At 36.8% G+C, this 57,671-nt stretch carries 51 protein-coding genes, 1 pseudogene and 1 riboswitch (1 of these 53 running past the window's edge); of the genes and pseudogenes, 36 read left to right on the plus strand and 16 right to left on the minus strand.

Annotation, left to right across the window (positions count from 1 at the left end; genetic code table 11):
- Positions 1 to 947 precede the first annotated feature (947 nt).
- The gene (locus tag HX129_RS11795) at positions 948 to 2,576 is read right to left on the minus strand and encodes a TROVE domain-containing protein (RefSeq protein ID WP_286433252.1); all 1,629 of its coding nucleotides are present in this window, start codon (positions 2,574 to 2,576) and stop codon (positions 948 to 950) included.
- Between the two features lie 461 nt (positions 2,577 to 3,037).
- On the opposite strand from HX129_RS11795, the gene HX129_RS11800 reads away from it, so the two are divergent.
- Together HX129_RS11800 and rtcR are read left to right on the plus strand one after the other, a co-directional pair.
- Entirely contained in the window at positions 3,038 to 4,309 is a 1,272-nt protein-coding gene (locus tag HX129_RS11800) for a tetratricopeptide repeat protein (RefSeq protein ID WP_286436200.1), read from the plus strand.
- Between the two features lie 64 nt (positions 4,310 to 4,373).
- Positions 4,374 to 5,966 carry an RNA repair transcriptional activator RtcR gene (gene rtcR / locus HX129_RS11805; protein ID WP_130073811.1) on the plus strand — a complete coding sequence of 531 codons (1,593 nt, stop codon included), beginning with the start codon at positions 4,374 to 4,376 and terminating at the stop codon, positions 5,964 to 5,966.
- Positions 5,967 to 6,116: 150 nt separating this feature from the next.
- Here rtcR and HX129_RS11810 read toward each other — a convergent pair whose 3' ends face one another.
- Together HX129_RS11810 and HX129_RS11815 are read right to left on the minus strand one after the other, a co-directional pair.
- Positions 6,117 to 7,367, minus strand: a complete 1,251-nt coding sequence (locus HX129_RS11810) for a TerD family protein (RefSeq protein ID WP_180046660.1) — start codon at positions 7,365 to 7,367, stop codon at positions 6,117 to 6,119.
- 213 nt (positions 7,368 to 7,580) lie between these two features.
- Positions 7,581 to 8,213, minus strand: coding sequence for an alpha/beta hydrolase (locus HX129_RS11815; RefSeq protein ID WP_286433250.1), 633 nt, complete (start codon positions 8,211 to 8,213; stop codon positions 7,581 to 7,583).
- 120 nt (positions 8,214 to 8,333) lie between these two features.
- On the opposite strand from HX129_RS11815, the gene yaaA reads away from it, so the two are divergent.
- Positions 8,334 to 9,116, plus strand: a complete 783-nt coding sequence (gene yaaA / locus HX129_RS11820) for a peroxide stress protein YaaA (protein ID WP_286433249.1) — start codon at positions 8,334 to 8,336, stop codon at positions 9,114 to 9,116.
- Between the two features lie 25 nt (positions 9,117 to 9,141).
- Positions 9,142 to 9,762, plus strand: coding sequence for an HD domain-containing protein (locus tag HX129_RS11825; protein WP_286433248.1), 621 nt, complete (start codon positions 9,142 to 9,144; stop codon positions 9,760 to 9,762).
- Between the two features lie 30 nt (positions 9,763 to 9,792).
- On the opposite strand, the gene HX129_RS11830 is transcribed toward HX129_RS11825, so the two are convergent.
- On the minus strand, positions 9,793 to 10,041 hold the full coding sequence (locus HX129_RS11830; RefSeq protein WP_130073806.1) for a hypothetical protein: 249 nt from the start codon (positions 10,039 to 10,041) through the stop codon (positions 9,793 to 9,795).
- A 414-nt stretch (positions 10,042 to 10,455) separates the two neighbouring features.
- Between HX129_RS11830 and HX129_RS11835 the strand changes: the two genes are divergently transcribed.
- Complete coding sequence (locus HX129_RS11835) at positions 10,456 to 10,911, plus strand: hypothetical protein (protein ID WP_286433247.1); 456 nt, start codon at positions 10,456 to 10,458, stop codon at positions 10,909 to 10,911.
- A gap of 14 nt (positions 10,912 to 10,925) precedes the next feature.
- Here HX129_RS11835 and rlmKL read toward each other — a convergent pair whose 3' ends face one another.
- Positions 10,926 to 13,130, minus strand: a complete 2,205-nt coding sequence (rlmKL, locus tag HX129_RS11840) for a bifunctional 23S rRNA (guanine(2069)-N(7))-methyltransferase RlmK/23S rRNA (guanine(2445)-N(2))-methyltransferase RlmL (protein ID WP_286433246.1) — start codon at positions 13,128 to 13,130, stop codon at positions 10,926 to 10,928.
- A gap of 326 nt (positions 13,131 to 13,456) precedes the next feature.
- Between rlmKL and HX129_RS11845 the strand changes: the two genes are divergently transcribed.
- From HX129_RS11845 to HX129_RS11890, 10 genes and pseudogenes are all read left to right on the plus strand, one after another.
- On the plus strand, positions 13,457 to 13,942 hold the full coding sequence (locus HX129_RS11845) for a LysE family translocator (protein ID WP_286433448.1): 486 nt from the start codon (positions 13,457 to 13,459) through the stop codon (positions 13,940 to 13,942).
- A 101-nt stretch (positions 13,943 to 14,043) separates the two neighbouring features.
- Positions 14,044 to 14,385, plus strand: coding sequence for a hypothetical protein (locus tag HX129_RS11850; protein WP_286433245.1), 342 nt, complete (start codon positions 14,044 to 14,046; stop codon positions 14,383 to 14,385).
- Positions 14,386 to 14,524: 139 nt separating this feature from the next.
- Entirely contained in the window at positions 14,525 to 14,998 is a 474-nt protein-coding gene (locus HX129_RS11855) for a hypothetical protein (RefSeq protein ID WP_286433244.1), read from the plus strand.
- Positions 14,999 to 15,253: 255 nt separating this feature from the next.
- Positions 15,254 to 16,270 carry an aspartate carbamoyltransferase catalytic subunit gene (locus HX129_RS11860; RefSeq protein ID WP_130073800.1) on the plus strand — a complete coding sequence of 339 codons (1,017 nt, stop codon included), beginning with the start codon at positions 15,254 to 15,256 and terminating at the stop codon, positions 16,268 to 16,270.
- A 10-nt stretch (positions 16,271 to 16,280) separates the two neighbouring features.
- Complete coding sequence (locus HX129_RS11865; RefSeq protein WP_286433243.1) at positions 16,281 to 17,525, plus strand: dihydroorotase; 1,245 nt, start codon at positions 16,281 to 16,283, stop codon at positions 17,523 to 17,525.
- Between the two features lie 162 nt (positions 17,526 to 17,687).
- Positions 17,688 to 18,407, plus strand: coding sequence for a hypothetical protein (locus tag HX129_RS11870; RefSeq protein ID WP_286436201.1), 720 nt, complete (start codon positions 17,688 to 17,690; stop codon positions 18,405 to 18,407).
- A 36-nt stretch (positions 18,408 to 18,443) separates the two neighbouring features.
- Complete coding sequence (locus tag HX129_RS11875) at positions 18,444 to 19,346, plus strand: lysozyme inhibitor LprI family protein (protein ID WP_228257074.1); 903 nt, start codon at positions 18,444 to 18,446, stop codon at positions 19,344 to 19,346.
- A gap of 578 nt (positions 19,347 to 19,924) precedes the next feature.
- Positions 19,925 to 21,430 (plus strand): annotated as a pseudogene (locus tag HX129_RS11880) (flavin-containing monooxygenase).
- Positions 21,431 to 21,701: 271 nt separating this feature from the next.
- Positions 21,702 to 22,529: an SDR family oxidoreductase gene (locus HX129_RS11885; protein WP_286433242.1), complete on the plus strand. Its 828-nt coding sequence runs from the start codon at positions 21,702 to 21,704 to the stop codon at positions 22,527 to 22,529.
- A 307-nt stretch (positions 22,530 to 22,836) separates the two neighbouring features.
- A complete protein-coding gene (locus tag HX129_RS11890; protein ID WP_130073796.1) occupies positions 22,837 to 23,778 on the plus strand; it encodes a LysR family transcriptional regulator in 942 nt (313 codons plus the stop codon).
- A 54-nt stretch (positions 23,779 to 23,832) separates the two neighbouring features.
- Here the strand turns inward: HX129_RS11890 and HX129_RS11895 are convergent, their stop codons facing one another.
- On the minus strand, positions 23,833 to 24,453 hold the full coding sequence (locus HX129_RS11895) for a TetR/AcrR family transcriptional regulator (RefSeq protein ID WP_174492843.1): 621 nt from the start codon (positions 24,451 to 24,453) through the stop codon (positions 23,833 to 23,835).
- A 468-nt stretch (positions 24,454 to 24,921) separates the two neighbouring features.
- Here HX129_RS11895 and HX129_RS11900 point away from each other — a divergent pair, with 468 nt between their 5' ends.
- The 4 genes from HX129_RS11900 (at position 24,922) to HX129_RS11915 (ending at position 30,053) form a co-directional block, all read left to right on the plus strand.
- Positions 24,922 to 26,703 carry an acyl-CoA dehydrogenase C-terminal domain-containing protein gene (locus HX129_RS11900; RefSeq protein ID WP_286433240.1) on the plus strand — a complete coding sequence of 594 codons (1,782 nt, stop codon included), beginning with the start codon at positions 24,922 to 24,924 and terminating at the stop codon, positions 26,701 to 26,703.
- Between the two features lie 291 nt (positions 26,704 to 26,994).
- The gene (locus HX129_RS11905; RefSeq protein WP_165353061.1) at positions 26,995 to 28,170 is read left to right on the plus strand and encodes a thiolase family protein; all 1,176 of its coding nucleotides are present in this window, start codon (positions 26,995 to 26,997) and stop codon (positions 28,168 to 28,170) included.
- A 113-nt stretch (positions 28,171 to 28,283) separates the two neighbouring features.
- Positions 28,284 to 29,783: a succinyl-CoA:acetate CoA-transferase ScpC gene (gene scpC / locus HX129_RS11910; RefSeq protein WP_130073792.1), complete on the plus strand. Its 1,500-nt coding sequence runs from the start codon at positions 28,284 to 28,286 to the stop codon at positions 29,781 to 29,783.
- Positions 29,784 to 29,945: 162 nt separating this feature from the next.
- Complete coding sequence (locus HX129_RS11915) at positions 29,946 to 30,053, plus strand: YHYH domain-containing protein (protein WP_228257078.1); 108 nt, start codon at positions 29,946 to 29,948, stop codon at positions 30,051 to 30,053.
- 62 nt (positions 30,054 to 30,115) lie between these two features.
- On the opposite strand, the gene cysS is transcribed toward HX129_RS11915, so the two are convergent.
- Entirely contained in the window at positions 30,116 to 31,537 is a 1,422-nt protein-coding gene (cysS, locus tag HX129_RS11920) for a cysteine--tRNA ligase (RefSeq protein WP_286433239.1), read from the minus strand.
- A gap of 410 nt (positions 31,538 to 31,947) precedes the next feature.
- Complete coding sequence (locus tag HX129_RS11925; protein WP_180047037.1) at positions 31,948 to 32,439, minus strand: hypothetical protein; 492 nt, start codon at positions 32,437 to 32,439, stop codon at positions 31,948 to 31,950.
- A gap of 360 nt (positions 32,440 to 32,799) precedes the next feature.
- Between HX129_RS11925 and HX129_RS11930 the strand changes: the two genes are divergently transcribed.
- The 8 genes from HX129_RS11930 (at position 32,800) to HX129_RS11965 (ending at position 38,533) form a co-directional block, all read left to right on the plus strand.
- Positions 32,800 to 33,777, plus strand: coding sequence for a KpsF/GutQ family sugar-phosphate isomerase (locus tag HX129_RS11930; RefSeq protein ID WP_130073788.1), 978 nt, complete (start codon positions 32,800 to 32,802; stop codon positions 33,775 to 33,777).
- Positions 33,778 to 33,780: 3 nt separating this feature from the next.
- Complete coding sequence (locus HX129_RS11935) at positions 33,781 to 34,320, plus strand: KdsC family phosphatase (protein ID WP_130073787.1); 540 nt, start codon at positions 33,781 to 33,783, stop codon at positions 34,318 to 34,320.
- A gap of 45 nt (positions 34,321 to 34,365) precedes the next feature.
- Positions 34,366 to 34,911 carry an LPS export ABC transporter periplasmic protein LptC gene (gene lptC / locus HX129_RS11940; RefSeq protein WP_130073786.1) on the plus strand — a complete coding sequence of 182 codons (546 nt, stop codon included), beginning with the start codon at positions 34,366 to 34,368 and terminating at the stop codon, positions 34,909 to 34,911.
- Positions 34,898 to 35,461: a lipopolysaccharide transport periplasmic protein LptA gene (gene lptA, locus HX129_RS11945; RefSeq protein ID WP_130073785.1), complete on the plus strand. Its 564-nt coding sequence runs from the start codon at positions 34,898 to 34,900 to the stop codon at positions 35,459 to 35,461. The genes lptC and lptA overlap by 14 nt, the downstream gene beginning before the upstream one ends.
- The gene (gene lptB, locus HX129_RS11950) at positions 35,461 to 36,207 is read left to right on the plus strand and encodes an LPS export ABC transporter ATP-binding protein (protein WP_130073784.1); all 747 of its coding nucleotides are present in this window, start codon (positions 35,461 to 35,463) and stop codon (positions 36,205 to 36,207) included. Before lptA ends, lptB begins: the two co-directional genes overlap by 1 nt.
- A gap of 147 nt (positions 36,208 to 36,354) precedes the next feature.
- The gene (locus HX129_RS11955; RefSeq protein WP_286433238.1) at positions 36,355 to 36,951 is read left to right on the plus strand and encodes an IMPACT family protein; all 597 of its coding nucleotides are present in this window, start codon (positions 36,355 to 36,357) and stop codon (positions 36,949 to 36,951) included.
- Positions 36,944 to 37,558, plus strand: coding sequence for an acyltransferase (locus HX129_RS11960; protein WP_130073782.1), 615 nt, complete (start codon positions 36,944 to 36,946; stop codon positions 37,556 to 37,558). Before HX129_RS11955 ends, HX129_RS11960 begins: the two co-directional genes overlap by 8 nt.
- A gap of 132 nt (positions 37,559 to 37,690) precedes the next feature.
- Positions 37,691 to 38,533, plus strand: coding sequence for a universal stress protein (locus HX129_RS11965; RefSeq protein ID WP_130073781.1), 843 nt, complete (start codon positions 37,691 to 37,693; stop codon positions 38,531 to 38,533).
- Between the two features lie 333 nt (positions 38,534 to 38,866).
- Here HX129_RS11965 and HX129_RS11970 read toward each other — a convergent pair whose 3' ends face one another.
- The 3 genes from HX129_RS11970 to fdxA form a co-directional block, all read right to left on the minus strand.
- Positions 38,867 to 39,532: an O-methyltransferase gene (locus HX129_RS11970; RefSeq protein WP_174492837.1), complete on the minus strand. Its 666-nt coding sequence runs from the start codon at positions 39,530 to 39,532 to the stop codon at positions 38,867 to 38,869.
- Between the two features lie 161 nt (positions 39,533 to 39,693).
- Positions 39,694 to 40,416, minus strand: a complete 723-nt coding sequence (locus HX129_RS11975) for a D-Ala-D-Ala carboxypeptidase family metallohydrolase (RefSeq protein ID WP_286433237.1) — start codon at positions 40,414 to 40,416, stop codon at positions 39,694 to 39,696.
- A gap of 134 nt (positions 40,417 to 40,550) precedes the next feature.
- The gene (gene fdxA / locus HX129_RS11980; protein WP_130073778.1) at positions 40,551 to 40,874 is read right to left on the minus strand and encodes a ferredoxin FdxA; all 324 of its coding nucleotides are present in this window, start codon (positions 40,872 to 40,874) and stop codon (positions 40,551 to 40,553) included.
- A 406-nt stretch (positions 40,875 to 41,280) separates the two neighbouring features.
- Between fdxA and HX129_RS11985 the strand changes: the two genes are divergently transcribed.
- Positions 41,281 to 41,838: a hypothetical protein gene (locus HX129_RS11985; RefSeq protein WP_286433236.1), complete on the plus strand. Its 558-nt coding sequence runs from the start codon at positions 41,281 to 41,283 to the stop codon at positions 41,836 to 41,838.
- A 285-nt stretch (positions 41,839 to 42,123) separates the two neighbouring features.
- A complete protein-coding gene (locus HX129_RS11990) occupies positions 42,124 to 43,707 on the plus strand; it encodes a fatty acyl-CoA synthetase (RefSeq protein ID WP_130073776.1) in 1,584 nt (527 codons plus the stop codon).
- 51 nt (positions 43,708 to 43,758) lie between these two features.
- Here the strand turns inward: HX129_RS11990 and mutS are convergent, their stop codons facing one another.
- Positions 43,759 to 46,398 (minus strand): DNA mismatch repair protein MutS, encoded by a 2,640-nt coding sequence (gene mutS / locus HX129_RS11995; protein WP_286433235.1) that lies wholly within the window; start codon positions 46,396 to 46,398, stop codon positions 43,759 to 43,761.
- Positions 46,399 to 46,784: 386 nt separating this feature from the next.
- Between mutS and HX129_RS12000 the strand changes: the two genes are divergently transcribed.
- Positions 46,785 to 48,173, plus strand: coding sequence for a methylenetetrahydrofolate reductase C-terminal domain-containing protein (locus HX129_RS12000; RefSeq protein ID WP_286433234.1), 1,389 nt, complete (start codon positions 46,785 to 46,787; stop codon positions 48,171 to 48,173).
- A gap of 283 nt (positions 48,174 to 48,456) precedes the next feature.
- Positions 48,457 to 48,545: riboswitch (glycine riboswitch) on the plus strand.
- A gap of 140 nt (positions 48,546 to 48,685) precedes the next feature.
- Positions 48,686 to 49,930, plus strand: a complete 1,245-nt coding sequence (locus HX129_RS12005; protein WP_286433233.1) for a D-amino acid dehydrogenase — start codon at positions 48,686 to 48,688, stop codon at positions 49,928 to 49,930.
- Between the two features lie 60 nt (positions 49,931 to 49,990).
- Here HX129_RS12005 and nfsB read toward each other — a convergent pair whose 3' ends face one another.
- Positions 49,991 to 50,644, minus strand: coding sequence for an oxygen-insensitive NAD(P)H nitroreductase (gene nfsB / locus HX129_RS12010; protein ID WP_130073772.1), 654 nt, complete (start codon positions 50,642 to 50,644; stop codon positions 49,991 to 49,993).
- A gap of 230 nt (positions 50,645 to 50,874) precedes the next feature.
- Here nfsB and hpaI point away from each other — a divergent pair, with 230 nt between their 5' ends.
- Together hpaI and HX129_RS12020 are read left to right on the plus strand one after the other, a co-directional pair.
- The gene (gene hpaI, locus HX129_RS12015) at positions 50,875 to 51,672 is read left to right on the plus strand and encodes a 4-hydroxy-2-oxoheptanedioate aldolase (protein WP_286433232.1); all 798 of its coding nucleotides are present in this window, start codon (positions 50,875 to 50,877) and stop codon (positions 51,670 to 51,672) included.
- Between the two features lie 431 nt (positions 51,673 to 52,103).
- Positions 52,104 to 52,634: an invasion associated locus B family protein gene (locus HX129_RS12020; RefSeq protein ID WP_130073770.1), complete on the plus strand. Its 531-nt coding sequence runs from the start codon at positions 52,104 to 52,106 to the stop codon at positions 52,632 to 52,634.
- A gap of 65 nt (positions 52,635 to 52,699) precedes the next feature.
- Here HX129_RS12020 and HX129_RS12025 read toward each other — a convergent pair whose 3' ends face one another.
- The gene (locus HX129_RS12025; RefSeq protein WP_130073769.1) at positions 52,700 to 53,119 is read right to left on the minus strand and encodes a hypothetical protein; all 420 of its coding nucleotides are present in this window, start codon (positions 53,117 to 53,119) and stop codon (positions 52,700 to 52,702) included.
- Between the two features lie 248 nt (positions 53,120 to 53,367).
- On the opposite strand from HX129_RS12025, the gene HX129_RS12030 reads away from it, so the two are divergent.
- Positions 53,368 to 53,721 (plus strand): hypothetical protein, encoded by a 354-nt coding sequence (locus tag HX129_RS12030; protein WP_286433231.1) that lies wholly within the window; start codon positions 53,368 to 53,370, stop codon positions 53,719 to 53,721.
- A 41-nt stretch (positions 53,722 to 53,762) separates the two neighbouring features.
- Here the strand turns inward: HX129_RS12030 and HX129_RS12035 are convergent, their stop codons facing one another.
- Together HX129_RS12035 and HX129_RS12040 are read right to left on the minus strand one after the other, a co-directional pair.
- The gene (locus HX129_RS12035; protein WP_286433230.1) at positions 53,763 to 54,485 is read right to left on the minus strand and encodes a UDP-2,3-diacylglucosamine diphosphatase; all 723 of its coding nucleotides are present in this window, start codon (positions 54,483 to 54,485) and stop codon (positions 53,763 to 53,765) included.
- 137 nt (positions 54,486 to 54,622) lie between these two features.
- Positions 54,623 to 55,132: a peptidylprolyl isomerase gene (locus HX129_RS12040; RefSeq protein WP_130073766.1), complete on the minus strand. Its 510-nt coding sequence runs from the start codon at positions 55,130 to 55,132 to the stop codon at positions 54,623 to 54,625.
- 166 nt (positions 55,133 to 55,298) lie between these two features.
- Here HX129_RS12040 and HX129_RS12045 point away from each other — a divergent pair, with 166 nt between their 5' ends.
- Positions 55,299 to 57,023 (plus strand): glutamine--tRNA ligase/YqeY domain fusion protein, encoded by a 1,725-nt coding sequence (locus tag HX129_RS12045; protein ID WP_286436203.1) that lies wholly within the window; start codon positions 55,299 to 55,301, stop codon positions 57,021 to 57,023.
- A 387-nt stretch (positions 57,024 to 57,410) separates the two neighbouring features.
- Positions 57,411 to 57,671, plus strand: partial view of a tetratricopeptide repeat protein gene (locus HX129_RS12050; RefSeq protein WP_286433228.1) — the 5' portion only. It continues 879 nt past the right edge of the window; the window shows 261 of its 1,140 coding nt (coding positions 1-261); the start codon lies at positions 57,411 to 57,413; the stop codon falls past the right edge of the window.

Below are 57,671 nucleotides of genomic sequence, written 5' to 3' on the forward strand. Positions count from 1 at the left end.
CCCACTTACCCAAGTTACGCCTTAAATTTGGATCAATTAGGGGCGCTTTGCATTTCAAATCTTTGTGCAACAAAGCCATTTAAAAGTAAAACAGGGTGGAATTGAACCACCGACAAACGGATAATGTAGTCCTCAAGGCATTTTATATCCTGTTATTTTTACAACAAGATCAGCAAATTCTAGGATTAAATACGAGCCTTAATTCAGCATGATCACCGTCAAAAGGGTTAATGTAATTCAATCCGAATTTGATCTTTTACCGCATAGATCAATCACCCATCAACAAGTTGAATGATAAGACATTTATCTTAGCGCTTTTGCTTTAAGCGACAGTATGTACATACCGCAGCGGAGTCTAACCGCTGATCTCTTAGTCCCTATGTAGTCCTATCGGCATTTGATGGATCAATGATCTCAGTATATTTTCATACACTGTCTTACACATAAATCAACAAAATATCAAAGACGTTCGCGCCTTACCACTTGGCTACCATTACCGAAATAATGGGATGGATTCGAACCACCGATTACGTCAATTGAAGATGTAGTCCTTGAAGCATTTGATTTACTTTTACCACATTTACATAAACAAAATATTGAAGACGTTTCGTTGCTCTATCCAACTGAGCTACCGTATGTCTGCCATACAGGATGGACTCGAACCACCGACCTACGCATTAAAGATGTAGTCCTCAACGCATTTTATGCATTTTTTCACTTTCTGATCGCCAACAAGGTATTGATAAAACATGTCATTTGGAAAGAATGTAGTTCTATCTGCATTTGGCAATCTGTTACAACGCGCACAACAAATTATTTTAGAAACGTTTCATTGGAAAAATGTAGTTCCTAGCGCATTTGTGCGTTTATCTAACATGGTCAATATGGATATCACATTTTTTAGATGAAATATCTCACAATGATGATGTCAAATTTGCTTCGCAGAATCAGCTTGCGTGAAGCTGAGACTGTGGAATTTCTATTTTTTCAATTTCGCCAACCCAATGATCTGCATGCATTTCATTGTTGGCAAAACTTTCAATCAGTTTAAACACGGTATCGGAAAATCCACCGATATTCATTACATCTTTCTGCTCAGGCATTTGCGCAGTCGCATAAGGTTGTAAATCGACACAGACAAGTTTTGCATTTGGATTTTGCTGTTTTAACTTGTTCCAATAATGCATCATCCCTGTTTGATGTTGAGATCGACGGATTTGATCTGCCCATGACTCATTATCCGAAAAATAAATCACCAAATCGACCTCGGCATTTTCTTTCACTAACTGTTCCAATGGTTTAGAACAATCTGTTCCACCACCACACATATTGGCAAATTTTTTGGCTAAGGCGAAAATATCAATTTCTTCCTGTCGATCTCCTAATGTCTTTTTATGCAAATATTGCTGTACTTTAGTCAGATTAGACAATGCACGCACTTGAGTATCAAAGGGCATTAAACGTATGCTTGGATTCACATATTTAAATGCACTTGCAAATAAAGCCGCCGCATCGACACAACGTAACTGTGAAGTTGCCCCTTTACGATAACCCGTTACAGGGCTTCCCATTGAACCTGAAACATCAATCGCAATCACCACATTTCCTGATAACTTTGGTACATGGGCAATCGCACGTTGCATGGCAAATTTTAGTGCATTGGCAATTTCATGCGGTATTCCTTCTGCAAGGGCAGACCATGCCATCATGAGCTGATAAGGCAAAACCCGACTTTTGGCAATCGCCGTTTCATCCATCAATTTATCCGCAATAATTTTGGCCATGCCTTTAATTTCAAATACACCATGACGCAAAAAAGTATTCAGATTCATTCTAAGCATTTGCCAAGAACCATTTTTAGCAATTTCCGCCCATTGTGTTGCTGTTAAATTCAGATTGGTCAACAACTGCATCGGTACTTTTGGTACTTCAGTCGTCTGACCTAAGCGAAATTGTTCCAATGCCTGAATCTGAGGTGGCAATTGTTCAATGGCATAATCTTTTCCTAACACATAGGCAAAGAAGGCATCATATTGCTCAGTCTTTGGTTTTGGATGGGTCATTTTCAACACATCCGCAAGTGATGGGCTGTTTCCAATATTCGCCGCCATAAGCTGTTGATCATTTGCCGTTAAAATCCAATCATTCACCATACGTTTTGGTAATGAACCCAAAGACTTACGTCCAATGATTCCTGCACGCATAATCTGCACAAAGTTACGCAATTGTTTTCCGTTATCGATAATGATTGGGAAAAGTTGTTTAAATAAATCGGCATCGAGTTCTGAAAGCAATGCCAATAACACCACAGGCGTATCTTTCATATGTGCATGTTGACGTGCATAAATCGCTGTTTTGGCAACAAATACAGGTTCAACTTCCAATGCCAAAGTGAGAATCTGATCCAATTGCACCTGTGCATCTTGGTAAAAAGTATGGTTCAACGTACCTGTTGCTGCCAACTGTGCCAAAGCTGCACGTGATTTTAATGGATAAGCACGACCGCCTGCTTCATTTAATTCTAATGGTGGTTTTGCCTTCGCAGTGCGAGAGGCAAAAATTGTCTTGTTCGCCATGACAGCATCCTCAAGTTTAATTTTTAATTTCTTGATGGATATATTGCGAAGAGTGTGCCAAGTTTAATTGTTATGCTTAAATTAATTTTTAAATCATTGATTTTAATTTGTTAAATTATTTTAATTTTATTTTTTATGTGGGTTTGAAATTATAATAATTTTGTCTTTGATATTTTTTTAGATATAAAACTATATATTTTTATAATCATTTATGCGCAGTTGATTTATTTTTTTATAAAATGAGACAAGGTAAGAAATATCTTAAATTTTGAAATTTTTGAATGAGTTGAATGAAGTCCATTACAATGGCGTGGTCTTGAACCAAGATCAGTCCAATATATTACTCAACTAAAGCAGGTGACACGATAACTTTTAATTGTTAGATATTTATAGAGGGTTATATTTGAAATATCATAAAGTGAATACAGCTCAACATTGAATAAATGAAGGTCGATTGAATCATGGATATCACCGATATTTTAAGTGAATTAGAAGAACAGTCCATGAAGGCATTTCGCAGCAAAGATTTTCAGGCTGCCCGTCAAATATTACTGAAGCGACTTCAATATCAGCCGATGGAGAGTTGGTTATATGCCAACTTAGCTTTGGCTGAGTTGCGTTCGGGATATTTAGAGGATGCCTATACACATTATTTACAAGCGATTGAAGTAAGCCCGGCAATCGTAAACACTACGATTTATGATGGTTTGGTTGAGGTTTGTTATTTATTGGGGAAAACAGACGAGCAACAGAAAATAGCACGCTTGTCTTTGCAGCATAAAGCAGAGGAAGTAAAACATATCCAAGGGATTACGCTCGCTCAACCACGTCCTCAATTTAAGCGTAATACTCCCCATCGTAACATCATTAGTTTTTCTTTATTTGGTCAACAACCGAGATATTGTGAAACGGCTATCTTGAATGTAGAAAAAGCAAAACAGCTTTATCCTGCATGGACTTGTCGCTTTTATGTTGATTACTCTGTACCTTTTCACGTGATTTTACGTTTGCATTATTTGGGTGCAGAAGTCATTTATGTAAGTGATGAGCAAAAAAAAGTTTCAGGTTTATTTTGGCGATTTTTGGTCATGGAAGATCCTGAAGTTGATTTTTATCTTATTCGAGATGCTGACTCATTATTGTCTTATCGTGAGCAAGCAGCAGTTGAGGCATGGCTAGATTCAGATCGATATTTTCATATCATGCGTGATGGCTATACACATACAGAGTTGATTTTTGCAGGTATGTTTGCAGGTTGTGGGCATGTGTTTTCAAATTTATTACAACAAATCAATGATTTTATGATTAATGGTGAGTATTTGAATCTACGAGTTGTTGATCAGCATTTTTTACGACATTGTATTTGGCCAACCTTTAGGCAAAGTGTAGTCATTCATGACAGTCAAGGTTATACAGAGGGCGGTTTAAATTTTCCTCAGTCTAAGCATACGCCCCCTGAAGAATTAAGACCTGATTTTCATGTAGGACAAAATCATGCGGCTGAAGATATAACGATCAAGATACATTATGCACCACAGCAGCGGATTGCTTGGTTACTGATAGATGAGCAAAAACGGGAGGTTTGTCGCTATGAGCAGAATGTTTTATCGAGTGCTCAAATGTTTTCAATTTCACTGCCTTATGAATATATCAACCGATTAAAAAAGGTGAATGGCACATTCTACATTATACTATTTAATCTTAATCGCATTGAACTATGCTGTATAAAATGAATAGCATGAAAGTGCTAGATTGGCTATATTGTAAATATAGAAACTATAAAATTTTATAGAAAATATGCAAAAATCTAAAAAAACGGTGGTGATTGGTTTTGTCGGTTCAACGTTGGATCAGGGCAAAAAGGAAGAACGTTGGCAACGTTGGCGCCCAACCATGAGTTTATTGATGCATGAAGACTTGCTGATTGATGAATTGGTTTTATTGCATGACCGTCGTAGCCTAAGTTTGATTGAGCATTTACAACAAGACGCACAACAAATCTCCCCAAATACTCATATTTCAGGTCATCAAGTTAATATTCGAGATCCGTGGGATTTTTCGGATATGTATGGCGCACTCTATGATTTTGTAAAATCTTATCCTTTTGATACGGAAAATTACCAATATCTACTGCATATCACTACAGGAACGCACGTTGCACAAATCTGTTGGTATTTATTGGTCGATGCTCATTATTTACCAGCCAAATTGATTCAGAGTTCACCCACAGGCAAGCAGCAACCTGAAGGTGAGTATCGCATTATAGATTTAGATTTGTCTCGTTATGCCGCTTTAAATCAACGTTTCGAGAATGAAAAAACGGCAAACTGGCAACAACTTAAAGCCAATATTGCTACCAAAAATAAAGATTTTAATCAATTGATTCAAGAGGTTGAGTTGGTCGCAACACGTTCCATTGCACCGATTTTAATTATGGGCGCAACAGGTGTTGGAAAGTCACATTTAGCGAAACAAATTTATCAGTTGAAGAAAGAAAAATTCCATTTAGAAGGGCGTTTGGTTGATGTGAACTGTGCAACTTTATGCGGTGATGGTGCTATGTCGGCACTATTTGGGCATATCAAAGGTGCATTTACAGGGGCTGCTAATGCCCGTACAGGCTATTTAAAAAGTGCTGATGGTGGGATTTTATTTTTAGATGAAATTGGTGAATTAGGCTTAGATGAACAAGCCATGTTACTAAAAGCATTGGAAGATAAATCATTTTTTCCGGTCGGTTCAGACAAAGAGGTGCAGGCAGATTTTCAACTGATTGCGGGGACGAATAAAGATTTGCGTGAAGAAGTACAAGCAGGACGCTTTCGGGAAGATTTGTGGGCACGCTTAAATACATGGACTTTTTTCTTACCTGATTTAAAGCATCGCCGTGAAGATATCGCACCCAATATTGAGTTTGAATTACAGCGTTTTGCTATGCAACAACAGCGTCAATTGCGTTTTCATAGTGATGCTTTAGAAAAATATTTAAAATTTGCACAATCTTCTGAAGCCACTTGGCAGGGAAATTTCCGTGATTTAACCGCAAGCGTGACTCGCATGGCAACTTTGGCAAATGGTGAACGCATTGGTTTGTTTGAAGTTGAGGCAGAGATTCAACGTCTGCAACGCTTGTGGCACTTACAATCTGAACCTGAAAAAGTGTCTAATTTAATTGGATTGCTCAGTACACAACAATTGGCTGAAATAGATGAATTTGATCGAATCCAGCTTGAAGGGGTGATTGCGGTGTGTCAGCAGTCAAAGTCGATGGCAGATGCAGGCAGACGTTTATTTGCCATTTCCCGCGAACAACGCCAAAGCACCAACGATTCAGATCGAGTGAAAAAGTATTTGGCGAAGTTTGGTTTAACATGGGCGGATATAGGTTGAACTTATTGCTGTAAATTTGATTTTAAATAGAACATAGATTGTACGCTATTCAGTATGATCTGACTTTTAAGATGATCATTTTAATCAGTCATTCGAATATTTCCCTAAATACAAGATTTGTATATTTAAGGAAATATTCTTTTAAAATCGTTATTTAAACATTGGTTTACCATCCACTTTAATGTCGACAGTTCCATCTTTTTTCCAAATAATTCGAGGTGTGTCTTCACTAAAACGTCCACTGGTCATGCCTGAATGTTGTAAGGTAATACCTTGTTCATCAATGATGGCTACCCCAATGACATAGGTATAAACAAAACGACTTTTGGCTTTGGCGGAGACGCTAGCGTTAAAAACGCACTCCACCAATTGATCACCATATTGCATGCGCATTTTAGGTTGTAATGAAGCAATCGAAACAACACCATTACTGACTGCTGAATACACAGAAAAGACTAAGGCAACCTTGCCACCTAGCTTTTTGGCGATATCAGGATGAACCAAAACCGTTTCTTTACCCGGTTGAGCAATAGATGCACCTGTAATATCACCTTGATGTTGAATATAAGGATAACTTTCTAAAGCCCCTTGCTGAGATGGACACCATACATAACCCATTGTATTTTGGTGTTGCAGCATAAAACCGACACGCAAATCTAGGTCATCATTGTCACTACGACCATCACCATTGTCGACCCAAATCGCTTCAATTTTGAGATATTCATGATTGTTTTTATTGAGATTAATGTGGTGAGATTGTCCCGTTTTTTCCAATTGAATTTTATTTAAATTTAACCCGCTTGGGTTCGTTGTTGTTGGCTGTGAAATTGGTGGGGTTGGGGTTGAAACAGGTTGTGTTATCGTTGATGGCGTTGCCTCATCTTGTGCAACTTCACCCCCAAAATGCTCAACTAGGGCAGCCAAACCACCATTAAACCCTTGTGCAACAATGCCTAAACGCCAAACATCTTTAAAATAAACATCTGCAAGCATGATGGCTTTTTCTTGGTGAAAGATTTGAGGTTGAATCGTAAAGCTTGCCAAAATTTGACCTGACGGATTTTTAATATTGATTGTTCCACCTTGAATTTGCTTCATAGTGGCATGTGGGTCATCGATTGCAGCACAAATGCTAAAACGTTGTATTTGATTTAAATTGACTAAATTAAGTTGAAAATGGAAGGTTTGTTTGGGTTGTGCTTGCCAACGCACAGCACCGTCAGGGGTTACGGGTTGATTATAAAACACCATGAATGCTTCATCGCTGAGTTTTTGATTTGCATCTAAACCAAAACATGAAAGATCAATATTAAAAGATGCTTGAATATCGACTTCGATACTTAATTCTTGTTGAAGACTAAGTTGTTGTAATTGTAATTTTTGACCTTGTTGTAGTTGCATTGTGAAATATTCCCTATATTTATCAAAGTATAATTCAAAAATGAGAGAAGAAATGATCGGGCTTAACGGATCAAACCCATCATTTCAAAGTTCTTTAACAATATGATATTGATCATGATTGGAGAAGTACATTTATGCAATAAATTGTTTTGAGGGAGAAGTGTTGTTCAATGAATTTTTATAAAAACGATAAAATTGCAAGTGTATAAGATGCTATTCAACATTTAAAAAACGTGCAATTGCGATATTTAATTGCTTTAAATATCCCGTAAAAAAGTGATTTGCACCAGGAAGTACCGTGATTAAATGCTTTTGCGGCGTTGCCCAAATCAATAAATCTGCAAGCAGTGTAATCTCATCTTTTTCACCATGAATCAATAAAATGTCGCCATTTAAGTTGGGTGTTTTGTACTCTCGAATCCCACGTACACGTGCTGTTGGTAAGCCACATAAAATCATTTGTTTAGGTTGTTGGACATCGGTGAGTTGTACATAACATTTTGCTAAAACATGGGCGCCAAAACTAAAACCACCGGCATAAAAAATTAATCTAGGGTGCAAGCTTTGAATATGTTGAATCACCGCTAAAATATCATCACTTTCACCAAAACCATCATCATGTATGCCTTCAGTTTGTCCCAAACCACGAAAATAAGGACGATAAACAATACAGCCATGTTGGTTGAAAATTTGTGTTAATAAGGTAGGAACTTTATGTTGTGGTGTCCCTCCTTGCAAAGGATGTGGATGGCACACAATGGCATAGGCTTTGACTTCACCCTGTGGAAGATCCACTAAAACGTCGATATTTCCTACTTGACCTTGAATGAGGAGATGTTCAGACATGTCACTTCAATATTTACGAAAGTGATTTATTGTAACGATAATTTATTACGAAAAACACAATTCGCATAAATACAGTGCAACTGTTATATTATTTAAGTCAATTTTTGAAGTGAAATCTTTATGCTTGTCCTAATTTCTCCTGCAAAAACATTGGATTATGAGTCAGTCTTACCTACAGATCATTATACTTTACCAAGGTTATTAGAACAGTCTGAACAACTGATCGCGGTTTGCCGTGCTTTATCTGCATCTGAAGTTGCAAGTTTAATGAGTGTGAGTGAAAAAATTGCCAATTTGAATGTTGAACGCTTTCGCGATTGGACACCTGATTTTAATTTTTCTAATGCGCGGCAAGCGATTTTTGCCTTTAAAGGTGACGTCTATACGGGCTTAGATGCCTATCATTTATCTGCAAAAAGTATTGAATATTCACAACAACATTTACGCATGTTGTCGGGTTTATATGGGGTGTTGCGTCCTTTAGATTTGATGATGCCCTATCGTTTAGAAATGGGTACAAAGCTTAAAAATACGGTGGGGAATAACTTATATGAGTTTTGGGGCAACCACATTACCGATTTGATTAATCAGGATTTACAGCAAGCAGGCAGTAAAATTTTACTAAACTTGGCTTCTGATGAATATTATAAGTCAGTCAAAGAAAGCAAAATTGATGCTGAAATCGTTAAACCTGTGTTTTTAGATCAGAAAAATGGCAAATATAAAGTCATTAGTTTTTATGCGAAAAAAGCCCGCGGTTTAATGGCACGCTTTATTATGGAAAATCAAATTGAAAACATTGAAGATTTAAAAGCATTCAATGTAGATGGTTATTATTTTGATGCAGACAGTTCACTCAAAGGTGAGTTGGTCTTTAAGCGAGATGAGCAAGCTGCTGAATAATCTTTGTCGAGTAGGAGTGTGCCCAATGCAAAATTATCATGATAAATTTCAACAGTATTGGGCACAGTTTTCTGATTCTATGCATTTAAAATCTGTGCAATCAGAATCATTATCTTCAATTCTTTTTCACTGCTATGTTGGTAATTATTATCATAACCACCAACATATTGTGGAATGTTTAGAGTTATTCTATGAAATCAAGCACCAACTTAAAGATCCTGTCGCAGTGGAGTTAGCTATTTGGTTTCATGATATTATTTATGATCCACAAGCATCAGATAATGAAGAACAAAGTGCAAAATTCATGCAAAAACACTGTGTTGGCATTTTAAAACGAGCCGAACTTGAAAAAGTTGCAAGATGGATTATTGCCACCAAGAAGCATCTACCGACAAAAGAGCATGATTTAAAATATTTATTGGATATTGATTTGGCGATTTTGGCAAGTTCAACCCAACGTTTTGCTGAATATGAACAACAAATCCAACAGGAATATGCATGGGTGCCTCCTGAGACTTATCAAGTGAAAAGGGCAGAAGTTTTGACAAAATTTTATCAAAAACAGCCCTTATTTCAGACTCAATATTTTCAACAAAGATTTGAAGAAGCTGCAAAAAAGAATTTAGCTACAACTTTAAAATTTTGATTTATATATAATTTTATTTTTACTTAAACTTTAGGATTCATTTAAGTCATATAGTTTTTCTAAGTGGTCAAATTTATGCAAAATATTTAACGCAATTTTTTCTCCTGTTGCCCAAGTCGCTTGATTCATTGTGAGGTCAACATCAATAATATCAAGCTCTTTACATAGTGTACGTTGGCTTTCCAAAGTAATAAATTGTGGTGAATTTTGTTTTAAGCATTTTGCGATGTAATGTTGGGTATTGTTATGATGATAAATATCAATAATTTTATAACGCATGATTTCTCTGATATTGATTTAAAAATCAAAGATTACTTTAGAATCAAAATAAAATTTTATCAATTGTTAAATATATCAAAATATGAAATAAGAATGATAAATATCTCACTAAAATGATAATTTATGCAAATTTAATTTGTACTATTCTATGCTTAGACCAGTTCGATTTATATAAATACAACAATTTGTTCAGTATTTAAAAGAATAAGTTATGGTTCTTTATTGAGAAATATGGTCTATATTTGAACGTTTTTTAAAATTAAATGGGTTGAATTTTATATAAGTTATTGAAATTATATATTAAAATTTTTATCGATGCAGAATATCGGGAACTCATAATTTTAGCTTGTTACAATCAGTAAAAATTGTTAATTTGAATTAGAAAATAAAAAATAGATACAACGGAATTTGAAGATGGATCGTCATGTGGATTGTTTAGATCAAACGAAATTACAATGGATTATGGCTATTTTGCTTGCTTCAGTGTGTACTCCATCCTTTGCAATTTCACCTTTGAAAGATGATGCACTTGCAAAAGATGCAAACGGAGGAGGCACGATTACCCCCGTGGTTATTACGGCAGTCAAACGTGATGTGCAAGTACCTGTTGAACAGCAAAATCAGATTAATAGTCAGCTTGCAGCGAAACATGCCAATGAAAATAAAAAAGAGCATTTAGCATATACGGTGCTCAATAACCATGAACAACAACGCCAAGAAGATGCTTACCAGAGTCAAAATCAAGAAAAACGCCCCTTGTTACCCCATAAAGCCATCATGACAGAATATGGTACAAGTGCGCATAGCAACAAAGTCACAGTGACGACCGCAGATAAAGTCACCATTTATGTGAGTCGTGATGCGCACTAAAACATGCAAAATGACTAGTTTTGAATGTGGGTGATTTTCCAAGCGCGATGGATTTTTTGATTGCGTTTAAAATCTAAGCCAATGGTTTCATTGCTGATTTCTTGTACATCATACATCGCTTCAATTTCCTCATCCATCTCAAAACCGCGATAGTTGTTTGAGAAATATAATGTACCTTGTGTGCTTAAACGATTCATTGCACGTTTAATCAATGAAATATGATCACGTTGTACATCAAAAGTACCATAGAATTTTTTCGAGTTTGAGAATGTTGGGGGATCGATAAAAATTAAGTCATATTGCTCATGACCTTCTTTTAACCATTCAAAACAGTCACTTGCAAAGAATTGATGTTGTTCATCTGCATGATCAACAGTTAACCCATTCAAAACAAAGTTTTCTTTTGACCAATTTAGATAAGTATTCGATAAATCGACACTGGTTGTGCTCGCTGCACCACCTAAAGCTGCATGCAAGCTTGCTGTAGAAGTATAACTATACAAGTTGAGGAAATGTTTACCTTTGGCTTCTGCGGCAATACGTAAACGCATTTGACGATGATCTAAGAATAAACCTGTGTCTAAATAATCAGTTAAATTGACTAAAATTTTCGCTTTACCTTCTTGTACGATAAAGCGCTTTGATGCGGTACTTTGTTTTAAATATTGAGTTTTACCTTCTTGGCGGGCACGTGTTTTGATGAAGATTGCATCACGACCTAGACCTGTAACTGCACGAATTGCAGCCAATGCGAGATTAAAACGTTTTTTAGCTTTTTCAGGATCAATGGTTTTTGGGGGGGCATATTCTTGTACATGTAGACGCTCACCATACAAATCTACTGCGACATTAAAGTCTGGTAAATCAGCATCATATAGACGTAAACAATGGATATTTTCTTTCACTGCCCACTTTTTCAAAGTTTGCATATTTTTTTGCAAACGATTGGTAAAGTCTTCTGCTCCTTCAATTTTTTCAAATTGTTGTGGCTGCCAGTCAGCAAGGAAAGGTTGAACCACAGTTGCAGGTTTAATATCGCCAAAACGGATATAAATTGGCAATTTACCATTCATTAAACGTAAAATTTGTGGATGATTAAATGCAAGCACGTCTGCTTGTTCAACAGCAGCAGCAATCACAGCAGCATATTGATTTGGGAAATTCTTTTGTAAAAGTGCTGAAAGACCTAAATATAATGCACGGTTTGATGCTTTGTCACCCAAACGCTCACCATAGGGTGGGTTAGTGACCACAAACGCTGATTTACCTTCAGCTTTAAAATCAGGCCAATCTGCTAAGGTACGTTCTTCAATTTTGATTTGATCTAAAACGGATTCAAACCCTGCGGCAATGATATTTTGTTTGGTAGCCTTCACTGCTTCCCAGTCGGCATCGTAGGCATACAACTGAGGTAAGGGTTGTGCCATGGCATTTTTATGACGTTCAGCAGCTTCAGCTTTGATGCTCATCCATAAATCATGATCATGTCCATTCCAACCTAAGAAACCAAAACGGCGTACCAAACCCGGCGCACGATCAGTCAAAATCATTAAAGATTCAATGATAAAGGTACCAGAACCACACATTGGATCGAGAATAATATCAGGATGGCGCTGTTTTAATTTGGCTTTTTGTAAAATTGCTGCAGCAAGGTTTTCTTTAATCGGAGCATCTGTCATATAACGACGATAACCGCGTTTATGCAAAGAATCACCTGATAAATCCAAACAATAAGTATGTTCGGTTTTACCTGCTAAAACGTATAGTGTAATTTCAGGTTGTTTAATATCAATACTTGGGCGTTTACCCACGGCTTCCATAAAGGAGTCAACTACACCATCTTTCACACGTAAAGTAGCGAATTGGGTATTCACTTTAATATCACGTTCAACATGCAAACGAATAGCGAATGTACTTTGTGGTGCAAAAATCAGTGACCAGTCAAAATTGATTGCACCTTCATATAACTCTTCAGCAACATCACGTGCATCATGTGTGAACTCTAGCCCATGCACATGGATTGGGGTTAATACCCGTGAAGCCAAACGTGACCACATACAAACACGATAGGCTTGCTCAAGTGTTCCTTTAAAGATCAGGCGACCAGGAAAACGTTCAACATTTTCAACGCCTAAACCTTCTATTTCTTCTTGTAGTAAGGTTTCTAGTCCATCCGCACAGGTAACCCAATATGTAGAAAGACGTGGTTTCGAATTCATGAACATTTCCAAAGACAACAAAGCAATCGCATATTTTAACGTATTTTTATGACGAAAACTTAGCGTTTACGTTCCGTATGAGGATTTATTTAAAAAAATCAGCAGACCACACTTAATTTAATGCTTTATTTTATATTTTTGCTTGAAAAATAGACGCTGCATCCATATTTAAAAATCTATTCCAAAAATGAAAACCATAAATATGTTGAGTCTTTTGTTTGCAATGACAACATTTTCTTTGTCAATGTCGATATCGCCCGGACCTGTAAATTTGACGATTCTCAGTAGCAGTATAAATTACGGGGTGAAAAAAAACATTTGCATTTATTTCAGGTGCAACGCTTGGTTTTACCTTATTACTCGCTGCCGTTTGTTTTGGTTTATATCAAATTATTGTGAACTATCCTATTTTATTGGATGCCATTACCATTTTGGGCACAGTATTATTGGTTTGGATTGGGTGGAATATTTTTAAAGCCGAAATTGAAAAAATCCAAACGTCTGAACAGGGTCATGCTCAAATTCCAAATTTTATGCAAGGTGTTTTGATGCAATGGTTGAATCCGAAAGCGTGGATTGCGGCCGTTTCAGGCACTGCTTTATTTTCTGGCTCGCATAATCAATTTTATTTGGCATTGTTTGTGCTGATCTATTTTGTGGTCTGTTATCTATCTTTGTTTATTTGGGGTGTTGTAGGGCAGAAATTAGCAGGATTTTTAAATATCGGACAGCGTGCTAAAATTTTTAATAGGATTATGGGGATTGTTTTAATTGGGGTTTCTTTACAAATGTGTTGGCAGCATTTTATTTAAAAAATTGTTTTGGTATGTTTTTTGCCTATAAACATCATATTCATTGTTAAAAATAGAATGAATGGTCTAAAAACTTTTCTGAAAATTTTTGGGGAAATTAAATGCAACAACATATTGTAGACGAATATCGTGCAAATAATTTAACATTTACTGTGGCAACACGTTTATATAATCGTTTTAGACGTATATCAGGGCGAGTGATTGATGTTAGATATCTAATTGAAAATAAAGAATATGCAGAATATGTTCTACAACAAGCACTTGTAACTAATGACTTAGAATTAAAAGAAATATCAGAACAATTGTCCAAGCTTATTTATCTTGAAATTACACCTGTAAAAAACTCAGAAGATGAACTTTATGATCGATATGCCGCAGAAGTAACCGAGGAAGAAATTTATAAAGCACAAGTTCCTCATCACTATATTGGTGCACTCAGATAGTTTTTTTTGCATAATTTTAATTCTAAATTTCAAATTTAGCGTTAAAATTATGCTAAATGCAGGCAGCTATATATTGATTAAAACAAGTTAGATTGAGTGGCTTAAAAAGTTAACCTCAATATTGAACTCAGGAATTCGTATGAATAATATCTATAAAATCAGTTGTATTTTTCTATTTTCAATCAGTTGTATGTCGGCTTTTGCAACTGAGGAAAATATTTATCGTGGTTTAGGGAAGGGAGCTGCTCAATTTCCTGATTTTAAAACTTTACAGCAAAAAGGTTTAATTCCAAATAAACCGACTGTTTCACGAGCGGATTATAATGATGTGTATCAGTTTAAAAAACCGTATCAATTTTTAGGTCAGAATTTTGTTTTATTGTTTGATGAATATATGTCTGAATATGCGGGTTGTTGTGTGAATGAAGGTTGGGGCGCTATTTTTGCCAAAGCTTCTGATTTAAAGCAGATTCAACAGTTTGCTCAAAGAAATCAATGTAAAATTGAAAAAATGGATTTGGAGAGCAAATATTATTATGGTTATGAAGTTAAAAAATTAGCTAAAAACAAGGAATATTATGAGCTATCTTGTCGAGAAAATGATGTTGAATAGAAAATCATATCAATGCTATGGCGATGCTTGAACCGTCTTATATTGATATTGCAACACTCAATAGTTTTGGTTCTAAATACGAAGCTAGCAGAGGTTGCTTGTGTACAAGATTGACTATTTTTAAGAAATATAATTAATTGAAAGTAAAAGATAAATATTAAAAAATTAAATATACTGTTATTTGCCCAAAACTTCATCTGCCAAAGCTGGGACATTTCTGTATAATACGTTGACTTAACGTATAAGGAATCTCTCATGCACTTGGCGGCATTGCATACACCGAGCCAGATTCAACTCAATAAAGATGGAAATTTAAAACATTTCATCACCATCGAAGGTCTTTCCAAAGACACTCTCACCAAAATATTGGACACCGCGGCGTCCTTTTTTAATGATCAAAATCAGCTGATTACCAATAATTTATTGGAAGGTCGTACAGTGATGAATTTGTTCTTTGAAAATTCAACACGAACTCGTACTACATTTGAAGCTGCTGCAAAACGCTTGTCAGCAAACGTTTTAAATATTGATATTGCACGTTCAAGTACCTCAAAAGGTGAAACATTACGGGATACTTTGTGGAATCTTGAAGCGATGGCTGCGGATATTTTTGTGGTACGCCATTCTTCTTCAGGTGCAGCACATTTTATTGCTAAAGATGTTTGCCCACATGTTGCAATCATTAATGCAGGTGATGGTCGTCATGCACATCCAACCCAAGCAATGTTGGATATGTTGACCATTCGCCGTGAAACAAAGAAAAAATTTGAAGACATTTCTATTGCGATTATTGGTGACATTAAACATTCACGTGTTGCACGTTCTGATATTGCCGCATTGCAAACTTTAGGGTGTAAAGATATTCGTGTGGTTGCGCCGAATACGTTGTTGCCACATGGCTTCAATGATTATGGTGAAGGCGTTCGTCTATTTAACAAAATGGATGAAGGCATCAAAGATTGTGATGTGATCATTACTTTGCGTATTCAAAACGAACGGATTGATTCACCTGCGTTATCGTCACAAGCTGAATTTTATAAAATGTACGGTTTGAACAAAGAGCGCTTGGCTTTGGCAAAACCCGATTGCATCGTGATGCATCCTGGTCCAATGAATCGTGGTGTTGAAATTGATTCAAGTATTGCAGATGGTGCACAGTCGGTGATTTTACATCAGGTCACCAATGGTATTGCAGTGCGAATGGCAGTGTTGGCATTGTCGATGCAAGGTCAGTTGCAAGAGCAAGGTTTGTTAGATGTGATCGCGGGTTAAGGTGAAAGTCATGTGTATTGTAAAAATTGAAAATGTCCGCGTCTTAGATCCCATCAAAAAAACAGACAGCGTAGACACTGTATTTATTGAAAATGGTCAATTATTAACGACATGTCCTGACCAAAGTCAAATTACGGAAGTCATTGATGGGCAAGGAAAATGGCTGATGCCAACCATGGTTGATTTGTGTGCACGTTTGCGTGAACCAGGTCAACAGCAACATGGTACATTAAAGTCAGAAGGTAAAGCCGCACGTGAAAATGGTATTCTTCATGTGTTTACCCCACCTGATTCAAAGCCGATTGTACAAGACAATGGGGCTTTGATTCATGGCTTAGTAGAAAAAGCCATGTTGGATGGCGGGATCTATTTACAAGTCATAGGTGCGCAAACGCAAGGTTTACTCGGCAAACAACCTGCAAATATGGCAGGATTGAAAAAAGGTGGATGTACAGCAGTTTCAAATGCTTATGCAACATTTGAAGACGATGATGTGGTGATTCGTACTTTAGAATATGCCGCAGGTTTGGACATGACCGTGGTGTTTTATGCAGAAGAGCATGAAATTGCAAAAGATGGTTGTGTGCATGAGGGTTTTATTGCATCTCGTCAAGGCTTGCCGATGATTCCTGCTTTGGCTGAAACGGTTGCGATTGCAAAATATCTGTTGATGATTGAAGCAACAGGCGTAAAAGCCCATTTTGGTCTACTTTCAAGTGGTGCATCTGTTGAATTAATTAAAAATGCCAAAGCCAAAGGTTTACCTGTCACTGCCGATGTTGCGATGCATCAATTGCATTTAACCGATGAGCTTATTGATGGTTTTAATTCTTTGGCACATGTACGCCCACCATTACGTTCAGAACAAGACAAACAATTGTTACGTCAAGCTGTAAAAGATGGCGTGATTGATGCGATTTGTACGCATCATGAACCTTTAAGTGGTTCGGCAAAACTTGCCCCTTTTGCTGAAACGCAACCTGGAATGACGGCCTTTGATAGTTATGTTTCTTTTGGTGTGCAATTGGTGGAAGAAGGCTTATTTACCCCACTAGAATGGGTTGAAAAAGTGACCATTGCACCTGCACGAGTAGCAAATATGACACAAACTTGGCAGCAACAAGCAGGTTTGGTTTTAGTTGATCCTGAACTTAAATGGTCAATCAATAAAGACAGCATTTTATCACATGGTAAAAATACCCCTTTAATTGATCAAACCATTAAAGGTAAAGTGGTTAAAACTTTTATTGCGTAGTCGTGAATTGAATAGAAAAGAGCCTTTTAGTAAGGCTCTTTTCTATTAAAATTAAAATATAAAGTGAATAAGTGTTTAAAAAATTAGATGATCCTTTTAATGAATTCTATTTGTTAAGTTTTGTGTTTATTGGTTATAATATGTAAAAAAGGGGGTAGACCAATGAAACTGAATAAAAAAATTTTATTAATGGCATTTACAATAATGAGCCTTACGGGCTGTGATAAGGTTTTTTCTAAGCATATTAAATGTGATGATGTGAATGCTGTTGGTTTAGTACAAAAGGTTTTAAAAGATAATTTAGATAAAACGTTAGAACATGATTTAAAAAGTTTAATCAATCGACAAGTCATTAAAGACTTAGATCCAACTAAACTCAAATTATCTAGCCAAAATATTCAATATTCATTATTAGATAGTCGTACAGATCATATTGATCCAGATAGTACGAAGACCAAATGTTCAATTGATTTAACTGTTACGCTTCCATCTGATATCGTGAAAAAATCAGACGAAGCTCGTGCAATGGATAATGCGAGTAGCGTCGATGAACAGGCAGAAAAGCTTGATCTTGACTTAAGAAATAATAAAATTCAAATGGTTTTGAGTTATATCATTCAACCAACGGATAAAGGTGACAAGGTTATTGCGACGGTAAGTAATTCAGAAAATATGAATCGACTAACAGCAGATACTTTAACTTATGCATTTTTAAAATCTCAATTTGAAAAAAATAAAGTACGTTATGAACAAGTACGTCAAAACACTCAAAGTGATGATGGAGATGAGTATTATCAAGAAGATGTGCCTGTAGCAGCGGATGCAGCAGAAGCGGCTATTGCAGCAGCCGATGCAACAGCAGCTGCAGATGCTAAATATTGATTTTATTTATTATTTATTTAAATTATTGGTAAAGCTATGAAACTAAAATTAATCGTTATGTTGTGTAGTGCTTTGATTATTTCAGGTTGTGATCAGGTTAAAAGCATTGCAAGTAACAGTGTTACTTGTAGTGATGAAACTGCTAAACAATTGGTTGTAGAAAGTTTTAGTAAGAGTTTGAGTGATTTATCTGCTGAACGTGTCAAAACTTTGATTAATGATGAAAATATTACAATCGATATGGGAAAATTACGTGCAGCTTTAAAACAAATAACATTTAATGTAAATGATATTCGAACAAATAATTCAGACCCAAATAGTAAGAAAGAATATTGTGCAACAGAGTTTGTGATCAAAATTCCTAATCAAATGATTAAAGATGCAGATGAAGCACGTGCTGTATATGATGAAACAAACATTGCGCAATCAGCAATATTAGCAGATTTAACATTGGAAAATAGTCAGATAAAAAAAGAACTTGAATATACTGTTCAACCTACAGATGATGGTAAAAAGGTTTATGTAAGTTTGGAAAATCCTGAATCTATTGCGATATTTACGAGAGATATTGCTGTGGATTCACTGTTGAAAGCAGCACGTCAAAATGCCGTAGAACTTGCTCAGCAAGAACAAATTAAAATGGAAGCAGAGGCTCAGGCAGATGCGCAAGAGTATCAAGTTGTTCTTGTAAGTGAAGCACAGGCAAAATTAGATTCTGCAAATGGAAATTTAAATTTGGTTTGGAATGCAACAACCAAAGAAGTTCGTAATCAGTTGATAGATGAACAAAAAATCTGGTTAAAAAAACGTGAACTTGAATGTAAAATTAACAGTACAGATACTGATAATCCTGAGGTATATAGAATTAATTGTGAAACCAATATGACAACTCAACGTACACAAGAATTACGCCAAAAAATTTATTATCTTGAATCATAAATTGTGAGTGTATGTTTAAGGGCTAAAGTGGTGATTAAAAAACCTGTATTGCTTAATGCCATTCGATGTATTTCACAAGAGTTTTAAATAAGCTCTTGTGAAAATGCACAATTTTTAAATGTTTTGTTTTTATTTGTCTGCTTTTATTCCTGCCACAATTAAGTCAATAACTGAATCGGCATAATTTTTTAAAGCCTATTTCATCCTCAGGTTGGGCTAGAAATCTTAATGCACCTTGTGTAATGATGGCCACCAAGTTGCGACTTGTATTTTCATCGTCTAAATTTGCTCGAAAAATACCTAATTTTAAGCCATGTTTTAAATAATTGAAGCTAAACGTTTCACAATATCTGTGAAAGCCTTTTGAGGATAACCATGTTCGGAAAACTCTAAAAAAGCAGCGTTGAGACTATAGGCTTGCAATTATAAGCGTTGCCCTTCGGCAAGACTTAAATGTATCGTTTCAGACATAGGCGAAAAGTACCAAAAAATAATTCAAACTGTCCAACAATGGAAATTGACAAGCTATTCTGTTTTTGACATGGTACTCCTATTGTTTGTATTTTAAGCGTTTTATGATGGATCAACACAAAAATAACAGTAATGGGCAAAATTTTTATAAAATCATTATTGTTGGGGGCGGCTTTGCGGGTTTAGGTGCGGCAATTAAGCTCAAAGAAGCAGGGATTAAAGATTTTATTCTGCTAGAAAAAGCCTCAGAAATGGGTGGGGTATGGCGTGAAAATACCTATCCAGGTTGTGCCTGTGATGTACCATCTGCATTGTATTCTTATTCTTTTGAACAAAATCCATCGTGGTCACGCGTATTTGCACCTCAAGCTGAGATTAAACAGTACTTATTAGATGTGGTTGATAAATATCAAGTCATGCCATATGTCAAATTAAACCATGAAGCCTTAGAAGCAAAATGGTCAGACCAACAACAGTGTTGGATTATTCAGACCAATCATGGTGAATTGCGATCACAGTTTACCATTTTGGCATGTGGCCCAATGCATGAACCTGTATTGCCTAATGTCAACGGTATTCAAGACTTTAAAGGCGAGATTTTTCATTCATCTCAATGGAGACATGATCTTGATTTAACAGGAAAACGTGTTGCAGTGATTGGAACAGGTGCTTCAGCATTACAATTTGTGCCACAGATTCAGCCTAAAGTACAACAATTAACCGTATTTCAGCGCACTGCACAGTGGGTTTTACCAAAATCGGACATGCCACTGCTTACTCCTGTACGTGCGATGTTTAAATTATTACCTTTGACGCAACAACTGATGCGTGGTTCGGTCTATGGAATTTTTGAAACCATAAATGGTGGTATTCAAAGTCCTGCTGCAATGAAACAATTCCAAAAACTTGCCAAATGGCATTTAAATTTTCAAATTAAAGATCCTGTGCTACGTGAAAAATTAACGCCGAATTTTATTATTGGTTGTAAGCGTATTTTACAATCCAATCATTGGTATCCTACACTTGCTCAAAAAAATGTGGATGTGATCGCAAGTGGATTAACTGAAGTTAAAGGGAATCGCTTAATTGCAAAAAATGGTGAAAGCTGTGAAGCTGATGTGATCATTTTAGGAACAGGGTTTGAAATTGCAGAACCACCGATTGCCAACCGTGTTTATAATCGTTTTGGGCAAAAAATGTCAGATGTCTAGCAAGGTAGCCCAGAAGGTTATATGGGGACAATGGTTGAAAATTGCCCGAATGGTTTCTTAATGTTTGGTCCTAATGTTGCTGTGAGTTCATCGGCATTTATTATTATTGAAGCACAACTGAATTACATTATGGATGCTTTGAAACAAGCGATTCGGTTAAATATTCAAACCATTGAACCAAACCCAGTAATTAGCCGGCAATTTAATGAAAAAGTACAGGCAGCACTACAGTCGACTGTGTGGAATAAAGGCGGGTGTCAAAGTTACTTTATTGACCGTAATGGGCGTAATAGTACGGTGTGGCCGTGGACAACCTTTAAGCTGCGTGAAAAAATGAAACAATTTAATTTATCGGAGTATTTGATTGATTACACGCCTGACACAAAAAATTCACACCTATAGAAACAATATAAATAGAACGATATAAGCAAAGTGCAGATTTAATCAATAAGGGTTGCATTTTTCGTGCAAAGCTATGTTCAATTCGTTCGCAGCTCATAATGCTGAGGACATATTTTTTGTACTTTTACAATCTTTTTTAGATGACTTACTAGTTGATGGAAAATGGACATTTTCACTAGTTTATCGGGAATTTTGGCATATTTTGTCCTGTGGTGATGAAAACTTATACCGTACATTCAAGAGGTAAAATAAAAAGTCAATTGAGGAATGTATGTCATTAAAAGGAAAAACTGTATTTATTACAGGTGCGAGTCGTGGTATAGGGCGTGAAATAGCATTACGTGTCGCAAAAGATGGTGCCTATGTGGTCATTGCTGCTAAATCTACAGAAGAGCATCCAAAATTGGGTGGTTCAATTTATACCGTTGCCAAAGAGGTCGAAGAAGCAGGTGGTCGAGCACTTGCAATTGCGTTAGATGTGCGTGACCAAGCGCAAGTTGTGCAAGCGATGCAGCAGGCAGTGGAACATTTTGGTGGTATTGATGTGGTGATTAATAATGCAGGTGCAATTAAACTTTCCGGAGTCGAGTCACTAGATCCAAATCGCTTTGACTTGATGTATCAAATTAATACTCGTGCGGTTATGGTGTGTAGCCAAGCGGCATTGCCTTATTTGAAAAAAAGTGAAAACCCACATATTTTAAATCTTTCTCCGCCGTTAAATTTGGATGAAAAGTGGTTTGCAAGCTATGCACCGTATACCATTACCAAATATGGCATGAGTATGTTGACCATTGGCATGAGTCAGGAATTTGCTCATTATGGCATCAGTGTTAATTCATTATGGCCAAAAACGATTATTGCGACCGCTGCTGTTGAATTTACCGTTGGGGGCAAACAACTTTTTAATCAAGCACGCTTACCAACGATTATGGCAGATGCAGCATATGCCATTTTAACGAGCGAAAAACGTGCGATCAGTGGGCGTTTAATGATTGATGAAGATATATTACGCGAAAAAGGAGTGACAGATTTTGCTCAATATCGCTATGCAGATACTGATGACGAATTAATGGTCGATTTATTTGTAGAAAAATAGCCTAAGAACGCATATAAATCTCGACTCTTATTGCGTAGAGAGCAAGCGCGTAGAGATGTGCTTTGCTTTTTTAAATCTGGATGTTGAAATAAAAATATACAAATACATTGAAAAGCTATTTTTATGCTACATAAGGATAAATTTTAACATTGGAAAATAGTCGAAAAAGGTAGATGATATATGAAGGTTTATTGACAATTGTTCTATACTGACGATGACGCAAGCCATGTGGATAATGTCAATAAATCCGAATATGTTGATGACAACATTGTTCTTAAAGTCAAAATAACAGGTGAGATTTAACTTCGTGTTTGAACTAGATTGCAAACTACTCAGCATTTTTTATTATATTTATAAATTTAAAAGTGTTTCTTTGGCAGCAGACCATTTAGAAATGAGTCAGCCCACGGTGAGTAATATCCTCAATAAAATACGTGCACATTATAATGATCCATTATTTTTGCGTATTGGCAATGAAATGGTGCCCACTGAGTTGTCGAAGCAATTATTCCCATTGGTCAGTGAAGCATTGAGTAAAGTTGAAATTATTAATAATTTTACAGTGGATTTTGATCAAGAAGCGTCGCATCAACAATTTACGATTGCGATGACTGATGTCTCGCATTTGGTCTTATTGCCGAAAATATCGCAATATCTCAAAGCACATGCGCCGCATGTTAAACTCAATGTGCGTGCAATCACCACTGAAACCAGTTATCAAATGGCAAATGGTGAGATTGATCTCGCGATTGGTTTTTTACCACATTTGGAAAATGGTTTTTATCAGCAAAAATTATTTGAGCAGTTTTATGTTGTGATTGCTTCGAAGGATCATCAACGTTTGAATAATCAAAATATTTCTGTTGAACAATATTTGAATGAATCACACATTGATATTGATGCGGGCATTGGACATTATCATATTGAAAATGAGCTACATAATTTAGGCTTAAAACGTAATATTTTGATGCGTATTCCGAGTTATTTGGGTGTGGGTTTGGTGGTGCAAGATACAGATTCAATCGCCACTGTGCCGTATTATTTAAGTCAGGTCTTATTATCGCGTGGTAATCTGCAAATTTTACCTGCACCGATTGCTTTTCCAACCTATTCGATTAAACAGTATTGGCATATGTCTTGCCATCATAAAACCAGTCATCAGTGGTTGCGACACATGTGTTATGAAATTTTTAGTCAAGTTAATTCGATGCCTTTGCCGAGTCAATTACTGAATGTTGCGCGAGACTAAGGCTGAAAAAACCTCATCATTTTGCATGATTCAGTGATGATGTCTAACTTGAAGTTAATTCGCTTGGAGCTCAGATTCAGTTAATTTGTCGGGTGTCATGAGTGCTTGATTTACATAGAGTTTGATCAGGCGTTCACGAGAACCAATTGACTTTTGGTAATGTGTTGAATTTAAAAGTAAGGATGCACCATACGTCACTGTCCAAATATATGAAAGATAATCTCGGATGGACATGATGCTATTTAATGATTTTAAATGATCTGCAAATAAATCACGAATTTCTAAAATCCGCGCTTCACGAACTTGATATAATTCTTCAAATAAGTCTTTGAGTTTACGCTCATTATTGGTTAGGCGTTCTTCGATGACATGCAATAAGATTGTACGATTTGAATTCAGCATGTTGTAAAGCATATATTGCGATACATAGGTTTTAATATCATGATTGTAGTTTTTAGAAATTTCTAATAAGCGTTTTTCGTTAAGAATAATTAGCTCTAAATACAACTGGTTTTTGCTTTTAAAATGTTTATAGATGGTGCCTTTGGCAATATCTAACTCTGCCGCCAATTCAGCAAGGGTAATATCTTGGTTATTATCGAGTAAAAGGGTTTCTGCCATGGCTAAAATTTTCTCTTTTCTGAGTAGAAAATTTTGTTGGCGAACTGTACTCATTTAAATAGTTCCAAATTATGGATAAAGAACGAAAATGAATTATAACAGGTATTCATTGTCTTGAATAAAACTATAGTCTAGTTTTATTCAATAATTTTCAGTTTTAGAAGTAAAAATCACGTAAATATTCAATATCCTACTTTCTCGAATTATTTGTCAATAAAACTGAACCTATGAGGTCAATATCTTGGAATAAAATTCCATTTTTAATCGATTTCATTTATTGTTTTTGACAATCTAAAACTTGCAAAAGTTTTGAAGACACAAGATGTGTTATGCAATTTAGGATTATCATCACTTCTTGGCTATGATCTTGGTTCAGGCATTTGTAACTGCAAAGCTGTTGATATGATGATTTAAAAGTTGATATTTCAAGTAATTTGAAATATCCCCAGTGATGATTTTCACCGATTTTTATTATGTAAAAAGGCTTCTAATCATAAGGAAGTCTGCAAAAAGGAATGCGACATGCCTATCTATAATGCACCGCTTAAAGACATGGATTTTATTTTAAATGATGTGTTTAAAGCGGAACAATTTTGGCAAAACAATGAAAATTTAGCGCATTTGGACATGGCAACAGCCAATGCGATTTTGGAAGAAATGGCTAAATTTTCGAAGAATGTCATTCTTGATTTAAACCGTTCAGCAGATGAAGATGGCGGTGCACAGTTCAATCAAGGTGTGGTTACAACACCAAAAGGTTTTAAAGAAGCATTTCAACAATTTGCAGATGGTGGTTGGGTTGGCTTAGGTGCAAATGAAGCATGGGGCGGTCAGGGCATGCCTAAAATGCTGACTGTACTTGCAGATGAAATGATTTGGAGTACTAATCCATCATTTATGTTGTATCCACTGTTGACTGTGGGTGCAGGCATGGCAATTGATCAAGCAGCATCTGAAGAACAAAAAGCGACGTATTTACCGAAGTTTTATACAGGTGAATGGTCAGGTACCATGTGTCTGACTGAGCCGCATTCAGGCACAGACCTCGGGATTATCAAAACCAAAGCTGAACCGAATGAAGATGGTTCTTATAACATCACGGGCACTAAAATCTTTATTACCAGTGGTGAACATGACTTGTGTGAAAACATTATTCACCTTGTTTTAGCAAAAACACCAAATGCGCCTGCGGGTTCTCGCGGTATTTCGCTCTTTATTGTGCCGAAATTTTTAGTGAACCAAGATGGTTCCTTGGGTGAGCGTAATACTTTAGGTGCAGGTTCGATTGAACATAAAATGGGCATCAAAGGCTCGGCAACCTGTGTGATGAATTTTGATGCTGCTAAAGGCTTTATGGTAGGTAAAGAAAATCAAGGCTTGGCAGCCATGTTTATCATGATGAACTATGAGCGTTTGTCGATGGGGATTCAGGGCATTGGTGCATCTGAATATGCCTATCAAAATGCAGCACAATATGCGACGGATCGTTTACAAGGTCGTGCCGCTACAGGTGTGAAATCTCCTGAAAAACCTGCTGACTCTATTTTAGTACACGGGGATGTACGCCGTATGTTATTGAATGTACGTGCTAATAATGAAGCTTCTCGTGCATTTGCAGTCTATGTAGGGCAGCAATTGGATATTACCAAGTTTTCAACCGATGCCGAAGCTGTGCGTAAAGCCAATGACCGTGTGGCATTGTTAACGCCGATTGCTAAAGCTTATTTAACTGATAAGGCACTCGATTCTGCATTAGAAGCACAAATGTGTTTCGGTGGTCATGGTTATATCCGTGAATGGGGGATGGAACAGTGTATTCGTGACTTACGTATTTCACAGATTTACGAAGGGACGAATGGCGTTCAAGCCATTGATTTGATTGGTCGTAAAACCATTAAGTCAAATGGTGCTTTTATTGCGGAATATATTGCGGAAATTCGTGAGTTTGCAGCTGTAATGGATGATGCTTTAAGCATTAAAGCTGCCACTTTAGATGTGTGTAATCAAGTTGAATCATTGACGCAGTTTATTCTTGGGCAAGCGAAGGCGAATCCTGATTTTTCAAATGCAGTTGCTGTCGATTATTTACATGCTGTTGGCTTGTTGAGCTTCACTTATATGTTTGCTCGTATTGCTCAGGCAGCACAGGCGAAGTCGGAAAGCTTCTATCAGAATAAACTCGTGTTAGCGCAGTATTATGTCGCGAAAGTATTGCCTGATTTGGCTGCGCGTATTCAGCGTGTCCAAGCAGGTGCAGAGTTAGTTATGCAGTTACCTGAAGACTATTTTACAGCGCAGGCGTGATAAGTTTTTAGCTGAGGCATAAGTTTGTAATGAGAGTTCCTTCTCTCGCGCTGTATAAGGCTTAGGGAAAAGGTTAGGATGAGGAGAATTGTACATAAATAAAATTCTCCCTCCTGAGAAACGACGTTTTTCATCCTGAAAGGAGAGGGAACGATTATTACCTGTGTAATACTCTTATCAGTACTTACAATAATTTATTTGAAACATGATTCAAGATTAATCATGGACAGTTTTGAGTGAGTACGCTTGCTCAAAATGCATAACAAAATTGAAAATAGATGGAATAGGTAGATAACAATGATCGTAATTGTAGACGCAGTACGTACCGCAATGGGCGGTTTTCAAGGTGCATTATCGGCATGTAGCGCACCTGATTTAGGTGCAGTAGCCATTAAAGAAGCGGTTGCACGAGCAGGTTTACAACCGACAGATATTGATGAAGTGATTTTTGGTTGTGTGCTTCCTGCAGGTTTAAAACAAGGTCCTGCACGCCAAGCCATGCGTCAGGCAGGTTTACCTGATACAACAGGTGCAACCACTATTAATAAAATCTGTGGTTCAGGCATGAAAGCGGTCATGCAGGCAGCAGATGCAATTAAAGCGGGTTCGGCAAATATCGTGGTTGCAGGAGGCATGGAGTCGATGTCTAATGCCCCTTATTTGTTGGACAAAGCCCGTGCAGGCTATCGTATGGGGCATGGTAAAGTCACAGATCATATGTTCCAAGAAGGTTTGGAAGATGCGGAAACGGGTCTTTCTATGGGTATTCTTGCACAAGAAATGGCAGATAAAAAAGGCTATACGCGTGAACAACAAGATGCTTATGCCATTAGTTCTTTGAATAAAGCTGTTGAAGCAGTTCAGAATGGTTATTTCAAGGCTGAAATCGTGCCTGTTACTGTGTCTTCACGTAAAGGGGATGTGGTTATTGAGCAAGATGAACAGCCTTTAAATGCCAAAGTTGATAAAATCCCAACATTACGTCCTGCATTTAAAAAAGATGGAACAATTACCGCAGCGAATGCCAGTTCAATTTCAGATGGTGCATCGGCTTTGGTAGTCACCTCTGAAGAGCTTGCTGCTGAACGTGGTTTAAAACCATTGGCAAAAGTTGTGGCATATGCAACCAACTCGCAGCATCCATCTGAGTTTACCATTGCACCTGTAGGCGCAATTGAAAAAGTGTTGAAGCAAACAGGTTGGACTGCTGAAGAGGTTGATCTTTGGGAAGTGAATGAAGCGTTTGCGATGGTGGCAATGCTTGCAATCGATGGTTTTAATTTAGACCGTGAAAAAGTCAATATCAATGGTGGTGCATGTGCACTCGGTCATCCATTAGGTTCTTCGGGTTCTCGTATTATTGTCACTTTGATTCATGCTTTAAAACGTACAGGTGGCAAAAAAGGGATTGCATCCTTATGTATTGGTGGCGGTGAAGCAACTGCGATTGCGATTGAGCTTATTTAATCGTTTTTCTATATAGATTTAAAACTCAAGATGAATCAACATCCTTGTGCGCAAGGGTGTTGGATAGTGACATGCAATATTTTTATTTTTTATTTGTATTTTGAGATTTTTCAATGATTAACGGTTTAGAGCGTATTCGCTGTGCAGCATTGCACGAAAAAGTCATGTCTGTAGAAAAGGCGATTTCATTCATTCAAGATGGTGCAGTGGTCGGTTTAAGTGGTTTTGGTGGTGCAGGTGAAGCAAAAACAGTACCACTTGCCTTGGCAGATTATGCACAAAATCATCCTATGAAGATTACTTTGGCAACAGGTGCAAGTTTGGGTAATCGCATTGATGGGCGTTTAAATGATGCTCATGCTTTGGCACGCCGTTATCCTTACCAAGCTGATCCAACTTTACGTAAAGCCATTAATAATGGCGAAGTGATGTATATCGATCAGCATTTGTCAGAACTGGCCGATAATATTCGTCATAAAAACCTACCGAAAATCAATGTCGCTGTGGTTGCTGCAACAGCAATTACTGAAGATGGACAAATTATTCCTACAGGTTCATGCGGTAACTCAGCAAATTTCATTGAAATGGCAGATCATGTAATTATTGAAATTGACAATACCATTAGCCCTGTACTTGAGGGTGTGCATGATGTTTACTTGCCAAAAGCACGTCCACATCGTGATCCGATTCCTTTAACTGCGGCAGGTGAGCGTATTGGCACAGTGGGGATTCATGTTGACCCAAGTAAAATTTCAGCCATTGTGATGAATGATTTGCCTGATACCTCATTTAAAATGGATGAGGCAGATGATGAAACGCTTGCGATTGCGAAACATTTGGTTCATTTTTTTGAAAATGAAGTAGCAGTGGGACGTTTACCTGAAAATTTAGGACCGCTACAGTCGGGTGTTGGTTCCATTGCTAATGCGGTGTTTGCTGGTTTTGAACATTCTAATTTTCATGATCTAGAAATGTATTCGGAAGTTTTACAGGACTGTACTTTTAAATTAATCGATTCAGGGAAAATGAAGTTTGCTTCAGGCTGTTCGATGACCTTGTCGGATGAATGTGCCAAACGTGTCATGAATAATTTTGAGCAATACAAAGATAAAATTGTCCTGCGCCCGCAGGAGCTTTCCAATAATCCTGAAATTATTCGCCGTTTAGGTATTATTGCGATTAATACCGCACTTGAGTTTGATATTTATGGCAATGTCAATTCAACCCATGTCACAGGTACTAAAATGATGAATGGTATTGGGGGGTCAGGTGATTTCACTCGCCATGCGCATTTAGCAATTTTTGTGACGAAATCTATTGCTAAAGGTGGTGCGATTTCCTCAGTTGTGCCGATGGTCAGTCATTGTGATCATGCTGAACATGATATTGATGTTTTAGTTACAGAGCAGGGCTTAGCAGATTTGCGTGGTCTTGCACCACGTGAGCGTGCATTAAAAATTATTGAGAAATGTGCGCATCCAAGTTATCAGGCTGATTTGCTGAGTTATTTTGAACGTGCATGTGCATTAGGTGGTCAAACACCCCATGTATTACGTGAAGCATTATCTTGGCATGCGCAGTTTGAAGAAACAGGCAGTATGAAGTCAGCTTGAAGGTTTTAGTCATTCCTATTTTTTATCCATAAATTAAAAAGCCGCATCATCATCGTGATGCGGCTTTGTAATAATATAGTTTGAATATTTTGAATAAAAATTATACACTATTGTTTTTATATAATTGATTTAAAAGGTATTATTTTGAATAAATTCTTCATTTTGTGTTTAGCTATTTTAACAGTAAGTGCTGCAAATGCTCATTCTGGTGGTACCAACTCACAAGGTTGTCATACCAATAGTAAAACGGGCGATCATCATTGTCATTAAATTAAAAAAGCAGGAAAAAATCCTGCTTTCTTAATAATCTATCAAAAAAGAAAAAATTTTCTTTAATCCGCACGACGCCAAATGGTGCCTTGACGAGTATCTTCCAAAACCACACCTTGATCTAACAATGACTGACGAATGGCGTCGGCTTTGGTAAAGTCTTTGGCTTTTTTTGCATCAACACGTTGTTGAATAAAATCGGCAATTTGCTCTTCAGATAAAGCCAATGCTTCTTGACCAATATCTGACTTTAAGAACTCATCTACATCATGTTGTCCTAAGCCTAAAATATCGCTGAGGTAACGCAAAGTCGAGTAGTACAGTGCAGACTGTTGTGCATTTTCTTCTTTTACGGCACGGTTTAATTCTCTAATCACTTCAAACAACACGGCAAGTGCTTCTGAAGTATTAAAGTCATCACGCATAGCCGTATTAAAGCGTTCAACCAAATTTGTTTCTAAAGTTTTAACAACAGTATTGCCATACACTTGTTCATAGGCTTTAAAAGCATGATAGAAACGAGTTAATGCATTTTTCGCTTCTTTGAGTGCAAAATCAGAGAAGTTCACAGGACTACGATAGTGCGAAGATACGATAAAGTAGCGAATCACTTCAGGGTGGAATTTTTCCATCACATCACGAATGGTAAAGAAATTGCCTAAAGACTTTGACATTTTCTCGCCATCAACATTAATGAAACCAACATGCATCCAATAATTGACATATTGTTCGCCTGTAGAGGCTTCCGATTGGGCAATTTCATTTTCATGATGTGGGAAGGTTAAATCTGAACCACCACCGTGAATATCGAAATGATTGCCTAAGCAACAGGTCGACATTGCTGAGCATTCGATGTGCCAACCCGGACGACCATTGCCCCACGGTGAAGCCCATGATGGTTCATTTTCTTTGGCATGTTTCCAAAGGACAAAGTCAAACGGATGTTTTTTCTCGACTTCAACATCGACACGTTCAGAAGCGCCGGCTTGCATATCTTCAAGTTTACGACCCGAAAGACGACCGTATTTGTCAAATTTTTCAACTTCAAAATAGACATCGCCATTATTCGAAGCATACGCCGTGCCATTGTCCACCAAAGAACCAATCATGTTTTGCATTTGGTCGATGTAGTCTGTTGCACGAGGTGCTTCATCAGGTTCAGCACAGCCCAAGCGTGCTGCATCATCATTCATTGCGGTAATAAAACGATCGGTCAAAGCAGTAATGCTTTCGCCATTTTCATTGGCACGTTTAATAATTTTGTCGTCAATGTCGGTAATGTTACGCACATATTTGACTTGCCAACCCTGACTACGCAAAAAACGGATAATGTAGTCAAATGCAACCATCACACGCGCATGTCCAATATGACAGTAATCATAAACTGTCATACCACAGACATACATGTCGATCTGTCCTTCTTTACGGGGTACAAATTCAACTTTTTTACGTTGCTCAGAATTGTAAAGAACAAAAGGTTGCATAGTGCTTCTAAATGCTTCATTAAAATGGTGGTTCATCTTAACCTAAGCATTTTTTTTCATAAAGTTAAAATCAAAAGAAAGATGAGTTTTTGATTAAGTTTTTAGGTAAATGATTTTTAAGGATGAATATTATTGCAACAATAACGAATTTTGTCGCTGAACGAGGCATGGGGAGATTCGAGGTATTGATATTTGTTGCCTAAAACAATAGTGAGAATGAAAAATTAAATTACCAACCCAATTTTACTTCCGCTATGCATCAACCAATGTTAAATGATCAATACTAATCTAAGTTAAAATCTAATTTTAGATATTTTAATATTTATCTCAAATTAAATTCAATTTTTAAGAAAGATAATTGGTGATCTAATAATTTATTTTATTATTATATTTCAATTGTTTGAAATGTATTACAAATCATCTTTATTAAGTTCAGCAACTGTATACATTAAAAATCTTTCAAGATTTTTAAACATGTGATAATTGCCATCAAAGAACACCCATATTCTAGGCTCTTCATACCCAGCAACCCACTCTAGGTATGTTTCATTAGTATCAAATGGATCAAAACCAAAAATAGAAATTTTTGAAAATCCAACTGTTGCTGGCGGCACAAAATCCCAATTTTCTATTCTAAGATTTATATTTTCAACTAAATGCTCAATATTTTGGTGGTTATTAATTTCATCAAGACTTAGCCATGTTTGCAAGAGAAAAGCATCTTCCCATTTACCAACAAAATTAAATCGTTCAACAAGCATTGGGCTTAAGTTCCTTAAACCACCATCTAATGTTTTAATCTTTAGAGTATTATTACCAACTTTATGTAGTATTTGCTCATTCGAAACATCGCTTTCATTTATCATTTTTAAATTTAATAGTAGTTTTTGAATCTTACTCATTAAGCGCCTCCGTAATGTTTTAAGTCATGTACTACATTGCTTTGATTGCTTCAGTTTTGAATATTTTACTGTATAAATCTTTTGTTTTTGCTCATAGTAAACTTCTAATGAGTATGTTTAGTTTACCAAGTTAAAGCCTCCGTTTTTTTCAGCACACATCATATATCATGAACTTGAAAAATCGATAAAACTTATTTCTCTACATAAATTATGCACATTCATTGCTAAGAAAATGAAAATTATACATTTAGAAAATACCTTCGCTGCATAGCTATGATAAAATTGCCAAAATTATTTTTTGCTTGCAGCGAGTGATCCTCTCTGCAAAGATCAGGTAAATCGACTTTGAATCCTACAAACATGCCGAATCAGATTGATTTTCAAAAAGTTGCACTCGAAACCCTAAGCATCGAAGAGCATGCTTTAGAAGTCCTAGCATCTCAAATTGATGAACGCTTTAGCCAAGCCTGTGAAATTATTTTACAGTGTAAAGGGCGTTTAGTGATCACAGGAATGGGTAAGTCAGGTCATATTGGACGCAAAATGGCTGCGACTTTTGCCTCGACAGGAACACCATCCTTCTTTATGCATCCCGGTGAAGCAGGGCATGGCGACTTGGGTATGTTGGTCAAAGGGGATGTGTTGATTGCGATTTCCTACTCAGGAAAAAGCGATGAAATCATGATGTTGATGCCACTCATCAAACATGTAGGTGTGCCTTTAATTACCATTAGTGGTCATGACAAAGGGCCAATGCCACAAAATGCAGATGTGGCTTTGACTTTGGGGGACATTCAAGAAGCCTGTCCACTCGGTCTTGCACCGACTTCAAGTACCACTGCAACTTTAGCTTTAGGTGATGCACTTGCAGTTGCGCTATTAGAAGCGCGTGGTTTTACTTCGGATGATTTTGCTCGATCTCATCCTGCGGGAGCATTGGGTAAACGTTTGTTATTGCATGTCAAACATTTAATGCATACAGGTGAAGAACTGCCAAAAGTATCACCAGATACCCCAATGAACAAAGTATTGTATGAAATTTCCAATAAGCGTTTAGGTTTAACCACCATCGTCGATGAAAAAGATACTTTACTCGGGATTTTTACTGATGGTGATTTACGTCGTTTGATCGATAAACAGCAAGGCTTTGATGTGAATTTGGCGGTGTCAGAAGTGATGATTCAACATCCATCTACCATTTCACAAGAAGCACGTGCAGTTGAAGCTTTAGAAAAGATGAATGAAAAGAAAATTAACCAATTTATTGTGGTTGATGATGCCAATAAAGTTATCGGTGTAATCAGTATGCATGACTTAATCCAAGCAGGAGTAAACTAAACCATGGCTTCTTATGTTTTATTAGAACAAGCGCGCCATATTGAAGCTTTGGTTTTAGATGTAGATGGTATCTTAAGTGATGGTTTTGTAACTTTGACCAATACAGGCGACGAAATCAAATCTTTTGATATTCGTGATGGTTTGGGTATGAAATTGGTACAGCAAGCAGGCATTAAAGTCATCATTATTACGGGGCGTAAAAGCAATATTGTTGAAAAACGTATGTCTGACTTAGGTGTAGACTTAGTTTATCAAGGACGTGAAGACAAAGGTGTTGCTTTACGTCAAGCCTGTGCACAGCTTAATATTGATCCAGAAGATTGTTTATATATGGGCGATGATTGGCCTGATCTTTCAGCTTTTGCCATTGCAGGGATGAAAGTCACTGTACCGAATGGGCATGTGGAAGTGCGCCGCCGTGCAGACCTTGTAACACAAGCGATGGGTGGACGTGGTGCGGTACGAGAAGTGTGTGATATGTTACTGATGTCAAAAGGTGTTTACCAAGAACTCCTTGAAAAATTCATTGCAATCCCACATTAATATGGTGCAGTCCTGTATTTAAATTCAGTATGTTGATGAGTATTTATGGATACTAAAGCGTTGTATGTCACCGCAGTGCTGATCGCAGCAGTGAGTGGTGGTTATTACTATTACAGTGGTAAAGGTCAAAAATTGGATGCAGACTCTGCCCAAAATATGACTTATTCTGCTGAGGGTATTCATGTCGTACAAACCGATGAAAATGGTAATTTACATGTGCGTGCAACGGTTGATCATTTAGAGCAAGATTTGAAAAAAGATACTTCAAAATTGAGCAATTTAAATGCATCGATGTATGAAAATAATCAGGTAAATTCCACTTTTTATGCAAAGCAAGCCCACGGTTATGAAGATAACCAAAAAGTTGTTTTGACAGGTGAAGTCAAAGCGACAAAAATAGGTGAACAAGGACAATTGGTATTTTTAACTGATGAATTAACGGCTTATCCGAAAAAACGTATGTTAGAAACCGAGAAACAAGTGACTGTCACCGCACCTAATGCATCATTTATCAGCCAAGGTTTAAACGCAAATTTAACCACAGGTGAATACGAGTTTTCACATATTCGAGGAAAGTATGTACCTAACTAAATTTTTATCCCAACCACAAACTTTCCTAAAACAATCTTTGTGGCTTGCAGGTTTAATCTGTGTTTCTGCAACTTCATTTGCATTACCATCTGACCGTAATCAGCCGATTTCATTGGTTGCCGACAAAGCAACGTATAATGAGCGTACAGGCGTAACCACATATTCCGGCAATGTCATTATTGAGCAAGGAACAATGAAGTTGCAAGCGGCTTCAATTGTAGCTCAACTCAATAAAGACAAACAAATCAGTACCATTACAGCAAATGGTTCACCTGCAAAATTCCAACAACAAGTGGATACAGCGAAAGGCATTGCACGTGGTGAAGCACAAAAAATTATTTACAATGCAGAAACGGGCTTGATCAATTTGATTGGTAATGCTTATCTTTATCAAGATGGTGCGAGTATTCGTAGTAGTACCTTGAAATACAGCATGAATAAAGGTGATATTGAAGCCAGTGGTAGTACAGGTGCTTCAGGCACCAAAGGTCGTGTACAAATTATCATTCCGCCAAATGCGAGTAAATCTTTCCCAGGGGTGCGTGATTAATGACAGAAGCATTAAACCAACCACAAACCTTATGTATCAAGCACTTGGCGAAAGTGTATAGTAAACGTTGGGTGGTGAAAGATGTTTCATTTAGTATGCAAAGCGGTCAAATCGTTGGGCTGCTTGGACCAAATGGAGCGGGGAAGACCACAAGTTTCTATATGGTGGTCGGTTTGGTGCGTATGGATAAAGGTGAAATTCATTTAGATAATGAAGATATTTCAGACCTTGCTATGCATCAACGTGCGCGAAAAGGGATTGGTTATTTACCACAAGAAGCATCTATTTTCAGGAAATTGACCATTGCTGAAAATATCATGGCAATCTTGGAAACGCGTAAAGATTTAAACAAGCAACAACGTCAACAACGTCTGAAAGAATTATTGGAAGATTTTAAAATCACCCATATTAAAGATTCTTTAGGCATGAGTGTGTCGGGCGGTGAACGTCGTCGTGCTGAAATTGCCCGTGCTTTGGCAGCAGATCCGAAATTTATGTTGCTAGATGAACCGTTTGCAGGTGTCGATCCGATTTCAGTGGGTGATATTAAAGACATTATTCGTCAGCTTAAAGATCGAGGCATTGGTGTCTTGATTACTGATCACAATGTGCGTGAAACCTTAGCCATTTGTGAGCATGCTTATATTGTGAGTGAAGGTGCCGTGATTGCTGAAGGCACACCAGAAGCAGTGTTAGCAAATGAAACTGTGCGTGAAGTTTACCTCGGTGATGATTTTACCGTTTAATGATGATTTTCTCTATGTTGATTAAAGAGAGCATACGCTCTCTTTTTTATTTTTTGTATTAAAATTCTTATACATACAACAGATTGCAGTATTCAAAATAAAATAGGTTATACTGCCTATTGATTGAGGATTTAACATTTTAGATTTATGCCATTTACCCTTGTAACTGAAGTTTTTTTTGAAGAAGACATTAAAAAAAGTCGTTTTCAAGCCATTGCTGCCCCTGTTGAAAATGAGCAAGCAGTAAAAGACTTTTTAGAAAAACATTTAGATGGATCGACAACACATCAATGTTGGGCATGGAAAATTGGACATAATGTACGATTTAATGATGATGGTGAGCCATCTGGAACAGCAGGTCGCCCGATTTTAGCCACCATTGAAGGTAATGAGCTGACCAATACCATTGTGCTTGTTAATCGTTGGTATGGTGGCATTAAACTAGGTACGGGCGGTTTGGTGCGTGCATATGGTGGCTGTGCAGGGCAATGTTTAGTTTTGGCAGAAAAGGTTGAGCTCATTGAAAAAAAAGATGTGCGTTTTCAATGTCTATTTAATGAATGGTCTATTTTTCAATATGAGCTGAATCAACACAATATCGAATTTACTGAACAATACCATGCGGAAGGCGTTGAAATAGCAGCGCGTTTGCAACTACATCAAATCACACTTCTGGCTGATAAAATTCAGCATGTCACGCGTGGGCGAGAAACTTTAAAAGTCATGGATGATGAAAATGACTGAAGAACGTTTATTAAAATATCGAGAACAACATAAGCATCGTTTGAACTATATGCCTTGGTTGTATTATTCCCTTAAGCCTAAAAATCGTGTGTGGGCAGAACAGTGGCAACAAGACTATCAGCAATATTTAATGGACATGGAAACCATTGAAATTGGTAAAAATTGTTTTATTTCACCCTTGGCACATATTTTTGCTGAACCGGGGCGGAATATAAAAATTGGCGATAATACTTTTATTGCAGCAGATTGTACTTTGCATGGTCCACTAGACATTGGTAATGAAGTTGCGATTAATCATCATTGTATTTTAGATGGTGGACGTGTCGGGATCAAACTACATGATCAAGTACGGATCGCAGCATATTGTCATTTATATGCTTTTGATCATGGGATGGATTTAAATAGTCCTATTTATCAACAGGCTGTCACCTCAAAAGGGATTGAAATTGGCAAGGATGTTTGGCTAGGTGCGCATGTTGGCATCAAAGATGGCATTTCGATTGGTGATCATGCTGTCGTGGGAATGAACAGCATGGTGACTAAGAATATTGCAGAAAGAGAAATTGTGGTGGGTAACCCTGCACGTTTTATCCGATACCGTGATTAGGTGAACATTCTGTAAAAATTCCTGCTGTTTTGATGAAATTAATTACATGATCATGCCCAAAGCATAAAAAAGTTATGTTACTTTTATAGATAAGAAAGAGACCTAGGGCTGTCATGCCAAAGAGAGGCGACTATGAAACGTGTGATTGCATGTATTGATTCTTCACCATGTATTAATGCATTGGCAGAGGCTGCGGCATGGATTGCTCAAAAAACTCAACGAGAGTTGGTGCTTTTGCAAGTGCTTGATTATTATCCTGCGAGCTATCACTTGGGTGAAATTAGTGGTGTGATTGGTTTTGAAAGTAATGCGATGTTACTGAAGGAACTTGCTGAATTAGAACAAAAACAAAGTGAATTGGCGCTTGATTATAGTAATAATCTCTTAACGCATATTTCTGAAACGATTCAGCAGCAGTATGGTATTACACCGACAAAAATCCAAGAAAAAGGTGATTTTCTTGAACAGAGTTTCGGGGTTTTACGTTCAGATGATTTTGTCGTCATTGGTCGCGTAGGTGAGCGTTCTGCAGAAAAACATAAAGCTATTGGAGGGAATGTTGAAAACTTTATTCGTGGTGCAAAGTGTACTGTTTTAACGGTAGGTGAAACCTTTAAAGCGCCAACACGCTTTATTTTTGCTTATGAATATTCTGAAACCTGTCAGAAAATGTTAGAACGTGTTGCACAAAGTGATTTACTGCGGCAACTACAATGTCATTTACTCTATGTGGGCGATCATCCTGAAATTTTAAATGAACCTGCAAATCGTTTAAAAGAAGCAGGTTTGGATGTGGTGATCGAGTATCGTTATGGTGATGTGGCGGAAAATATCTTAGATTATCAAAACCAACATCAGATCCAATTGATTGTATTAGGCGCATTTAGCCACAGTAAAATCCATCAATTTTTCTTAGGAAGTGTGACAACCACAATTTTTCGTAATGCCAATGTTCCGCTTTTGGTGGTGAAGTAAATCATGATTAGCTTAGACTTAAAAGATGGCATAATTTCGATGCAGCATGACATTCTTTATCTGACAAGATAACAATGTAGATTAAAGTGCTTGATTTTTTAATGGAACTTAAAAATATTTTAGGTTGAGGTTGAATCGAATAAAAATTAAACTTTTTTAAAAAGTTATTATTTTTTAAGTGTTTATATTTTTATATGTGAGTTATCCACAAGTCTATGAACAACTTTAGTGGATAACTCATTTTAAATTAGATGCAAAATTTCAGTTTTGATCATCCTCTTGTAGAGATGATGTCATGATAAAAATGACCTATTTATTAAGATAAAAAAACGATTACTTTACGATAGCGATCGCAAAACCATCATGTCCTTTGCTTCCTACTGTTTGTAGCGCAGTACAAGATAAAATTTTAGGGTGATTTTGCATGGCACGATACATTTCACGGATGCCTTCAATACTTGGTTTAATATTCTCAGGATCTAATATATCACCTGCACGAATTACATTATCTAATACAATAATCGTACCTGAGTGGGACAGATTTAAGCTGAGTTCTAAATATTCAGGATAACTTTGTTTGTCAGCATCGACAAAAATAAAGTCGAACGCTTCGGTATTTGCAGGCAAGGCTTTTAAAATATCAGCGGCACGTCCTACTTTAAGATCAATTGTTTGTGGCAATTTGGCATTGTCGATATTTTCTTGTGCTAAAGCAGCGTGCGTATCTCGACCTTCAATTGTTAAAATATAGCCATCTTCAGGGAGTGCACGTGCCAACCACATGGTGCTATATGCCGCAAAAGTTCCTAATTCTAAAACACGTTTACATTTGTTCATCTGAATCAACATTTGTAATAGCATGCCTTGATTTGGCGCAACGGCTAAATGATCGGGAAAGCCACGCTCATCGGTATGTTTTAAAGTTTGAGTGAGAATAGGATCTTCTGGAATTAAATGTGATTCGATATAAGTATCGATGTCTGACCACATTTGTTGCATATTGTTTCACCTGAATAAAATTGGCAAGTTTGAATGAGCTGCATTTTAAACTTTTGAGCGTAGAGTGCAATTCTCGTTGACCTTTTTTGTTCTAGATTTTGATTTTAGTTGAGGCAGACATAAAAAAGAGGCCTGTTGACCTCTTCATGATGTTTTTAAATCTAGAAATTACACATTGAACTGTTACGACTGTGGTCTGGTCCCCAAGTACGATAACCTTGAGTATCGATATGGATTTGACCTGATGCGTATAAGCCTAAGCCCATATTAAAATTTTGACCATACTGCGACCAAAATTGGCAGAGTTTAAATTTGGTATTTTCAATATAGGCATAATCTTGTGGTTGTGGGTAAGCAGGACCGACACGAAAATCAATGGCAGAGTTAAATAAATGACGAGAAGACCCAGCCCCACCTGCACATTGGTTTAGCGGTAAATCACGATAAACTGATGTTACCTCAAAGTCAGTTAAGATTTTTGAGGCAACTAAATACTTAAATACACGTAGTGTTGGAATTTGGTTTGCCCAGACTTCACGACTTGGAATCATATATTCGGAACGACCACATTTTTGCCAATCTCGTGCAGTTTTAAATAACTCAAAACTAGGGATGATGTTCCCAACATTATTTTGTTCTAAATAACGTTCATATTCACGTGCACGAGCTTGGTTATCACCTTGCATGAGCCAATAGCGATAAGAAGCAGGCATGACCTTTTGAGCAGCAGTATGTTGAATTTCCACTTTTTCTTGTGGAATATAAATACGTTGACCCTGTGTAGGGGTTCCGATGGTCTGACCTTTTTGAGGGGTGGATGTACATCCGATCATCATCATTGGAACTATGCTGATGGCTAAGAAGCCCTTCAAAATATCTTTCATTCTATATGTGTACTTGTAAATTAACATCCTATTTTATTCTAATTTTTAGGAGAGAATCTGTATAAATTGCAAACAAATGTATGTTTTAAGTTGAGCGTATAAAAAAAGACCAGCTAAGCTGATCTTTTTATGCATTATTTTTCTAAATATTGCAATTTGTCTGGTTTACCGTTCCAGTCTTCACGGTCTTCAGGCTGATCACCAATTTGTGTGATGTTCGGCCATTTTTGTGAGAGGTCTGCATTGAGTTCAATAAACACTTCTTGACCTTCTGGTAATTCATCTTCCGAGAAGATTGCATTTGCAGGGCATTCTGGTTCACATAATGCACAGTCAATACATTCATCGGGGTTAATCACGAGGAAGTTTGGACCTTCATAGAAGCAGTCTACAGGGCATACTTCTACGCAGTCTTGATATTTACACTTAATACAATTTTCAGTGACAACAAAGGTCATGGCGTCAGCTACCTAAAAATATGGTTCTAATTAATAATGGTGTATTTTAGGCAAAAAAGCGGGTAAGTAACAATTGCTTTTATTGATATTTGTTATATAAATGGCTGCTGAATTTACTATCAAACCAATAAGCTGTGCTTTTTTTAACCAAAAACATGAAGTTTGTACCTAAAATGATTTGAATAGCAATTATTCAGAATAGTTTAGCTGAATTTGTTGGAAGTGAGTGAGAAGCTTTATGTCCCCATATATTGTTGTAACAAAAGTGGATTAGGGTAAATTGAGCAATCAGTTTTAAAAATAAAAAATTAAAGTAAGAATGTGATCACATTTTTTTAGGCTTGGATATCGTATATATTCAGATTTTGATTAAGTATAAATAAATCCCAAAAGGTATATTGTTAAAATGAAAAAATATATTTTTATCCTTACATTGTTAAGTTTTTGCCAAACGCATGCTGAGGCGCTTGAACGTACTCAGCAAATGATAACTGATAGCTTTACATGTGTAGCAAATGAAAAAGATAGTGCAAATGTTTTAAACTCTTTAAATCAGCATAGACAAGAAATGACGGATCGTGAAGTAAAAAAACTCGATTTCCCTGAAAAATATGCAGTGCTGAAGCAGCCTATTCAGATTTTAGGCATTAAAACTCAATATTATTCAGTGAATAAGGTCGAGATAGATAAAAATAATAAATTTATGACGTTTAGTTTATATATTCCAAATCAAAATTCTCTTCAGTTGATTGAAACATTAGCAAAAAAATACAAAGCAGTGCCAGATCAAGAATCTCATCAAATGTTTAAAGAACAAGGCTTAAATATTCGTATGTATCATTTAAATGAAACACAAACAGGAAAATACAAACGCCAACTTACAATGAATAATGCATGGTTGCCAGATGAGCAGCATAATCCTTGGCCATTTGTTGAAATCTCATGTGCTTATATCCCTAAATAATAAAATAACCATAAAACCTTTTGAATGTGAATATTTGAAATTTTATTGATTATTCAAACATTTAAATTTAAAAAATATGAACTCAAAAGGTTAGTTTTTATTTAAAAATCATCAATCATTATCTTGATTAAAAATACAACAATGTTAAATTCTAGTGAGAAGCTTAGAAAAGTTTTCTTTTTGTTCAAAAAAATGACATGAGTTAATTCATATTTTCAATTAGTTAAAAGTATAAGTTTTTGTAATCAGCCATATTAAAATTTAAAACTGCAAAGGATTTGCAACATGATTCAAAATGACATTCAACGCGCCCGCCGTATGCATATTGCGGATATCCCAAGACGTAGTGCACAACGTTTTGGCGATAAAATAGCCCTTGTTGATCAAACGCAACAGATAAGCTTTAAAGAGTTTCATCAGCGTGTAGAGCAGATAGCGATGCATTTGCATCAGCAAGGTTTAAGCAAAGGCGATAAGCTCATGATTCTCTCGCATAATTGTTGGCAATTTCCAGCACTTTTATATGCGACAGCGCAACTTGGTGTAATCAGTGTTCCAATTAATTTTATGCTAAATGCCTTAGAAGTGAATTATTTATTGCAGCACTCACAACCTAAAATGGTGGTGGTCGAAGATGATTTATGTGCGGTGATGGAACAAGCTTTGCTTAACATTAATTTTAACTTACCGCAGCAAGTCGTGCTTGATCTCAATCAAGTAAAAGTTGCAGCACAATGGCAAAATTTCCATACATTGTTAAAGCCTACAGCGATTGTATTGCCTGAGGTGGAACTGCATGCCCATGAGCCGATCCGTATGATGTATACCAGTGGCACTGAATCTTTGCCAAAAGGAGTGTTGTTAAATAGTGAAGCGCTCATGGCACAATATACCAGTTGTATGGTGGAAGGGCAGATGAGTTCGAATGATCGTGAAATTCATGCTTTTCCAATGTATCACTGTGCACAATTGGATGCTTTTTTAAATGTTGATTTAATTTTAGGGGCAACGAGTTATATTTTTCGACGTTTTGAGCCAGACGCGGTATTAGAAACCATCGCCAAAGAGAAAATTAGCAAATTATTTTGCCCGCCCACAGCTTGGATTGCCTTACTCAACTCTAAAAAATTTAATCCAAAAGAATTAGGTTCATTAAGTAAAGCGTATTATGGAGCATCGGCTATGCCTAAAGCGGTGATTGAAGAATTACTGCAAAAATTACCCCATATTCGCTTTTGGCAATTTTATGGGCAAACCGAAATGGCACCTGTAGCAACCGTTTTACACCCTGAAGATCATGTTGAATATGCAAACTCAGTGGGCAAACCTGCATTTAATGTAGAAACGCAAATTATGGCTGAAGATGGTAAAATTTTGCCGCAAGGCGAAGTTGGGGAAATTGTGCATCGCAGTGTGCATTTAACGCAAGGCTATGATCAAAATGATGAAAAGAATGCTGAAAGTTTTCAGCATGGTTGGTTCCATAGTGGCGATCTGGGTTATTTGAATGAACACGGTTATCTTTTTGTGGTAGATCGTATTAAAGATATGGTCAAATCAGGCGGTGAAAATGTTTCGACACGTGAGGTGGAAGAAATTATTTACCGTATGGCTGCTGTGAAAGAAGTCGCTGTATTTGGCACGCCACATCCGCGTTGGATTGAAGCTGTTACGGCGGTTGTCATTTTACATCCTGATCAACATTTGGATGAGAAAATGATTATGGAATTTTGTTCACAGCATTTATCTGCATATAAAATGCCAAAAGTAGTGCATTTTGCGGAAGCTTTACCAAAAAATGCCAGTGGTAAGATTTTAAAACGAGTATTAAAACAGCAGTATCAGCAAAGTGAAGTGAAGGTGAGTTAAATGTGACATAACAGACCTATGAGGAATAGGTCTGTTAGTTTAGATGTAAATCTAGTCTTTTTTTAATAAATCTTTGAGGTGATATAACTGTGCCAATGCTTCACGTGGAGTTAAATTATCCACATCTAATACTGACAGTGCATCTAACGCAGGTGAAGATTTTTCAATTTCTACCACAGTTTCAATCACTTCAGGTGTGTTATCCATTTCAGTAAATAAATCATTTTGCACCGTATGATTAATCTGTTGCTGCTGTTGTTTTTCCAAAATTTTTAAGCGTTTTTGTGCTTCTTTAATCACGCTTTCTGGAATACCAGCCAGTTTGGCAACTTGTAAACCATGACTTTGACTCGCAGGACCTTTTTGTACTTTATGTAATAAAATCAAATTACCATTAAGTTCTTTGGCAGTCACATGATAATTGTCAATCGCATTTTCTTTGGCGAGTTCTGTCAGCTCAAAATAATGCGTAGCAAATAAGCACAAACATTTGATGCGTTTGGTCAAATCAAGCACACATGCCCAAGCCAAAGATAAACCATCGTAAGTACTCGTACCACGACCCACTTCATCCATAAGTACTAAAGATTGATTGGTGGCGTGATGCAAAATTTGGGATGTCTCGGTCATTTCCACCATGAAAGTTGATTTACCTGTCGATAAATCATCGGCAGAACCAATACGGGTAAAAATACGATCAATCGGTCCAAGCTGTGCAGATTTTGCAGGAACAAAGCTACCACAATAAGCAAGCAAACTGATTAAAGCTGTTTGACGCATAAAGGTAGATTTACCACCCATGTTAGGACCTGTGATAATGGCCATGCGATGATTAAAATCAAGCATCGTATCGTTCGGCGTAAATGGGGTTTTACTTAAAGATTCCACCACCGGATGACGTCCTGCAATGATATTGACACCGACCTCAGGTAAGTATTCAGGGCGATTCCAATTGTTTAAACGTGCTTGATGGGCAAAATTGGTTAATAAATCAATCTGTGCGATGGCACTACTCATCATTTGTAAATTGCCAATATCTGCACGTAATTCTTCTAAGAGCATCTCAAACAGCATTTTTTCACGGGCTAGGGCACGAGACTCACTTGATAAGACTTTGTCTTCAAAAGATTTGAGTTCAGGTGTGATATAACGCTCTGCATTTTTTAAGGTTTGACGGCGAATATAATGTTCAGGCGCTTGATCTGCTTGGGCACGAGAGAGTTCTATGTAATAACCACTGACACGGTTATAGCCAATTTTTAGGGTATGAATACCTGTATTTTCACGTTCTTGAGTTTCTAAATCGATGAGGAATTGACCTGCATGATCTCGAATTTTACGCAGTTCATCGAGTTCGCTGTCAAAACCTTCGGCAATGACATTCCCATCACGTAATAAAACAGGTGGATTTTCCACAATGGCAGACATCAAGCGAGCATGTAAGCCATTAAAATCGCCGAGTTCTTGATTCAGTTCGCTCAGTAAAACACTGGTATTTTGTTGTGTTAAAATGGGTTGTAATGCATGTCTGAGCAATGGAATTTGCGCACATGCCTGACGTAGTTGCACCAAATCACGAGGGCGAGCGCTGCCCAAGGCAACACGGCTAAGTACACGTTCAATATCACTAATGTCTTTTAATACCAAACGGATCGGAGACTCATGATACCCTTTGAGCAAAATTTCAATCGCATCCAAACGTGCATCTAAAATTGCGCTATCACGCAGCGGTTGCATGAGCGTACGGCTGAGTAAACGTCCCCCCATTGCCGTTTCAGTGTCATTGATCAGTGAAAATAGCGATGTGCCATGTTCAAATAGGGGTTCAATAATTTCTAAATTACGTCGTGTTACAGGGTCAAGTGCAATAAAATCACTACTTTGCTCAAGTTTGATTGAACGAATATGGGGTAAAGCTGTTTTCTGGGTTTCTTTTGCATAGTGAATAAGTGATGCCGCTGCTGCTTTGGCTAAAGGTAAATGATCAATCCCAAAGCCCGATAAGGTCGAAACAGCAAATTGGTCACATAACGTTTTTTGTGCATTATTAAGATTAAAATCGACATTTGGACGTTTGGTGATTGGACAATCAATCTGTTTTTTGATTGACTCGATAATATGCGTGTCGACTAAGTCTTCATCAATTAAAATTTCACTTGGCATTAAACGTGCTAATTCTAAAGGTAAATTTTCAGGTTTATATTCTTGTTGTTGCACCTTAAAAATACCTGCACTCAAATCTAAGAGTGCAATCCCCATTTGGTTATGTTGAATACATAGTGCCAATAGATTTGAACTTTGGTGTGCGGTGAGTAATGCATCATCCGTGAGTGTACCTGGCGTGATAATGCGCACGACAGCACGTTCTACAGGGCCTTTTCCTGTCACTTCACCTACTTGTTCACAGATCACCACCGTTTCGCCTTTTTTGACTAAACGTGCGAGATAGCCTTCGGCAGCATGGTAGGGTACACCTGCCATTGGAATGGGCTCACCGTTGGCTTTACCACGATGAGTCAATGTGATGCCAAGAAGTTTAGTGGCTTTTTTTGCATCTTCAAAAAATAGTTCGTAGAAATCTCCCATTCGATAGAACATCAGTGAATGAGGATGTTGTCTTTTAACGGTGAGATATTGCTGCATCATTGGGGTGAAGCTAGAGAGGTCAGCCGTTAGTTCTACGCTATTCATGTTTATTAAAAACCTTAAATTTGAATAATAAATATGCTTAATATGCAAGTGTGGCTGTTAAACCATTTCAAACATCATATGTTAATTTAAATACAGGCAGAGACATTGCCTTCGTCTATTTTTACTTCATCATAGATCGGATGAATAGTAAGAGCTGCCTGATTTATTACGTTGCTCATCTTAACAAATTCGGCTTGAATCACAAAAATGATTTCTGATTGACTTGTGGAAATAAGCAACAAGTGTGGTTGAGTTGAACACATCACAACTTGCATTATTTTTTAGAAAAATAGCTTTTCATACTCATTATTATTGTGAATGAATTTTTTATATGCATGTTATAATTGATTTTTATATTTTGCTTCTATCCTTTAGATTCTGCTCCTATGTCCCGTTTGTCTTACTATCTGGCACAAAATCAATTTTGTGTACTGCTTGAATATCTGACGTCTACACAAGAAATATTGCCTGTTCCTCAGCAGTTGGCAGGTTTTCCTGTTTGTATGACATTGGCAGATCGAGTTCATTCTGATACAGATTTATCCCCTTTAGATGCAGCGAACTTATATGCAAAAGACATTGAAAAAGTTTTACATTTTGCAGGAAAAGGGCGAGATATTAGCGATTTTGAAAACTTTCTAACAGCAGCGAAAAATAGTGGACAACACAACTTATTATTACTAACAGGGGATAAATTAAAACACCATAATTTTGGGGAGGGTCAACAGCCGAGAACGCGTTATTTAGAGTCAGTGAATGCGGTAATGGCCGCAAAAAAACAAGGTGGATTTCTTATTGGGGTGGCATTTAATCCTTTTAAATATGCTGAAGCAGAACAGGATGCACAGTATTTTAAATTACGTAAAAAATTAACAGCTGGCGCAGATTTTATCATTACGCAATTGGGCTATGACATCGCAGCTTTACAGCAGGTAAAAAGTTTTTTAATTGAACAACATGATGCTCAAAAAATTTTAGCATGTGTTATGCCTTTAACTTTGGCTCGTGCTCATTTTATGGTGAACCATCAAGTTGCGGGCATCGTGATTACACCGCACATGTTGAACGTATTACAAGAAGAAAAGACATTAGGGCTGACTGAGCCTGTATACCAACGCTGCGCTTTGCAAATTTTGCTATGTCAACATTTAGGTTTTGCAGGTGTACATTTGTCAGCCTGTCACCAAGCAGAAGAACAACTGCGTTTGCAGCGCTATATTGAGACCTACCGTGCACTTGATTTTGATGCGTGTTTGTCACTTTGGAATGATTTATGGCAGGTGCAAACAGGAAAAGAATTTCACCCAGAGTTGAGATCTTATTCATCCCCTATAAGCTCAGCACAGATTTTAAAATATCAGCATTTGTCCTTTATACATGATGCTTTTTTTGAATCAAAGATGGCAAAAGGTGTTGGACGTTTTATTTTTAAATCCCATTTTTGGGATCAAACACCTATGGCTCATGCTTTGTTAAAAACTGAATGGGTAAGTAAGCATGCTATTGTGGGCTGTGAAAGTTGTGGGCAATGCCGTTTGGGTGAAACCTTGTATATTTGTCCTGAAACTTGCCCTAAAGGTTTGGCAAATGGACCCTGTGGCGGGACAACGTTAGACCGTTGTGAGTTTGGTGATCGTGAATGTATCCATTCAGTGAAAGCTCGATTAGCCAAAGCAGTCAAACAAACTGAAATCTTAAAAACAGAATTAATCCCTACAGTTCCTTTACATATACGGGATAGTAGTTCTTGGAAAAATTGGTTTAGAGATATATAGGTTGCTTGCAATTGTGTGATTGGACGATGTGTTGTTGAGTGTTTGAGTGATGGCATGACAGCTTTAAAGTGGGATTGAAAAGAATAAAAGGAACATTTTCTTGAGTTCTTTTATGTATTGAATCGTAGCTTATTTTATCTCGAATGGACCATTCAACGGTTTTAACGTTTTGTCATTACAGCATTGTAGAGCATGTTGTAATGTTCGTATTTATTCATTTAGAAGTTGATTAGTACTTGTGTTTTTTGAGCAAAATGGCATATTAATTGCTGTATAACAATAAAATATTATTGCAGGAGAGAAGTCTTCTGTAGACTCGCCGAAGGAGCAACGACCTCGGAATCTCTCAGGCAAAAGGACTGTAATAATACAAAATCTGGAGAGTAGTCAGATACCATGACTCACCGAAGGGGAAGGACGTTGCATAAATATCTTATGTAATTTTCGAAGCTCTCAGGTAAAAATGACAGATGAGGCATACTTGAAATGGTATATTTCAAAGGAGTGTGTATATGTGTCGTATTGTTGTGATTGGTTCTGGAATTACAGGTGTAACGACTGCTTATGAGTTAGCTCAACTCGGCTATACAGTCACAGTCATTGATAAACATTTATTTCCTGCCATGGAAACCTCTTTTGCTAATGGTGGACAACTATCGGCATGTAATGCAGAAGTTTGGAATCAAAAAGCGACTGTGCTAAAGGGGATTAAATGGATGTCGAAGAAAAATGCACCATTATTATTGAATCCTTCTTTTGATTTGCATAAATATGCGTGGTTGGTGGAATTTTTAGGAAATATTAAACATTATCAAGAAAATACTAAAGAAACTGTACGCCTTGCTTTATTGGCAAGAGAGCGTTTATTTGCGATTGCTGAGCAAGAAAATATTCAGTTTGATTTAGAAAAACGAGGAATTTTACATTTTTATTATAATGAGGCGGATTATAAAGTAGCAACATCTGTCAATGACTTACTCTGTAGTGGCGGTTTAAAACGTCATGCGATTAGTCCTGAAGAAATTAAGCAAATAGAGCCAAGTTTAACAGGGCATTATTATGGTGGTTTTTATTGCCCTGATGATGCAACGGGAGATATTCACAAATTCACGATGGGATTGGCAAAAGCAACTGAAAAATATGGTGTGAATTATTTATTTGGTATGGAAGTTGTCAATGTTGAGCATAATGAAAAAGGCATATACATTCAATATCACCCAAGTGTAGAGAATATGCAGCAAGAACATGTGGCTTTAGAGCAAATTTTTGCAGATGCAATCGTTGTTTGTGGAGGGGTGGGGAGTTACCAATTGGCGCAAAAATTGGGTGATCGAGTCAATGTTTATCCCGTCAAAGGTTATTCGATTACAGTGCAATTAGAAGATGAAAACAGTCAAAAAAGTGCACCTTGGGTCAGTTTGCTTGATGAAAGTGCAAAAATTGTGACTTCTCGTTTGGGAAATAATCGATTAAGAGTTGCAGGAACTGCGGAGTTTAATGGCTATAACCGTGATATTCGTTCAGATCGTATTCAACCCTTGACAGATTGGGTTAATAAAAATTTTGAAATATCAACGGAGCATTGTGTGCCTTGGGCAGGTTTAAGACCCATGATGCCGAATATGATGCCTGTAGTCAGACGTGGTAAGCGGGAACGGGTTTTTTATAATACAGGACATGGACACTTAGGTTGGACACTATCAGCAGCAACGGCCGTGATGATTAGCCAAGAAATTGCAAGTGCTCATCCGATCTAGTGTTATTGGAATAGGTATCAAGGTCATCAGAGGAGAAGCTTCCTCTGATGACCTTTTAAATTATAACAAAGTAAAAATATCTTCTTTATTTAAACGTGATTTTGGCAACTTTGCATTGAAATCTTGTTCACTACGATAACCTAAAGTCAGTAAAACCGAAGGAATTAAGCCTTGTTCGGTCAAAGCTAATTCTTGACTGAGAATGTCTTCATCGAAACCACCAATTGGTGTGGCATCAATTCCTTCAATACCTGCTGCAAGTAAGGTTTGTCCCAATGCAATAAAGGTTTGATTTTCAGCCCAACGTTGAATATCACCTTTTTCATTACGGTAGTAATCAACATAACCTGTACGGCTGTCTTTTTGACCTTGTTTGGCTTGTGCATCTTTAAAACGACCACTACGGTCATCTTGATTGAGTAGATTTTCAAGATGCTGTTCAGAAATATCTGCTTGGGTACAAAACAAGATCGTATGCGATGAGTCTAAAACTTTGGGCGCATTGTAGGCATATTTACCCACCAATGCTTTTGCAATGCGTTCTTTTGCTGCTTGATGATCTGCAATAAAAAAGTGCCAAGGTTGAATATTAATTGAAGATGGTGTCAAACGTAAAATTTCTAATAAACGTGTAAATTTTTCCTGAGGAATTTTCTTACTCGAATCATAAGCTTTGGTGGTATAACGGTTTTTAGAAATACTGAGCAAATCCATACATACAATTCCGTAAATCGATAATGATCGATTTTACTTTAAACTTCATGCAAATGGAGGAATAATTTCGCAATCATTTATACCTTTTATGTTTCAAGAAAAGCAGAGTGCATACGATATTTTAGATTAAGACATTTAATAAATGATGCGATATGAAATCGATATTGGTACTTTTATTAAATCGGCGTTTAATACTCAAAATAGATATATCGTGCTAAAGAGTGAAGTATATGATTGATTATACTAATCATTTCAAAAAAAGATTAAAAACCCAACAGCAAATTGGTTTGTGGGTGGGTTTGGCTGATGCTTATGGTACTGAAATTGCTGCAAATGTAGGTTACGATTGGTTATTGATTGATGGAGAACATGCACCGAGTGATCTTAGAACTACGTTATCCCAATTACAAAGTATAGCTGCCTATCCTTCTCAAGCCGTGGTTCGCCCTCCGGTCGGCAGTGTACAGCTCATTAAGCAGTTATTAGATATTGGTGCACAGACACTGTTAATTCCGATGGTTGAAAGTGTTGAACAAGCCGAACTGATGGTTAAAGCAGTGCGTTACCCACCAGAAGGGATTCGCGGGGTGGGAGCTGCTTTGGCACGTGCTACACGTTGGAATACAATTCCTGATTATTATGCGACGGCACATGAAAATATTTGTTTATTGATTCAAATTGAATCAGTAGAGGGTTTAACACATTTAGATGACATTCTAAAAGTAGACGGGATTGATGGGGTATTTATTGGTGCGGTGGATTTATCTGCCACCATGGGTTATCAAGGCGATCCGAATCATCCAGAAGTGCAAAAAGCAGTGATTGACGCAATTCAACGTATTCGCGCCGCAGGTAAGGCAGCGGGCATTTTGTCAACGCAATCTGAAGTAACGCAAAAATATTTACATTTGGGCACAGAATTCGTTGCTGTTGGAGTTGATACGAGTGTATTGATGAATGCTTTAGGTGAATTACTCAGTAAATATAAAAAAGATTATCAAATAAAGCCTAAGTCAAATGGTTATTAGATAGAAAATCATAAAGCAAGTTTTACATACATTTTACATTTTTTCATAAAATGTATGTAGAGCAACAAAAATTATATTTTGAAGATATATTAGACCTCTTGCGAAAATATGCTTTTAGCTAATTTTTTAATCAGTTACAACCTTATAAAATATAGCTTTCGCCTGTTTAAATTTTGACTAACGCAAGAGATCTATTGTAAGGGAATTTATGTTAATAGCTAATAAAATTACATTTTATAGATTAAATTCAAGTGTAAGATAGAGACATTATATGATTAATCATGATTTAGATTAATTGTTTGTTATTTAAGTTTATTTATTATAAAAGTGTGAAAAAATTTTATTTTCGGGTATAGTGCAACCGAAATTATTTAGTATTATAAATTGCTGTTTTATCACATATTTCAGCAATATTTTAACAGAGAAAGTTTATGTTTAAAAAAACTTTACAATTGGGGTTGTTGGTTCTCTCTATATCTGCGATGAGTTCAGTACAAGCAGATGATCAATTATCTTCACTGATTACTAAGGTGAGTAATCAATCGAAAATTGATACGATTTCTGTAATGGAAAATAGATTATTGGGACGGGCAAGTTGGAAAATTAAATGTCAATATAAAGCTTTTGATGACATGAAAGCCTGCGTGATGAGTAAAGGGCCCATTTCGATTTTGCGTTTGAATAATCAATATATTATTAATATCGGTGAAAAACATCAAAAAAATAGTGAAGCTTATATTCGTGTAGACCAAAGTGATACTTCGCAAGAGCGTGAAGGTTTATTTCGTAATGCCAGTAGTTTAGTTGGACAAATGAAGCGTGGTAATTTTGCTTTTACACGTTTTTATCAGGTTAAAAACAAACCGATAGAACATAAAATCTCACTGATTGGTTTTACGGACGCATTAAATGACATGGAAGCCCAGTTTGCGAAACTTGGTGATGATAAAATTAAGTTTTAAGTAGCTTTGCTGGTTTTGAAAAAGCCCTAACTCTATGTGTTAAGGCTTTTTGATTCATCTATAGATTAATATGCGTACTTAAGATCTGTATATTTAGTTAATGACATTTCGACATGGTTTTCGATAAATTTCTTAATATCCTCAGGTGACATTGCTTTACCTTGGTTGGTAATGACATGCTCAGAAGGTGCTTGACCTGAAACCGTGAGACGGTAAACAAAATTACGAGCAATTTCATAAGCATCATTTTTTTTCACGATGCAGGTGCTATATAAATAAGCATGTTCTAAGTTTAAATCTTGATGTGAAAAAATAAATTGTTCAAATAGTTTCAGTGCTTGACCATCGTCTAACGCTTTTAACTCATCAATCACACTTTTTTCATGATGAATATCATAGCGTTCAGAAATTGGCTGTCCGTCAATGAGTAAAGATACTTTGTCATTTTCATGATGATTGACAGTGATATTGCTAAAATTAGACATATGAAACTCAAGACAAAATGGTTGGGTCAATCATATCAAAGTCTTGGCTGAGTTTTTGAATGTAGTGCGGAATTGTTGAGCAATTATTAGTTTTTTATGCTTATAGTTTAAAAATTAACTTATGAGGCGTTATATCTGAGATAAATTAACAGCAATACTGTTATAAATTTATGACTATATTATTTAAACAATGTATCACTATTTTTTAATAAATTATTTAATATTAAATAGTTGAAAGGAGTTTAATAATGTTAAATGAAGATAGAGAAAATTATTTTGCAATAAAATCTTGGGTTTTAGAGACATATTACGATGGTTGTAGAGACTTAGCATTTTCTAAAGGTTGGAATCATTTAGAAATATTGGCTTATACATTTCACCAATTTGAAAACTCATTTGACTCATTGCTGGAAAATTTTATGCTTTTGATTATACAGCTGACTTTGACAGGATCATGGGAATATGAAATAAAGAAAAATTTAAAAAGTCAAATAGATAACCTAATAAAAATGAATGACGTTAAAAGTTTAATTCACCTACTACCCGAAAATGAAGCAGATGAATTTATGAGGGATTTGGAAATTTTGAATATTCAACTGTAAGGATTTTATATTTGAATATCCTCGCGCAATAAAAATATCATTTAATTACGGATATCCCATTTTATAAAACTTAGTGCCCCATTTTCATCTACCTCTAAAATCATCGCTTCAGACGTTTTTTCACGCCAATCACCCAAAACAATCCGTTGTTTGTCAAATTCGTTATGAATCGCAGGACGATGGGTATGTCCATGAATCAAAATATCTACATCAGAAAGGGCTTTTTCTACCGCTTGCTGATTCACATCCATAATTTCATAAGTTTTATGCTGTTGAGATTCACGACTTTTTTTACGAAAACCATTGGCGAGTTTTTGACGAAAAGAGAGTGGGGTACTTTTTAAAATTCCAAGAATAATTGGATTTCGGATGATTTTCTTAAATCGTTGATAAGACACATCATCGGTACACAGTGCATCGCCGTGTTCTAGTCTAAATTTTTTATTGGCAATGTTGAGAATAAATTGATCAGGCAAAAATTGCCCATTAAATTGATCTAAGAATTTTTGACCTAAAGCAAAGTCACGATTACCCACTTGAAAATAGATTTTATTTCCAACTTGAGTAAATTGTTTTAAATGTTCAACAATTTCATCTAACCATGGCGCAGTGTAATCATCTCCAATCCATGCATTAAACCAATCACCAAGGATATATAATTGTGTGTTTTTATCTTGATATTGTTCAAGTAAATCTAAAAACCCCCGAACGAGTCGAGGGTGTTCAGGTGATAAATGTAAATCGGCGATAAACAGATGGGTCACTTTTTTTCCTATTTTTTGAATCTCTCTTACGGAGCAATGTTCCTCACCCATCTTTAATAAAGAAGGACTTTTCTTCCTTTATATATTTAATTAAAGGAAATTCCTCCCTTTTTAAAAGGAGGTTAGGAGAGGGATTCTTATTCAGCAATGATTTTTGCAGATTCAATTACAACATTTTCTAAAGGAACATCAGCGTGATAACCACGATTACCTGTGCGCACGCCTTTAATTGCATTCACAACGTCTAAACCTTCAGTCACTTTACCAAATACAGCATAACCCCAACCTTGCGCAGTTTTACCTGAATGGTTAAGGAATGAGTTATTTGCAACGTTAATGAAGAATTGTGCAGAAGCAGAGTGAGGTGCTTGAGTACGTGCCATTGCAACCGTACCGATGTCATTGCTTAGACCGTTATCCGCTTCGTTTTCAATAGAATCGCGTGTCGCTTTTTCTTTGAAGTTTTCATCCATGCCACCACCTTGAACCATGAAACCATCAATCACACGGTGGAAAATGACGCCGTCATAGAAACCATCACGAACATATTCCAAAAAGTTAGCTACAGTTTTTGGCGCTTTTTCAGAATTTAGTTCAAGAACAATGCGTCCTTTATTGGTGTTTAATTCGACTTGAGGAAAACTCATTCTATAATCTCCTAATCATGGCTAAAAAGCCATGGGTTTTTGGTTGAGAGAAGCATAAGCAAACTGTAAACTACAAGGCAAGCAAAAATGCGAATTTCTTTTGTATCAATTCGCAGAAATGCATTTTTATTATCCTATTTTAACTTATAGAAGTGATTTATCAACTATGAAGCCAAATGATGTTGTTTCAGAACTGCCAAAGAACCCGACAACCAATACTGCACCTGTCGATGCTGCGCAGCAAGAACAACAGGCAGGTTTGGATTTTGTGCGTCAAGTGATTACTGACGATTTAGAAGCAGGACGCACAAAAACTGTTGTAACACGTTTTCCACCTGAGCCAAATGGTTATTTACATATTGGTCATGTGAAAGCAATTTGCTTAAACTTTGGCATTGCAGAGGAGTTCAATGGTGTATGTAATCTACGTTTTGACGATACCAACCCCGATGCTGAAGAACAAGAATATGTCGATGGGATTGCCAATGATGTGAAATGGCTCGGTTTTGAATGGAATGGCGAGCCGCGTTATGCATCAAGCTATTTTGATCAACTCTATACATGGGCGATTCAATTGATTAAACAAGGGGATGCTTATGTTGATTTACAATCTCCTGAAGAAATCCGTTTAAATCGTGGTAATTTTATTGAGCCAGGTAAAAATTCGCCACAACGAGAGGCAACGGTAGAAGAAAACTTAGCGCGTTTTGAACAAATGCGTAATGGTGAATTGGGTGAAGGGCAAGCGGTTCTTCGTGCAAAAATTGATATGACTTCACCAAACGTACATATGCGTGATCCAATTATGTATCGTATTTTGCATTCAGAGCATCATCAAACTGGGAATACTTGGAAAATCTATCCAATGTATGACTATGCACATCCTTTATCAGATGCCATTGAAGGTGTAACACATTCACTTTGTACACTTGAATTTGTTGATCATCGTCCATTTTACGACTGGGTGGTAGAAAAGGTGAAATCACCGGCTGTTCCACACCAATATGAATCAAGTCGTTTAAATGTGGATTACACCATTACCTCTAAACGTAAGTTGCGTAAATTGGTTGAAGGCAATTATGTCAATGGTTGGGATGACCCACGTATGCCAACCGTTGTAGGGATGCGTCGTCGTGGCTTTACTCCTGAAGGTTTACGTGATTTTTGTAAGCGTGTAGGCGTAACGAAAGTTGACGGTAGTATTGTTGATGTTGCAATGCTTGAATTCTGTATTCGTCAATCACTTGAAAATACTGCATCGCGTGGTATGGCAGTATTGAATCCATTAAAAGTGACCTTGACCAATTTACCTGAAGATATGGATTTAACACACGCACGTCATCCAAATGTGGATATGGGTGAGCGTATTATTCCATTGACGCAAGAAATCTATATTGATCGTAAAGATTTTGAGGAAGTACCACCGAAAGGCTTCAAGCGTTTAATTCCTGAAGGTGAAGTACGTCTACGTCATGCTTATGTGATCAAGTGTGATGAAGTCATTAAAGATGCCAATGGTGAAGTGATTGAGTTGAAATGTTCAATTGACCCTGAAACTTTAGGTAAGAACCCTGAAGGGCGTAAGGTGAAAGGTGTGGTGCATTGGGTTTCAGCGAGCAAAGGTATTCCTGCGGAAGTACGTGTCTATGACCGTTTATTTAACGAAGCAGCACCAGATGCGGATGATGATTTCTTAAAACATTTAAATCCTGAGTCATTAAAAATCGTTCAGGCTGTGGTAGAACCAGCTTTGGCTTTGGCAAATCCTGAAGACCGTTTCCAGTTTGAACGTGAAGGTTATTTTGTTGCAGATCAATATGATCATACTGTTGAAAAACCTGTGTTTAACCGTATTTTAGATTTAAAAGATAGTTTTAAACCTGCGAAATAAATGTCAGTGTCAGTACATAAAAAACCTAGCTTCGGCTAGGTTTTTTATATTTATACCAAACTGCTAAATTGACTTAATATATTTTAGTCGCTTTTGCTTTAAAAACGATGGTGCTATCGCGTGGCGACATGGATGTCGCCGTTGGGCAAAGGCGACAGGAGTCCCCTTTGCCTAACAAAGGATTTTTGTTACCTTGCGGAATATATTCCTCATCCTTCAAAAGTGAGGCATCGCCTACGCAAAATAATCAAAATTTTTCAATATAAATGGGGCTGTGCTAAATTTAGAACTTATATTATTTTATTTTTATAGAATGGTATTAGAGCACAAATATGGAAAATTCCATGTGCAAACGATAAACTTAAAATTCGCTTAGATTAAAATATAATGATTAAAATGATTTCAAACAGGTGCTTAGCTTCATTCATTCTTATGATTTGTACAACTTCAACATTTGCCATAGTTAATAATGAGCTACAGGCGGTTACAGCAGAAGAAGTGACTGAAATCATGCAGGCTGCAAAATCAGGCAATAAAGATGCTCAATATAATCTTGGTTTGTTTTATCAAAATGGTATAAGAGTCGATAAAGACATAAATCAAGCATTGCAATGGTATACAAAAGCTGCAAATCAGAATGATGCAGGT

Source organism: Acinetobacter sp. 251-1 (assembly GCF_030329305.1).
GTDB classification, from domain to species: Bacteria; Pseudomonadota; Gammaproteobacteria; order Pseudomonadales; family Moraxellaceae; genus Acinetobacter; species Acinetobacter piscicola_A.

Bases quoted from the DNA above. Each gene is read 5' to 3' on its own strand.
- HX129_RS12005 (WP_286433233.1), top strand. From the start codon at position 48,686: ATGTGTCGTATTGTTGTGATTGGTTCTGGAATTACAGGTGTAACGACT.
- scpC (WP_130073792.1), top strand. From the start codon at position 28,284: ATGATTAACGGTTTAGAGCGTATTCGCTGTGCAGCATTGCACGAAAAA.
- HX129_RS12040 (WP_130073766.1), bottom strand. From the start codon at position 55,132: ATGAGTTTTCCTCAAGTCGAATTAAACACCAATAAAGGACGCATTGTT.
- fdxA (WP_130073778.1), bottom strand. From the start codon at position 40,874: ATGACCTTTGTTGTCACTGAAAATTGTATTAAGTGTAAATATCAAGAC.
- HX129_RS11870 (WP_286436201.1), top strand. From the start codon at position 17,688: ATGAAACTGAATAAAAAAATTTTATTAATGGCATTTACAATAATGAGC.
- HX129_RS11795 (WP_286433252.1), bottom strand. From the start codon at position 2,576: ATGGCGAACAAGACAATTTTTGCCTCTCGCACTGCGAAGGCAAAACCA.
- HX129_RS12030 (WP_286433231.1), top strand. From the start codon at position 53,368: ATGTTAAATGAAGATAGAGAAAATTATTTTGCAATAAAATCTTGGGTT.
- rlmKL (WP_286433246.1), bottom strand. From the start codon at position 13,130: ATGAATTCGAAACCACGTCTTTCTACATATTGGGTTACCTGTGCGGAT.
- nfsB (WP_130073772.1), bottom strand. From the start codon at position 50,644: ATGGATTTGCTCAGTATTTCTAAAAACCGTTATACCACCAAAGCTTAT.
- lptB (WP_130073784.1), top strand. From the start codon at position 35,461: ATGACAGAAGCATTAAACCAACCACAAACCTTATGTATCAAGCACTTG.
- HX129_RS11965 (WP_130073781.1), top strand. From the start codon at position 37,691: ATGAAACGTGTGATTGCATGTATTGATTCTTCACCATGTATTAATGCA.
- HX129_RS11925 (WP_180047037.1), bottom strand. From the start codon at position 32,439: ATGAGTAAGATTCAAAAACTACTATTAAATTTAAAAATGATAAATGAA.
- HX129_RS11800 (WP_286436200.1), top strand. From the start codon at position 3,038: ATGGATATCACCGATATTTTAAGTGAATTAGAAGAACAGTCCATGAAG.
- HX129_RS11990 (WP_130073776.1), top strand. From the start codon at position 42,124: ATGATTCAAAATGACATTCAACGCGCCCGCCGTATGCATATTGCGGAT.
- lptC (WP_130073786.1), top strand. From the start codon at position 34,366: ATGGATACTAAAGCGTTGTATGTCACCGCAGTGCTGATCGCAGCAGTG.
- HX129_RS11815 (WP_286433250.1), bottom strand. From the start codon at position 8,213: ATGTCTGAACATCTCCTCATTCAAGGTCAAGTAGGAAATATCGACGTT.
- HX129_RS11855 (WP_286433244.1), top strand. From the start codon at position 14,525: ATGAATAATATCTATAAAATCAGTTGTATTTTTCTATTTTCAATCAGT.
- HX129_RS11885 (WP_286433242.1), top strand. From the start codon at position 21,702: ATGTCATTAAAAGGAAAAACTGTATTTATTACAGGTGCGAGTCGTGGT.
- HX129_RS12025 (WP_130073769.1), bottom strand. From the start codon at position 53,119: ATGTCTAATTTTAGCAATATCACTGTCAATCATCATGAAAATGACAAA.
- HX129_RS11935 (WP_130073787.1), top strand. From the start codon at position 33,781: ATGGCTTCTTATGTTTTATTAGAACAAGCGCGCCATATTGAAGCTTTG.
- HX129_RS11895 (WP_174492843.1), bottom strand. From the start codon at position 24,453: ATGAGTACAGTTCGCCAACAAAATTTTCTACTCAGAAAAGAGAAAATT.
- HX129_RS11860 (WP_130073800.1), top strand. From the start codon at position 15,254: ATGCACTTGGCGGCATTGCATACACCGAGCCAGATTCAACTCAATAAA.
- HX129_RS11810 (WP_180046660.1), bottom strand. From the start codon at position 7,367: ATGCAACTACAACAAGGTCAAAAATTACAATTACAACAACTTAGTCTT.
- cysS (WP_286433239.1), bottom strand. From the start codon at position 31,537: ATGCAACCTTTTGTTCTTTACAATTCTGAGCAACGTAAAAAAGTTGAA.
- lptA (WP_130073785.1), top strand. From the start codon at position 34,898: ATGTACCTAACTAAATTTTTATCCCAACCACAAACTTTCCTAAAACAA.
- HX129_RS11970 (WP_174492837.1), bottom strand. From the start codon at position 39,532: ATGCAACAAATGTGGTCAGACATCGATACTTATATCGAATCACATTTA.
- HX129_RS12020 (WP_130073770.1), top strand. From the start codon at position 52,104: ATGTTTAAAAAAACTTTACAATTGGGGTTGTTGGTTCTCTCTATATCT.
- HX129_RS11850 (WP_286433245.1), top strand. From the start codon at position 14,044: ATGCAACAACATATTGTAGACGAATATCGTGCAAATAATTTAACATTT.
- HX129_RS11835 (WP_286433247.1), top strand. From the start codon at position 10,456: ATGGATCGTCATGTGGATTGTTTAGATCAAACGAAATTACAATGGATT.
- HX129_RS11825 (WP_286433248.1), top strand. From the start codon at position 9,142: ATGCAAAATTATCATGATAAATTTCAACAGTATTGGGCACAGTTTTCT.
- HX129_RS11955 (WP_286433238.1), top strand. From the start codon at position 36,355: ATGCCATTTACCCTTGTAACTGAAGTTTTTTTTGAAGAAGACATTAAA.
- HX129_RS12045 (WP_286436203.1), top strand. From the start codon at position 55,299: ATGAAGCCAAATGATGTTGTTTCAGAACTGCCAAAGAACCCGACAACC.
- HX129_RS11875 (WP_228257074.1), top strand. From the start codon at position 18,444: ATGAAACTAAAATTAATCGTTATGTTGTGTAGTGCTTTGATTATTTCA.
- HX129_RS11900 (WP_286433240.1), top strand. From the start codon at position 24,922: ATGCCTATCTATAATGCACCGCTTAAAGACATGGATTTTATTTTAAAT.
- HX129_RS11985 (WP_286433236.1), top strand. From the start codon at position 41,281: ATGAAAAAATATATTTTTATCCTTACATTGTTAAGTTTTTGCCAAACG.
- rtcR (WP_130073811.1), top strand. From the start codon at position 4,374: ATGCAAAAATCTAAAAAAACGGTGGTGATTGGTTTTGTCGGTTCAACG.
- HX129_RS11865 (WP_286433243.1), top strand. From the start codon at position 16,281: ATGTGTATTGTAAAAATTGAAAATGTCCGCGTCTTAGATCCCATCAAA.
- yaaA (WP_286433249.1), top strand. From the start codon at position 8,334: ATGCTTGTCCTAATTTCTCCTGCAAAAACATTGGATTATGAGTCAGTC.
- HX129_RS12000 (WP_286433234.1), top strand. From the start codon at position 46,785: ATGTCCCGTTTGTCTTACTATCTGGCACAAAATCAATTTTGTGTACTG.
- HX129_RS11960 (WP_130073782.1), top strand. From the start codon at position 36,944: ATGACTGAAGAACGTTTATTAAAATATCGAGAACAACATAAGCATCGT.
- HX129_RS11930 (WP_130073788.1), top strand. From the start codon at position 32,800: ATGCCGAATCAGATTGATTTTCAAAAAGTTGCACTCGAAACCCTAAGC.
- HX129_RS11830 (WP_130073806.1), bottom strand. From the start codon at position 10,041: ATGCGTTATAAAATTATTGATATTTATCATCATAACAATACCCAACAT.
- HX129_RS11975 (WP_286433237.1), bottom strand. From the start codon at position 40,416: ATGAAAGATATTTTGAAGGGCTTCTTAGCCATCAGCATAGTTCCAATG.
- hpaI (WP_286433232.1), top strand. From the start codon at position 50,875: ATGATTGATTATACTAATCATTTCAAAAAAAGATTAAAAACCCAACAG.
- mutS (WP_286433235.1), bottom strand. From the start codon at position 46,398: ATGAATAGCGTAGAACTAACGGCTGACCTCTCTAGCTTCACCCCAATG.